At 70.7% G+C, this 55,564-nt stretch carries 52 protein-coding genes, 1 other RNA gene and 2 pseudogenes (1 of these 55 cut by a window edge); 19 read left to right on the top strand and 36 right to left on the bottom strand.

The window, feature by feature from the left end; genetic code table 11:
- The 4 genes in view from AOK01_RS20710 to AOK01_RS20695 are tightly spaced (at most 46 nt apart) and all read left to right on the top strand, a layout consistent with a single transcriptional unit that may run on beyond the window.
- Positions 1-379, top strand: partial view of a carbohydrate ABC transporter permease gene (locus AOK01_RS20710; protein ID WP_055513848.1) — the 3' portion only. Its footprint begins 635 nt before the window's first position; the window shows 379 of its 1,014 coding nt (coding positions 636-1,014); the start codon falls outside the window, past its left edge; its stop codon occupies positions 377-379.
- 46 nt (positions 380-425) lie between these two features.
- A complete protein-coding gene (locus AOK01_RS20705) occupies positions 426-1,247 on the top strand; it encodes a carbohydrate ABC transporter permease (protein WP_055513846.1) in 822 nt (273 codons plus the stop codon).
- Positions 1,248-1,258: 11 nt separating this feature from the next.
- The gene (gene yicI, locus AOK01_RS20700; RefSeq protein ID WP_055513844.1) at positions 1,259-3,616 is read left to right on the top strand and encodes an alpha-xylosidase; all 2,358 of its coding nucleotides are present in this window, start codon (positions 1,259-1,261) and stop codon (positions 3,614-3,616) included.
- Between the two features lie 2 nt (positions 3,617-3,618).
- Complete coding sequence (locus tag AOK01_RS20695; RefSeq protein ID WP_055513842.1) at positions 3,619-4,629, top strand: LacI family DNA-binding transcriptional regulator; 1,011 nt, start codon at positions 3,619-3,621, stop codon at positions 4,627-4,629.
- A gap of 86 nt (positions 4,630-4,715) precedes the next feature.
- Here AOK01_RS20695 and dacB read toward each other — a convergent pair whose 3' ends face one another.
- The 6 genes from dacB to ftsE form a co-directional block, all read right to left on the bottom strand.
- Complete coding sequence (gene dacB, locus AOK01_RS20690) at positions 4,716-6,338, bottom strand: D-alanyl-D-alanine carboxypeptidase/D-alanyl-D-alanine endopeptidase (RefSeq protein ID WP_079103598.1); 1,623 nt, start codon at positions 6,336-6,338, stop codon at positions 4,716-4,718.
- A gap of 129 nt (positions 6,339-6,467) precedes the next feature.
- Positions 6,468-6,856, bottom strand: a transfer-messenger RNA (tmRNA) gene (ssrA, locus tag AOK01_RS40350).
- 161 nt (positions 6,857-7,017) lie between these two features.
- Complete coding sequence (gene smpB / locus AOK01_RS20685; protein WP_190855587.1) at positions 7,018-7,551, bottom strand: SsrA-binding protein SmpB; 534 nt, start codon at positions 7,549-7,551, stop codon at positions 7,018-7,020.
- Between the two features lie 85 nt (positions 7,552-7,636).
- The gene (locus tag AOK01_RS20680) at positions 7,637-8,803 is read right to left on the bottom strand and encodes a S41 family peptidase (RefSeq protein WP_079103597.1); all 1,167 of its coding nucleotides are present in this window, start codon (positions 8,801-8,803) and stop codon (positions 7,637-7,639) included.
- A 67-nt stretch (positions 8,804-8,870) separates the two neighbouring features.
- A complete protein-coding gene (ftsX, locus tag AOK01_RS20675) occupies positions 8,871-9,788 on the bottom strand; it encodes a permease-like cell division protein FtsX (RefSeq protein ID WP_055513838.1) in 918 nt (305 codons plus the stop codon).
- Positions 9,789-9,834: 46 nt separating this feature from the next.
- Positions 9,835-10,524 (bottom strand): cell division ATP-binding protein FtsE, encoded by a 690-nt coding sequence (ftsE, locus tag AOK01_RS20670; protein WP_055513836.1) that lies wholly within the window; start codon positions 10,522-10,524, stop codon positions 9,835-9,837.
- Positions 10,525-10,965: 441 nt separating this feature from the next.
- Here ftsE and AOK01_RS20665 point away from each other — a divergent pair, with 441 nt between their 5' ends.
- Positions 10,966-11,157, top strand: a complete 192-nt coding sequence (locus tag AOK01_RS20665; protein WP_055513834.1) for a hypothetical protein — start codon at positions 10,966-10,968, stop codon at positions 11,155-11,157.
- Positions 11,158-11,308: 151 nt separating this feature from the next.
- Here AOK01_RS20665 and AOK01_RS20660 read toward each other — a convergent pair whose 3' ends face one another.
- Both AOK01_RS20660 and prfB read right to left on the bottom strand, forming a co-directional pair.
- On the bottom strand, positions 11,309-11,905 hold the full coding sequence (locus AOK01_RS20660) for an LPXTG cell wall anchor domain-containing protein (protein WP_055513832.1): 597 nt from the start codon (positions 11,903-11,905) through the stop codon (positions 11,309-11,311).
- 306 nt (positions 11,906-12,211) lie between these two features.
- Positions 12,212-13,318: a peptide chain release factor 2 gene (gene prfB / locus AOK01_RS20655; RefSeq protein WP_055513831.1), complete on the bottom strand. Its 1,107-nt coding sequence runs from the start codon at positions 13,316-13,318 to the stop codon at positions 12,212-12,214.
- Between the two features lie 330 nt (positions 13,319-13,648).
- Here prfB and AOK01_RS20650 point away from each other — a divergent pair, with 330 nt between their 5' ends.
- Positions 13,649-14,341 (top strand): lysophospholipid acyltransferase family protein, encoded by a 693-nt coding sequence (locus AOK01_RS20650; protein ID WP_079103596.1) that lies wholly within the window; start codon positions 13,649-13,651, stop codon positions 14,339-14,341.
- 239 nt (positions 14,342-14,580) lie between these two features.
- On the opposite strand, the gene AOK01_RS20645 is transcribed toward AOK01_RS20650, so the two are convergent.
- The 4 genes from AOK01_RS20645 to argH all read right to left on the bottom strand — a co-directional run bounded on the left by AOK01_RS20645 (position 14,581) and on the right by argH (position 19,420).
- On the bottom strand, positions 14,581-16,218 hold the full coding sequence (locus AOK01_RS20645) for an MFS transporter (RefSeq protein WP_079103595.1): 1,638 nt from the start codon (positions 16,216-16,218) through the stop codon (positions 14,581-14,583).
- Entirely contained in the window at positions 16,215-16,766 is a 552-nt protein-coding gene (locus AOK01_RS20640; RefSeq protein WP_055513826.1) for a TetR/AcrR family transcriptional regulator, read from the bottom strand. The genes AOK01_RS20645 and AOK01_RS20640 overlap by 4 nt, the downstream gene beginning before the upstream one ends.
- A 74-nt stretch (positions 16,767-16,840) precedes the next feature.
- On the bottom strand, positions 16,841-17,812 hold the full coding sequence (locus AOK01_RS20635) for an aldo/keto reductase (RefSeq protein WP_055513824.1): 972 nt from the start codon (positions 17,810-17,812) through the stop codon (positions 16,841-16,843).
- Positions 17,813-17,986: 174 nt separating this feature from the next.
- The gene (argH, locus tag AOK01_RS20630) at positions 17,987-19,420 is read right to left on the bottom strand and encodes an argininosuccinate lyase (protein WP_055513822.1); all 1,434 of its coding nucleotides are present in this window, start codon (positions 19,418-19,420) and stop codon (positions 17,987-17,989) included.
- 220 nt (positions 19,421-19,640) lie between these two features.
- On the opposite strand from argH, the gene AOK01_RS20625 reads away from it, so the two are divergent.
- From AOK01_RS20625 to AOK01_RS20600, 6 genes are all read left to right on the top strand, one after another.
- The gene (locus AOK01_RS20625) at positions 19,641-20,501 is read left to right on the top strand and encodes a hypothetical protein (RefSeq protein WP_055513820.1); all 861 of its coding nucleotides are present in this window, start codon (positions 19,641-19,643) and stop codon (positions 20,499-20,501) included.
- A 176-nt stretch (positions 20,502-20,677) separates the two neighbouring features.
- Positions 20,678-21,265 carry a pyridoxamine 5'-phosphate oxidase family protein gene (locus AOK01_RS20620; RefSeq protein WP_055513818.1) on the top strand — a complete coding sequence of 196 codons (588 nt, stop codon included), beginning with the start codon at positions 20,678-20,680 and terminating at the stop codon, positions 21,263-21,265.
- Between the two features lie 2 nt (positions 21,266-21,267).
- Entirely contained in the window at positions 21,268-22,008 is a 741-nt protein-coding gene (locus AOK01_RS20615; protein ID WP_055513816.1) for a L,D-transpeptidase family protein, read from the top strand.
- Between the two features lie 192 nt (positions 22,009-22,200).
- Positions 22,201-23,529 (top strand): ferredoxin reductase family protein, encoded by a 1,329-nt coding sequence (locus AOK01_RS20610; protein ID WP_055513951.1) that lies wholly within the window; start codon positions 22,201-22,203, stop codon positions 23,527-23,529.
- A gap of 73 nt (positions 23,530-23,602) precedes the next feature.
- Entirely contained in the window at positions 23,603-24,448 is an 846-nt protein-coding gene (locus AOK01_RS20605) for an FMN-binding protein (protein ID WP_063792832.1), read from the top strand.
- 82 nt (positions 24,449-24,530) lie between these two features.
- Positions 24,531-25,268 carry an FAD:protein FMN transferase gene (locus AOK01_RS20600; protein ID WP_079103610.1) on the top strand — a complete coding sequence of 246 codons (738 nt, stop codon included), beginning with the start codon at positions 24,531-24,533 and terminating at the stop codon, positions 25,266-25,268.
- 154 nt (positions 25,269-25,422) lie between these two features.
- On the opposite strand, the gene AOK01_RS20595 is transcribed toward AOK01_RS20600, so the two are convergent.
- The 5 genes from AOK01_RS20595 to argC are packed head-to-tail and all read right to left on the bottom strand — an operon-like array spanning position 25,423 to position 30,310.
- On the bottom strand, positions 25,423-25,959 hold the full coding sequence (locus AOK01_RS20595; RefSeq protein ID WP_055513813.1) for an arginine repressor: 537 nt from the start codon (positions 25,957-25,959) through the stop codon (positions 25,423-25,425).
- A 7-nt stretch (positions 25,960-25,966) separates the two neighbouring features.
- Entirely contained in the window at positions 25,967-27,211 is a 1,245-nt protein-coding gene (locus AOK01_RS20590; protein WP_055513811.1) for an acetylornithine transaminase, read from the bottom strand.
- The gene (gene argB / locus AOK01_RS20585) at positions 27,208-28,110 is read right to left on the bottom strand and encodes an acetylglutamate kinase (RefSeq protein ID WP_055513809.1); all 903 of its coding nucleotides are present in this window, start codon (positions 28,108-28,110) and stop codon (positions 27,208-27,210) included. Before argB ends, AOK01_RS20590 begins: the two co-directional genes overlap by 4 nt.
- Positions 28,107-29,285, bottom strand: a complete 1,179-nt coding sequence (gene argJ, locus AOK01_RS20580) for a bifunctional glutamate N-acetyltransferase/amino-acid acetyltransferase ArgJ (protein WP_055513806.1) — start codon at positions 29,283-29,285, stop codon at positions 28,107-28,109. Before argJ ends, argB begins: the two co-directional genes overlap by 4 nt.
- Positions 29,282-30,310, bottom strand: a complete 1,029-nt coding sequence (gene argC / locus AOK01_RS20575) for an N-acetyl-gamma-glutamyl-phosphate reductase (RefSeq protein ID WP_055513804.1) — start codon at positions 30,308-30,310, stop codon at positions 29,282-29,284. Before argC ends, argJ begins: the two co-directional genes overlap by 4 nt.
- Positions 30,311-30,745: 435 nt before the next feature.
- On the opposite strand from argC, the gene AOK01_RS20570 reads away from it, so the two are divergent.
- On the top strand, positions 30,746-31,225 hold the full coding sequence (locus AOK01_RS20570) for a DUF6314 family protein (RefSeq protein WP_055513947.1): 480 nt from the start codon (positions 30,746-30,748) through the stop codon (positions 31,223-31,225).
- On the opposite strand, the gene AOK01_RS20565 is transcribed toward AOK01_RS20570, so the two are convergent.
- The 5 genes and pseudogenes from AOK01_RS20565 to AOK01_RS20545 form a co-directional block, all read right to left on the bottom strand.
- Positions 31,207-31,791, bottom strand: coding sequence for a histidine phosphatase family protein (locus AOK01_RS20565; RefSeq protein WP_055513802.1), 585 nt, complete (start codon positions 31,789-31,791; stop codon positions 31,207-31,209). The two genes, AOK01_RS20570 and AOK01_RS20565, sit on opposite strands and share 19 nt — an antisense overlap.
- 132 nt (positions 31,792-31,923) lie before the next feature.
- Positions 31,924-32,249: pseudogene (locus AOK01_RS20560) on the bottom strand (RNA-guided endonuclease TnpB family protein); the annotation flags it as partial.
- Positions 32,250-32,603: 354 nt separating this feature from the next.
- Entirely contained in the window at positions 32,604-33,041 is a 438-nt protein-coding gene (locus AOK01_RS20555; protein ID WP_055513798.1) for a hypothetical protein, read from the bottom strand.
- 227 nt (positions 33,042-33,268) lie between these two features.
- On the bottom strand, positions 33,269-33,730 hold the full coding sequence (locus AOK01_RS20550; protein WP_055513796.1) for a GNAT family N-acetyltransferase: 462 nt from the start codon (positions 33,728-33,730) through the stop codon (positions 33,269-33,271).
- Between the two features lie 17 nt (positions 33,731-33,747).
- Positions 33,748-35,196, bottom strand: a complete 1,449-nt coding sequence (locus tag AOK01_RS20545; protein WP_079103593.1) for an aminotransferase-like domain-containing protein — start codon at positions 35,194-35,196, stop codon at positions 33,748-33,750.
- Between AOK01_RS20545 and AOK01_RS20540 the strand changes: the two genes are divergently transcribed.
- Complete coding sequence (locus AOK01_RS20540; protein WP_055513791.1) at positions 35,195-36,124, top strand: DMT family transporter; 930 nt, start codon at positions 35,195-35,197, stop codon at positions 36,122-36,124. The genes AOK01_RS20545 and AOK01_RS20540 overlap by 2 nt on opposite strands.
- A 94-nt stretch (positions 36,125-36,218) precedes the next feature.
- Positions 36,219-36,416: a DUF1918 domain-containing protein gene (locus tag AOK01_RS20535; RefSeq protein ID WP_055513945.1), complete on the top strand. Its 198-nt coding sequence runs from the start codon at positions 36,219-36,221 to the stop codon at positions 36,414-36,416.
- Between the two features lie 38 nt (positions 36,417-36,454).
- Here AOK01_RS20535 and AOK01_RS20530 read toward each other — a convergent pair whose 3' ends face one another.
- Positions 36,455-37,726 carry a glycoside hydrolase family 10-like protein gene (locus tag AOK01_RS20530; RefSeq protein WP_055513943.1) on the bottom strand — a complete coding sequence of 424 codons (1,272 nt, stop codon included), beginning with the start codon at positions 37,724-37,726 and terminating at the stop codon, positions 36,455-36,457.
- Between the two features lie 171 nt (positions 37,727-37,897).
- Between AOK01_RS20530 and AOK01_RS20525 the strand changes: the two genes are divergently transcribed.
- The gene (locus AOK01_RS20525) at positions 37,898-38,758 is read left to right on the top strand and encodes a 3-hydroxybutyryl-CoA dehydrogenase (protein ID WP_055513789.1); all 861 of its coding nucleotides are present in this window, start codon (positions 37,898-37,900) and stop codon (positions 38,756-38,758) included.
- 270 nt (positions 38,759-39,028) lie between these two features.
- Positions 39,029-39,286 carry a hypothetical protein gene (locus tag AOK01_RS20520; protein ID WP_079103592.1) on the top strand — a complete coding sequence of 86 codons (258 nt, stop codon included), beginning with the start codon at positions 39,029-39,031 and terminating at the stop codon, positions 39,284-39,286.
- Between the two features lie 24 nt (positions 39,287-39,310).
- Here the strand turns inward: AOK01_RS20520 and AOK01_RS20515 are convergent, their stop codons facing one another.
- The 10 genes from AOK01_RS20515 to infC all read right to left on the bottom strand — a co-directional run bounded on the left by AOK01_RS20515 (position 39,311) and on the right by infC (position 50,777).
- A complete protein-coding gene (locus tag AOK01_RS20515; RefSeq protein ID WP_055513785.1) occupies positions 39,311-39,856 on the bottom strand; it encodes an NUDIX hydrolase in 546 nt (181 codons plus the stop codon).
- A 182-nt stretch (positions 39,857-40,038) separates the two neighbouring features.
- Positions 40,039-41,379: an NsdA family TPR-like regulatory protein gene (locus AOK01_RS20510; protein ID WP_055513784.1), complete on the bottom strand. Its 1,341-nt coding sequence runs from the start codon at positions 41,377-41,379 to the stop codon at positions 40,039-40,041.
- Between the two features lie 358 nt (positions 41,380-41,737).
- Positions 41,738-42,970 carry a PP2C family protein-serine/threonine phosphatase gene (locus tag AOK01_RS20505; RefSeq protein ID WP_079103591.1) on the bottom strand — a complete coding sequence of 411 codons (1,233 nt, stop codon included), beginning with the start codon at positions 42,968-42,970 and terminating at the stop codon, positions 41,738-41,740.
- A gap of 237 nt (positions 42,971-43,207) precedes the next feature.
- On the bottom strand, positions 43,208-45,709 hold the full coding sequence (gene pheT, locus AOK01_RS20500) for a phenylalanine--tRNA ligase subunit beta (protein ID WP_055513780.1): 2,502 nt from the start codon (positions 45,707-45,709) through the stop codon (positions 43,208-43,210).
- Positions 45,709-46,845, bottom strand: coding sequence for a phenylalanine--tRNA ligase subunit alpha (gene pheS / locus AOK01_RS20495; RefSeq protein WP_055513778.1), 1,137 nt, complete (start codon positions 46,843-46,845; stop codon positions 45,709-45,711). Before pheS ends, pheT begins: the two co-directional genes overlap by 1 nt.
- A 175-nt stretch (positions 46,846-47,020) precedes the next feature.
- Entirely contained in the window at positions 47,021-48,214 is a 1,194-nt protein-coding gene (locus AOK01_RS20490) for a sensor histidine kinase (RefSeq protein WP_107099866.1), read from the bottom strand.
- A 124-nt stretch (positions 48,215-48,338) separates the two neighbouring features.
- The gene (locus AOK01_RS20485) at positions 48,339-49,181 is read right to left on the bottom strand and encodes a TrmH family RNA methyltransferase (protein WP_055513776.1); all 843 of its coding nucleotides are present in this window, start codon (positions 49,179-49,181) and stop codon (positions 48,339-48,341) included.
- A 148-nt stretch (positions 49,182-49,329) separates the two neighbouring features.
- The gene (rplT, locus tag AOK01_RS20480; protein ID WP_055513774.1) at positions 49,330-49,713 is read right to left on the bottom strand and encodes a 50S ribosomal protein L20; all 384 of its coding nucleotides are present in this window, start codon (positions 49,711-49,713) and stop codon (positions 49,330-49,332) included.
- Between the two features lie 95 nt (positions 49,714-49,808).
- Positions 49,809-50,003: a 50S ribosomal protein L35 gene (rpmI, locus tag AOK01_RS20475; RefSeq protein ID WP_019065473.1), complete on the bottom strand. Its 195-nt coding sequence runs from the start codon at positions 50,001-50,003 to the stop codon at positions 49,809-49,811.
- A 129-nt stretch (positions 50,004-50,132) separates the two neighbouring features.
- Positions 50,133-50,777: a translation initiation factor IF-3 gene (infC, locus tag AOK01_RS20470; protein WP_055513772.1), complete on the bottom strand. Its 645-nt coding sequence runs from the start codon at positions 50,775-50,777 to the stop codon at positions 50,133-50,135.
- 470 nt (positions 50,778-51,247) lie between these two features.
- On the opposite strand from infC, the gene AOK01_RS20465 reads away from it, so the two are divergent.
- Complete coding sequence (locus AOK01_RS20465) at positions 51,248-51,604, top strand: DUF1844 domain-containing protein (protein WP_055513770.1); 357 nt, start codon at positions 51,248-51,250, stop codon at positions 51,602-51,604.
- Positions 51,605-51,630: 26 nt separating this feature from the next.
- On the opposite strand, the gene AOK01_RS20460 is transcribed toward AOK01_RS20465, so the two are convergent.
- A complete protein-coding gene (locus tag AOK01_RS20460) occupies positions 51,631-52,365 on the bottom strand; it encodes an SseB family protein (protein WP_055513769.1) in 735 nt (244 codons plus the stop codon).
- A 151-nt stretch (positions 52,366-52,516) separates the two neighbouring features.
- Here AOK01_RS20460 and AOK01_RS20455 point away from each other — a divergent pair, with 151 nt between their 5' ends.
- Positions 52,517-53,491 carry a serine hydrolase gene (locus tag AOK01_RS20455; protein ID WP_055513766.1) on the top strand — a complete coding sequence of 325 codons (975 nt, stop codon included), beginning with the start codon at positions 52,517-52,519 and terminating at the stop codon, positions 53,489-53,491.
- Between the two features lie 45 nt (positions 53,492-53,536).
- On the opposite strand, the gene mycP is transcribed toward AOK01_RS20455, so the two are convergent.
- Both mycP and AOK01_RS20445 read right to left on the bottom strand, forming a co-directional pair.
- Positions 53,537-54,721, bottom strand: coding sequence for a type VII secretion-associated serine protease mycosin (gene mycP, locus AOK01_RS20450; protein ID WP_055513765.1), 1,185 nt, complete (start codon positions 54,719-54,721; stop codon positions 53,537-53,539).
- Positions 54,718-55,564 (bottom strand): annotated as a pseudogene (locus AOK01_RS20445) (hypothetical protein); the annotation flags it as partial. The gene mycP and the pseudogene AOK01_RS20445, both read right to left, overlap by 4 nt.

Below are 55,564 nucleotides of genomic sequence, written 5' to 3'. Positions count from 1 at the left end.
CGTCATCTTCATGGCGGGGCTGCAACGCGTCGACCCGCAGCTGTACGAGGCCGCCGAGCTGGACGGCGCCGGCTGGTGGCGGCGGTTCTGGCACATCACGCTGCCGCAGATCAGGCCCGAGATCTCCGTCGTGCTGCTCTGGTGCACGATCGCCGCGCTCAAGGTGTTCGGCGCGGTGTACGTGCTCACGAAGGGCGGGCCCGGCGGGGCGACCGACGTGCCGTCGTACTTCTCGTTCACCACGTTCTTCGAGACGACGCAGGTCGGTTACGGCGCCGCGATCTCGACCGTCCTGACCGTGATCGTCCTGGTGCTCGCCCTGGCCGGCCTGAAACTCCAGACCCGCGCCGAGGACGCCGAGCAGGGAGGCGTGCGATGAGCAGGGGTCGTGCGATGAGCAGTACCGAGCGAGGAGTAGCCGTCCCATGACCGCCGTACGCCGCTATCCCGTACTGATCGCCCTGGTCATCGGGGCCCTGTTCATGGTCCTGCCCTTCCTGATCGTCGCGGTCAACGCGGTCAAGTCGCCCACCGAGTACTCGGCGAACGGCCCGCTCAGCCTGCCCGAAGGGCTCTACCTCGACGGTCTGAAGGACTTCTGGGAGCGCGTCGACTTCGGACAGAAGCTCGTCAACTCGGTGCTGATCAGCGGGTCGGTCGCCCTGGGCGCGGTCGTGCTGTCCGTCCTCAACGCGTACGCGATCGGCATCGGCCGGGTCAGGGGCCGCACCTGGGTGCTCGCCTTCTTCGTGCTGGCGAACATGCTGCCGCAGGAAGCGCTGGTCTATCCCGTCTACTACCTGAGCAAGGAAGCCGGTCTGTACGACACCCGGCTGAGCGTGATCATCGTCTTCACCGTGATCCAGGCCGCCTTCGGTACGTATCTTCTCTCCGCCGTCCTCACCCAGTTCCCCCGCGAGATCATCGAGGCCGCCCGGATCGACGGGGCGAACAAGTGGCAGGTGCTGTGGCGGATCGTGGTCCCGGTCAGCCGGCCCACCATCGGCGTACTCCTGGTCTTCTTCTTCATCTGGACCTGGAACGAGTTCCTGCTCCCGCTGGTGATGCTGATCTCCAACGACAACCAGACCGTGTCGGTGGCGCTCGGCGTCCTCCAGGGCCAGCGCCTGATGGACGCCACGATGACGAACGCGGCCGCGCTCCTGGGTGTCCTGCCCGCCCTTGTCTTCTTCCTCGTCTTCCAGCGGACGCTCACCCGCGGCATCGCCGTGGGTGCCGTCAAGTAAGGGGTGCGCGCGTGAAGTTCACCGACGGCTACTGGCTGCTGCGCGAGGGCGTGAGCGCCGCCCACCCGGTCGAGGTCCTCGACGTAAGTACCGGGTCCGGTGCGTCCGGGCCCGGTGCGTCCCTGTCCGGTGCGTCCGGGTCCCTGGAGATCCACGCGCCGACCCAGCCCATCCGCCACCGCGGCGATCTGCTGAAGGGACCGGTCGTGACGATCGGCGCGCACGCCCCGATGCCCGACGTCATCGGCGTCACGTTCACCCACTTCGAGGGCGAGGAGCCCCGGGGGCCGCACTTCGAGCTGGGGAAGGAGGAGCACCAGGCGCACGCCGAGTACGACGACGAGTCCGCGACCCTCACCTCGGGCGCCCTGTCCGTGCGGGTGAGCCGCACCGGCCCCTGGCACGTGGACTTCCTCGCGGACGGCCGCACCCTGACGACCAGCGGCCCCAAGGGCATGGGCATCATGCGGGACGCCTCCAGCGGCGGCCACTACCTGCGGGAACAGCTGAACCTCGGTGTCGGCACGCATGTCTACGGGCTCGGTGAGCGCTTCGGGCCGCTGGTGAAGAACGGCCAGGTCGTCGACATGTGGAACGCCGACGGGGGCACGGCCACGGAACAGGCGTACAAGAACGTGCCGTTCTACCTGACGGACGCGGGCTACGGCGTCTTCGTCGACCATCCGGGCCGGGTGTCGTTCGAGGTCGGCTCGGAGGCGGTGTCCCGGGTCCAGTTCAGCGCGGAGACCCAGCAGTTGACGTACTACGTCATCTACGGCCCGACGCCGAAGGACATCATCCGCAAGTACACGGCGCTCACCGGCCGTCCCGCGCTGCCGCCCGCCTGGTCGTTCGGGCTGTGGCTGTCGACGTCCTTCACCACGTCGTACGACGAGGCGACCGTCAGCTCCTTCATCGACGGCATGCGGGAACGCGAACTCCCGCTCTCCGTCTTCCACTTCGACTGCTTCTGGATGCGCGAGTTCAACTGGTGCGACTTCGAGTGGGACCCACGGGTCTTCCCGGACCCGGAGGGGATGCTGGCCCGCCTCAAGGAACGCGGACTGCACATCAGCGTCTGGATCAACCCGTACATCGCGCAGCGCTCGCCGCTGTTCGCGGAGGGCAAGGCGCTCGGGCACCTGCTGAAACGCCCTGACGGCAGTGTCTGGCAGTGGGACCTGTGGCAGCCGGGCATGGCGCTGGTCGACTTCACCAGTGAGGCCGCCCGCGACTGGTACGCGTCGAAGCTGGAGGCGCTGCTCGCGCAGGGCGTCGACTGCTTCAAGACCGACTTCGGGGAACGGGTCCCGCTCGACGTGGCGTACGCCGACGGCGGCGACCCCGAGCGGATGCACAACTATTACGCGTACCTCTACAACCAGACCGTCTTCGACGTGCTGCGCAAGCACCGCGGGGAGGGGGAGGCGGTCGTCTTCGCGCGCTCGGCGACGGCCGGCAGCCAGAAGTTCCCCGTGCACTGGGGCGGCGACTGCGAGGCGACGTACGAGTCGATGGCCGAGTCGCTGCGCGGCGGTCTTTCCCTCGGTCTTTCCGGGTTCGGCTACTGGTCCCACGACATCGGCGGCTTCGAGGGCACGCCGACCCCCGCCCTCTTCAAACGGTGGCTCGCCTTCGGACTCCTCTCCTCCCACAGCCGGCTGCACGGCAGCTCCTCCTACCGTGTGCCGTGGCTGTTCGACGAGGAGGCCGTGGACGTCCTGCGCCTGTTCACCCGGCTGAAGCTGCGCCTCATGCCGTACCTGTACGAGGCCGCCCGCACCGCGCACGCGACCGGGGTGCCGATGATGCGCGCGATGGTCCTGGAGTTCCCGGACGACCCGGCGTGCGCGCACCTGGAACGGCAGTACATGCTCGGCTCCGACCTGCTGGTCGCGCCGGTGTTCTCCGACGACGGGGAGGTGTCGTACTACGTGCCCGAGGGCACCTGGACCCACTTCCTGACCGGGCGGCCGGTGACCGGGCCCCGCTGGGTGCGCGAGCGGCACGGGTTCTCCAGCGTCCCGCTCCTCGTCAGGCCGGGCGCGGTGATCCCGGTGGGCGCCGTCGACGACCGGCCCGACTATCCGTACGCGGACGGGGTCACCCTGCACGCGTACGGGCCGGTGCGCGGCGCGCAGGTCACGGTGACCGTGGACGGGGTGACCTTCACCGTCGTACGGGAAGGGGACACGCTGCGGGCCTCGTCGAGCGATCCGGCGGCGCCCTGGGCCCTGGCGGCGGGCGGCCGGACCGCACGGGCGAAGGCCGGAACCGGGTTCCTGTCGCTGGAGCTGGACCCGGAACCGGAGCTGGAGCTGGAGCTGGCGGCCGACCAGGAACGGGCAGCTGACGGGGAGCAGGGCTGAGCATGGTGAAGATCACCGAGGTGGCCCGGCACGCGGGAGTGTCCCCCAGTACCGTCTCGTACGCGCTGAGCGGCAAGCGGCCGATCTCCGAGGAGACCCGGCAGCGCATCGAGGACAGCATCCGCGAGCTGGGTTACCGGCCGCACGCGGGCGCACGCGCCCTGGCCAGCAGCCGGTCGAACGTGCTGGCGCTGGTCGTGCCACTGCGGGCCGGCATCCACGTACCAGTGGTGATGCGGTTCGCGGTGTCCGTGGTGACGGCCGCGCGCCGCCACGACCACGACGTGCTGCTGCTCACGCAGGAGGAGGGCGAGGACGGGCTGCGGCGGGTCGCGGACACCGCGCTCGTGGACGCGCTGATCGTGATGGACGTCCAACTCCGCGACGGGCGGCTGCCGTTGCTGCGCACCCTTGACCGGCCTTCGGTGCTCATCGGGTTCCCGGCCGAGCCCGCCGGGCTGACCTGCATCGACCTGGACTTCGAGGCGGCGGGCGAGCTGTGCGTCGAGCATCTGGCGGGGCTCGGCCACCGGGTGATCGCGCTGGTGGGCTCGCCGCCCGAGGTGTACGTACGGGAGACGGGGTTCGCCCAGCGGGTGGTCCGGGGCTACACCGCCGCGGCCGACCGCAACGGCGTCGCCTCCTCGGTGCACCCGTGCGAGGCGGAACCCGCGGCGGCCCGGCAGCTCGCCGAACGGCTCCTGCGGGAGCGGCCTGCCCTGACCGGGGTCGTGGTGCACAACGAGCCGGTCCTCGATCCCCTGATCGACGCCTTTCAGTCGCTCGGGTTACGGGTCCCGGGGGATCTGTCGGTCACGGCGATCTGCCCGGACGAGCTGGCGGGACGCGTCCGGGTGCCCGTCACCTCGATCGCCATACCGGCCGACGAGGTGGGCGCCGGATCGGTGGAGCTGCTGATGAAGAAGCTGGGCGGCACACCCGTACCGGAGGCCACGCTGCTTCCGCCACGGCTGACGGTGCGGGCGAGCACGGCACGCCGCACCACCGCGTGACCGTGCCGCACCCGCTCCCTCAGCTCCCTCAGCTCACTCCACGAACTCCACCAACTCCACCAACTCCACCAACTCCACCAACACTCTCAGCACTTCGCCGGCTTGAGCCACGCGCATTCCAGGTTCCCGTCGCGCTCGGCCGCCCGCGCGGTGCCCGACTTCACCGTCACCGTCTCGGTCGCGTCCGCCGTGGACCCCGCCAGTGTCACCACGATGGCGTCCTCCAGCGGTTTCACGGACGAGACGAGGTAATTGTTGAGCACGATGCTGTAGACGAGTTCACGTCCGTCCGCGTCCTTCACATAGCCGGAGAGCGCGGACGCCCCCGTCAACGACCCGGTCTTGCCCCGGGCGTTGAGCGCGGCGGGCGTCCCGCACATCCTGGACCGCAGCGTGCCGCCCACGAAGCGGTCGGGGGCGCAGGCGACCGGCAGGGACGTGTACCAGTCGGCGTACCAGGGCTCGGCCCGCACCGCGAGCAGCAGGTCGGCGAACTGGCCGGCGGTGAGGTTGTTCATCCGGGAGAGCCCCGACCCGTCGACCTGCCGCAGTTTGCCGGTGTCGACGCCGACGCCCTTCAGGTATCCGCTCACGGCGTCGAGCCCGGCGCTCCAGCTGCCCTCTCCCGAGACCTTCTGTCCCATGGCCTTGGTGAGGATCTCCGCGTGCATGTTGTTCGACAGCTTCATGAACGGGATCAGCAGGTCCTTCAGCGGCATGGAGGCGTGCGAGGTGAGCTGCCGCGCCGCCGCGGGTGTGGCGCGCCCGAGCCGCGTCGGCCCGGTCACCTTCACCCCGTGCGCGGCGAGCGCGTCACGGAACACGGCGGCCGCGTATCCGGTGGGCTCCCACACGCTCACCCATTCCTCGGCACCGGAGCCGCCCACCGGTGTCGTACCGCTGACGACGATCGTGTTGGTGCCGTGTGCCCGCTCCACGGTGAGGTCGTTCGCCCCGCCCGCGGCGACGGTCGTGGCCCGTACGTCGATGTCCACGTACTTCGTCTTCGGGGTGACCGTGACCTCGGGCTCGGCGCCGGCCGCCGTGCCCGGTGCGACCCGCACGATCACCGAACCGGTGTCGTAGTCGGTGTCGGGGGCCACACTCAGCGCGCTGATCTGCGCGGAGTAGTACGCGGACTCGTCGTCGGCGGCCCAGGAGCGGCCGAGGCGGTTGCTGTCGAAGCGGGTGTCGTCGGCGAGGAGCCGCCCGTCGACGCGGGTGACGCCCGACTCGGCGACGCGTGCGGCCAGGGCGTCGTAGTCCTCGGCCAGGGCGGTCGGGTCACCCGTGCCGCGCAGATACAGGTCGCCGCTGAGCACGGAGCCGTGCCGGCGCCCGGTCGTCAGGACGTCCGTCGTGAACGTGTGGTCGGGTCCGAGGATCTCCATCGCGGCTGCCGAGGTGAGCAGCTTGGTGTTGGAGGCGGGCATCAGCCGCGAGGTGGGCGCCCGCTGGTAGAGCACGTCCCCGCCGGCGGCTTCGGCGATCACGACGCTCGCCGCCCCGCCCTCCAGGCGGCTGTCCCCGAGGATGGTGTCGATGGCCTCCGGCAGCCCCGAGGTTCCCGCGTCCGCCCCGGCCGGCGCGCTCCAGCCGAGCCCGGCCACCAGCATCCCGAGCACCACGGCCCAGGCCCACCGGCGTCTGTGCCGGTTGTTGGAACTGCGGACTCTGCGCGATCTGTTGGCTTCTGCGAGTCGTGTCATGCGAGGCAGCATCCAGGACGACCGGCCCGGACAACAGTGCGCGGCCACGGCGGATGCTGCGGATAGGCGGCGAACATGACGAAGGCCCCGCTGCCCGATGGGCAGTGGGGCCTTCGTCTTAACATGGGAAAGTGGAGATGGCGGGAATCGAACCCGCGTCCAACGGTGCAGAATCAGGGCTTCTCCGAGCGCAGTTCGCTGAGATTTTCTCAGCCCCGGAGATCACGCGAACAAGTCTCCGACGGGCTCAGTCACTGTTTGATTTCCCATCGAACCCCGTGACCGGGCTCGACGGTTTAGTTCCCTAGATTATGCCAGGGTCCGGGTCGGGAACACTCCCGGGCTGACACCCATTATGGGTCCCTCACTCACTGCTTATTAGGCAGCGAGGGCGAAGGACTGGGAATCGCTCTTGGAATTGGCGATTATTGGTTGCGACATATGGTTAACGAGATCATTGCCGCTTCCTCGGCTCGCTTCCCCTGCTTCGACAGCCGCTGTCGAAACCGATCATCCCCATGTTGTTTTTTCAAGCCCTCCGAGGAGGGTGCATGCACCTGCTGTGAGGTGCAGTGCCATCGTACGTGACCAACGCACGTCGATGCCACTGTATTCCCGAGGGCCTCGACGACCCCGGCATCCCCGGGCCCGCCCTGCTCTCTTCCTGCTCTCTTGCCTGCTACTGGCCGCGCTCCTTGCGCTTGACCGCCGCGATCGCCCGGTCCGACTCACGCCGGTCCTGCTTCTCGCGCAGTGTCTGGCGCTTGTCGTATTCCTTCTTGCCGCGGGCGAGGGCGATCTCGGCCTTCGCCCGGCCGTCCTTGAAGTACAGGACGAGGGGCACGATCGTGTGACCCGTCTCCTCGGACTTCGACGCCAGCTTGTCGATCTCCTCGCGGTGCAGGAGCAGCTTGCGCTTGCGGCGCGCGGAGTGGTTGGTCCAGCTGCCCTGGCTGTACTCGGGGATGTGGGCGTTGTGCAGCCACGCCTCGTTCCCGTCGATCTGGACGAAGCCGTCGGCCAGTGAGGCACGCCCCTGGCGCAGCGACTTCACCTCGGTGCCGGTGAGTACGAGCCCGGCCTCGTAGACGTCGATGATCGCGTAGTCGTGCCTGGCCTTCTTGTTCTGCGCGACGATCTTGCGCTTGCCGTCCTTGGCCTTGGCCTGGGCTCCGCCGCCCTGCTTCGGCTGGGACTCTTTCGGTACGTACATGCCCTTGCTCATAGTGCTGGCCATTTTCGCACTAGAGGGGGTCGGGAGGGAAAGCCGATTACCGGGGCCGTGGTCGCGGGGCTGGTTACGGAGGGTCGCCGAGTCCGCTCAGTACCGTCTCGGCGCGTTCCAGCGCGCCCTCCTCGACCTCCAGGTCGGGGGTGATGCCACGGTCGTCCACGGTGCGCCCCGAGGGGGTCCGGTAGTGCCCGACCGTCAGTTCGGCGACGGAACCGCCGGGCAGCCGGCTCGGCATCTGGACCGAGCCCTTGCCGAAGGTCCTGGAGCCCACGACGACCGCGCGACCGCGGTCCTGAAGGCCACCGGTGAGAAGCTCGGCCGCGCTCATCGTGCCGCCGTCGACGAGCGCGACCAGGGGTCTGGTGGTGTCGCCGCCGGGATCGGCGTGCAGGGCCCGCTGGTCGCCGTTCACGTCGTACGTGGCCACGAGCCCGCCGTCGAGGAAGGCGGAGGCGGCGGTGACGGCCTCGGTGACCAGGCCACCGGAGTTGCCCCGCAGATCGAGGACGATCCCGGCGTCCGAAGAGGGGGCGGCCACGGCGGTCCGTACGCGGTCCCCGGAGCCCTTGGTGAAGGCGGCGACCTTGATGACGGTGGCGCCGCCCGGCAGTTGGCGCACGCTCACGGAGTCGGTGGACAGCCGTGCCCGGCGCAGGGTCTCGCTCCACGCGCGCGTGCCGCGCTGCAGTCCGAGGTCGACGGTGGTGCCGGCGTCGGCGCCGGTGGCGTCGCCCCGCAGCAGGGAGACGACCTCCGTGACGGGCCTGCCGTCGACGTGGTGGCCGTCGACGCTGCGCAGCCGGTCGCCCTCGCGGATACCGGCGGCCTGGGCGGGCGATCCTGACTGGACCCGGGTCACCTCGATGCGTCCGTCGCGCTCGCGCCGGGCCCAGAGGCCGACGCCGGTGTACTGGCCGTCGAGGGCTTCCTCGAACTCCTCGTACTCGCCCTGGGAGTAGACGGCGCCCCAGCGGTCGCCGCTGCGGCTGACGGCACGCTCGGCGGCCTCCACCGGCGACTTGCCGTCGGCCACCGCCTCGGCGGCGGCGTCGGCGACGTCCTCCTGGTGGCCGGCCTGGGCCGTACGGGCCGGTGGGGGGTCGGTCTTCCGGCCCGGGGTGTCGAACGAGCCGGTCGCCGCGCCCGCCACGAGCACGCTCGCGAAGACCAACGTCAGGGCCGCCCCGCGGCGGATGCGGCGGGGCTGACAGAACAGGTCGCGGCCTGACATGCCGGTGAGTCTAGGACAACGAGAAGGGCCGTACCGGCGGTTGCCGGTACGGCCCTCTTGGCATGTGTCACACCTTCAGGTACTTGCGCAACGCGAAGAACGCCGCCAGCGCCGGCATCAGCAGGCTGGTCGCGAGGATGAGCGGCAGCTTCGTGAGAACGGCGTCCCAGCCGATGAAGTCGATCAGGTTCAGCTTCTCGGACAGGGCCAGGCCGTGGTCGATGATGAAGTACCGGGCGAGCACCAGGAAGGCGCAGGCGACACCACCGCCGATCAACCCGGCGACCGCGGCCTCCATGATGAACGGCGCCTGGATGTAGAAGCCGGAGGCGCCCACCAGGCGCATGATCCCGGTCTCCCGCCGTCGGCTGAACGCCGAGACGCGCACCGTGTTGACGATGAGCATCAGCGCGACGACGAGCATCAGCGCCATCAGCGCCCGGGCCGCCCAGTTCATGCCGTTGAGCAGTTCGAAGAGGTTGTCGAGGATGCTCTTCTGGTCCTGCACGGACTGCACGCCGTCCCGGCCGTCGAAGGCGGTCGCGATGACCTTGTACTTCTCCGGGTCCGTGAGCTTGACGCGGAAGGACTCCTGCATCTGGTCCGGGGTGAGCGAGGCCGCCAGCGGGGAGTCGCCGAACTGGTCCTTGTAGTGCTTGTACGCCTCGTCGCTGGACTCGTGGATGACGTCGTCGACGACCGGCATCTTGCCCAGGTCGGTCTCGATCTGCTTCCGCTGCTCGCTGGTGACCGCCCCCTTGGCGCAGTTGGGGTCGGACTCCGCGTCGCTCTTGTTGCAGAGGTAGATCGAGACGTTGACCTTGTCGTACCAGTAACCCTTCATCGTGCTCACCTGGTCGCTCATCAGGAGCGAGCCGCCGAACAGGGCGAGGGACAGGGCGACGGAGACGATGACCGCGAAGGTCATCGTCAGATTGCGGCGGAGACCGACACCGATCTCCGACAGTACGAACTGGGCGCGCATGGCGTCTTCTCAGGCCTTTCCGTGGACGGACGCGTGGGGCTCGCGGTCAGTGCTGATAGCCGTAGACGCCGCGCGCCTGGTCGCGGACGAGGCGACCCTTCTCCAGCTCGATGACGCGCTTGCGCATCTGGTCCACGATGTTCTGGTCGTGCGTCGCCATCACGACGGTGGTGCCGGTCCGGTTGATCCGGTCGAGCAGCTTCATGATGCCGACGGAGGTCTGTGGGTCCAGGTTTCCGGTGGGCTCGTCCGCGATCAGCAGCTTGGGCCGGTTCACGAAGGCTCTCGCGATCGCCACCCGCTGCTGTTCACCGCCGGACAGCTCGCCGGGCATCCGGTCCTCCTTGCCGCCGAGGCCGACGAGGTCGAGCACCTGCGGTACGGACTTGCGGATCTCGCCCTTCGACTTGCCGATCACTTCCTGCGCGAAGGCGACGTTCTCGGCGACCGTCTTGTTGGGCAGGAGGCGGAAGTCCTGGAACACGGTCCCCAGTTGGCGGCGCATCTGCGGCACCTTCCAGTTGGAGATGCGCGCGAGGTCCTTGCCCAGCACGTGCACCTGTCCCTGGCTGGCCCGCTCCTCGCGCAGTATCAGCCGCAGGAAGGTGGACTTTCCGGAGCCGGAGGACCCCACCAGGAACACGAACTCTCCGCGCTCGACCTCCAGGGACACGTCCCGGAGAGCGGCGTGGGTCTGCTTGGCATAGACCTTGGAGACATTGTCGAATCGGATCACGGATGCACCACAGGCCGTCGGGGATGTCGGGGGCAGGTCCTGTCGTCACGTCCCGTCGTCCGCCCGCGGGGCGGGCCGGGCGACACCCGGCAGACGGGAATGGGACGACAGCACCTGGATGAGCGTGACCATACGCGACCCGGGGACACCGGCGCAGGCGCCGGGACGGGTTGCTTGAGGGTTGTGCGCATTTGTACCGGGCACTATGTAACTAGGGCCCTCGTTCCGAAGGGCCCGCCCCGTCAGGGGCGCGGGGAACTGCGCGACCAGCCCCCACCCACCCGCAGCCGGAAACCGACGACGAGCCCCTCGCGAGGCGCCCGCACAGCCCCCTGCAAGGGAACCCGCGCAGCCTCCGGAGGAACCTGGCACAGTGGAGGGGGAACGTATCCGTTCCCGGGAGCGTTCTGTACATGGAACCGGTGCAAGGAGGGCGAGCGCATGACGTACGACCGGCTGGTGTGCGCGAACTGTGCCGCGCCTGTGAACGAAGGCCGCTGCCGCGTCTGCCGCGCGAACCGCGAGCGGCTGCAGAACGAGGGCCCCTTCGGCGGGCTCAACCCCATGGCGCTGATCGCCCTGCTCGCCGTCCTGATAGCGGCGATGGCGCTCCTGGCCCACCAGACCGCCTAGGACCCGCCTGACAGACCCGCCTGGGACCGAGACACAAAGGCATTGAGAAAGGGCCCGGAGCTCGCTCCGGGCCCTTCTCGCCGCGTCCTCACGGTGGCGCAGACGTCCTCACGTGGCGCCACGTGAGGACGTCTGCGCCATGCGCCATGCGTCAGGCAGCGGCGCCGCGGCCGTGCATGAGGCGCGGCAGCATACGGAAGCCGATGCCGCCGGCGATCATCGTGGCCGCACCGATCAGCAGGTACGTGATGTTCTCGGCGGCGCCGGTCTCGGCCAGCTCGCCACCGGTGCCCTGGGCGGAGGTGTCCGAGCCGGTGTCGGTCAGGCTCTCCTTGCCCGCACCCTGCTCGACGGGCTTGGAGCCGCCGTCGGGGTTGTTGTTGTTGCCGCCCCCGCCGCCGTTCTCGTTGCCGTTCCCGTTGCCCGGGCTGCTCGGGCCGTCGGTGGGCTCGTCGGTCGGCTCCTCCGTGGGCTCGGTGGGCTCGTCGGTCGGCTCGGTGGGCTCCTCCGTGGGCTCGGTCGGCTCGTCGGTGGGGTCCGTCGGGATCACCGTCGGGTCGTCGGTCGGCGGGTCGGTGGGCGGGTCGGTCGGGTCGTCGGCGTTGATACCGACCCCGACGCTGACGCCTGCGACGTCGGCGTTGATGTCGAGTGCCGAGGCGGCACCGGCGGCGGTCAGTGAAGCTCCGGCGGCGATCACCGCGCCGGCGGCTATCCGCGCGACCCGGATGCGCGTCTTCTTGGTCATCTGGCTGCTACCCCCAGTAGCTCATCGTCAATGGTGCAGCGCCCGGGGCCGCGACGTCGGGGATGGCTCAGGTGAAGCCCCCGGTTCACACGCGCCCCCAGAAATACGCATGCCGCGCGTCAGCCTTCCCACTTTTCAAAGCAACGTCAAGGTCGTTGCGACCGCGATGTCCAGATCAAGCTCTTTTGACCGGCAGAGCGACATCCGAGTGTGATGTAGAACCCAGACATCGCCCGACGGAAAGGGCAACTGCCGTTCGATGAACCGCAGTTGCCCTGTCGACAAAACGACGTATGCGAATGTCGCTTACTTCTCCTGCTGCTTGCGCCAGCGAATTCCGGCCTCGATGAATCCATCGATCTCGCCGTTGAACACGGCCTCGGGGTTTCCGACTTCGCAGTCCGTGCGCAGATCCTTGACCATCTGGTACGGGTGCAGGACGTACGAACGCATCTGGTTGCCCCAGGAGTTGCCGCCGTCGCCCTTGAGGGCGTTCATCTTGGCCTGGTCCTCCTGGCGGCGGCGCTCAAGAAGCTTGGCCTGGAGGACGTTCATCGCGGTCGCCTTGTTCTGGATCTGCGACCGCTCGTTCTGGCAGGACACGACGATGCCGGTCGGGATGTGGGTCAGCCGCACCGCGGAGTCCGTCGTGTTGACGCCCTGCCCGCCGGGCCCGGACGAGCGGTACACGTCCACCCGCAGCTCGGACTCGTCGATCTCGACGTGGTCGGTCCGCTCGACGACGGGCAGCACCTCCACACCGGCGAACGACGTCTGCCGGCGTCCCTGGTTGTCGAAGGGCGAGATCCGGACGAGCCGGTGCGTGCCCTGCTCGACCGAGAGCGTCCCGTACGCGTACGGGACCTGGACGGCGAAGGTGGTCGACTTGATGCCGGCCTCTTCCGCGTACGAGGTCTCGTAGATCTCCGTCTTGTATCCGTGCTGCTCGGCCCAGCGGAGGTACATGCGCTGCAGCTTCTCGGCGAAGTCCGCGGCGTCGACGCCACCGGCCTCGGCGCGGATGTTGACGAGCGCCTCCCGGGAGTCGTACTCGCCCGAGAGCAGCGTCCGGACCTCCATCTCGTCCAGCGCCTTCTTGACGGCGACGAGCTCGGTGTCGGCCTCGGCACGGGTGTCCGGGTCGTCCTCCTCCTCGGCCATCTCGAAGAGCACGCTGAGATCGTCGATGCGCCCGCGGAGCGTCTCGGCCTTGCGCACCTCCGCCTGGAGGTGGCTCAGCTTGCTGGTGATCTTCTGCGCTTCCTCGGGGTCGTCCCACAGCGACGGCGCCGCCGCCTGCTCCTCAAGCACGGCGATGTCCGCCCTCAGCTTGTCGAGGTCCAGGACGGCCTCGATCGACTCCATGGTCGAGGAGAGGGATTTGAGCTGTTCGAATACATCGTCGACTGCCACCCCCCCAGCGTAACGGCTCCGCCAAGCCGGACAGCCCGGTGCGCAGGCTGCCCGTTTCCTGGGGGCTGCCGCCCCCAGACCCCCGCTGTCGGCCTGAACGGCCTCGTCCTCAAACGCCGGACGGGCTAGGGGGGCAGGGGCGCGGGGAACTGCGCGACCAGCCACGACGCACCCGCACCCGACACGTCTCGTTCGGGTGACGGTCGGGTGACGAGGCGCCACCCCAGGTAAACAAAGGTCAACACTGCGTATCCAGTCGGTGAACCCGATGTGCACGACTCCGGCACCCGCGAGTATCGTCCTCACCTGCACAGACCTATAACCCACCCCTTGACACCGGAGGGCCCGTTGTCCCGCTTCGCGCTCATCAAGGCAGTGCTCGGACCGATCATGCGCCTGATGTTCCGCCCACGGGTGGAGGGTGCGGAGCGCATCCCGGGCACGGGCCCGGTCATCCTCGCCGGCAACCATCTCACGTTCATCGACTCGATGATCATGCCGCTCTTCTGCGACCGGCAGGTCTTCTTCATCGGCAAGGACGAGTACGTCACCGGCAAGGGCTTCAAGGGCCGGCTGATGGCCTGGTTCTTCACCGGCTGCGGGATGATCCCGGTCGACCGGGACGGCGGCCGCGGCGGTGTCGCGGCGCTGATGACCGGTCGCCGGGTACTGGAGGAGGGCAAGGTCTTCAGCATCTACCCGGAGGGCACCCGCTCCCCCGACGGCCGGCTCTACCGCGGCCGTACCGGTATCGCACGGCTGGCGATGATGACCGGCGCGCCCGTGGTCCCGTTCGCGATCATCGGCACGGACAAGATCCAGCCCGGTGGTGCCGGGTTCCCCCGCCCCGGCCGGGTCACCGTCCGCTTCGGTGAGGCGATGGAGTTCTCGCGGTACGAGGGCATGGACCGTGACCGGTACGTGCTGCGGGCCGTGACGGATTCCGTGATGGCCGAGGTCATGCGGTTGTCGGGGCAGGAGTATGTGGACATGTACGCCACGAAGGCCAAGGAAGCGGCTTAGCTCCGCTGGTTCTGCGGGGTTACGTCGGCTGCGGATTGGTTGTCGGCTGCGGGCCGGTGGGGGCTTGTCGCGCAGTTCCCCGCGCCCCTGACACCCCCCGCGCCGCTGAAAGGCAGGGCTGCACCCCTGACACCCCCGCGTCCCTGAAAGACGGGGGCTGCGCCTTTGACACTCCCCGCGCCCCTGAAAGACGGGGCTGCGCCCCTGACAACCCCCCGTGCCCCTGACCGGGCTCGCCCTTACTTCCCTGTTCCCAGTTTCTGGCCGCGCAGCAGTATCCACGCCGCCACCGACGCTGCCAGCAGGACCGCCGCGCCGAGGCCCGCCGCCAAGGCGACGCCGTCGACGAAGGCCGTGCGTGCGGCGTCGAGAAGCGGTTGCGGGGCAGGCAGGACCGACGACGCCTCCACGGCTCCGCCGAGGGACTCGTGCGCCGCGTCGGCCACCTCCTGCGGCGTACCCGCGGGCGCCGTGAAGCCGGCGTAGACGCCGGTGACGATCGAGCCGAGCAGGGCGATACCGAGGGCCGCCCCCAGCTCGTACGCGGTCTCGGAGACGGCCGACGCGGCGCCCGCCTGTTCCTTGGGCACGCTGGAGAGGATCACGTCCGCCGTCACGGTGAAGGAGAAGCCCGCACCGACGCCGACCACGAGCAGGGCCGAACCGAGAAGCGGATAGCCGGTGGACTGGCTCAGCACGGTCAGCGCGCCCAGGGCGAGCCCGATCGCGGCGAGACCACCCGCCACGACGGCCCGCACCGAGTAGCGGCGCGCGACCGTACCGGCGGCCAGGCCGGCCGCCACCGCGCCCACCGCGGCGGGCAGTTCGGCGAGCCCGGCCTCCAACGGCCCGCGGCCCTGCACGAGTTGCAGATACTGCGAGAGGAAGAAGACCACTCCGGACAGGCCGAGGATGGTCAGCAGGTCGGCGAGCACGGCTCCGGAGAAGCCGCGGTTGCGGAACAGCCTCATGTCCAACAGCGGTACCGGCAGCGTGAGTTGGCGGTGTACGAACGCGTAGAGCGCGGCCGCGCCGAGCAGTCCCGCGGCGCCCGCCGGCACGGTCGGGCCGTGCGAAGCGGTCTCCTTGATCCCGTACACGACGCCGATCATTCCGACGAGGGACAGGACGACGCTGACGAGGTCCCAGGGGCCGGGCTCGGGGTTGCGGGACTCGGGCAGCAGCTTCACGCCGACCAGGACGAGGACCGCCATCACGGGGAGGTTGATCAGGAAGACGGAGCCCCACCAGAAGTGTTCGAGCAGGAAACCGCCGACGACGGGGCCCACGGCGGTACCGGCCGAGGCGGTGGCACCCCAGATACCGACGGCGAGGCTGCGTTCGCGCGGGTCGTGGAAGAGGTTGCGGATCAGGGCGAGGGTGGCGGGCATCAGCGTGGCACCCGCGACACCGAGCAGCGCCCGCGCCACGATCATCGACTCGGGCGTACTCGCATAGGCGTTGAGCACGGATATAAGACCGAACGCGACCGAGCCCATGAGCAGCAGCTTCTTGCGGCCGACGCGGTCGCCGAGGCTGCCCATGGAGACGAGCAGGCCGGCGATGACGAACGAGTAGACGTCACCGATCCACAGGAGCTGTGTGCCGGAGGGCTTCAGGTCCTCACTGATGTAGGGGGTCGCGAGACCGAGGACGGTCGCGTCGACGGCCACCAGCAGCACGGCGAGGACGAGGACGGAGAGCGCGAGCCAACGGCCCGGTCGCTTCTCCGCCGCTTCCGAGTCTGGCGCTGCTGCCTTGGCGCCCCTTCCCGCCTTCGCGTCTGCCTCTGCCTTTACGTCTGCCTCTGCCTTCACGTCTGCCGCTGCCTGCGTGTCCGTCTCCGCCGCGAGCGCCGGCCGCGCCGTGCCGGTCATGATTCCTCTCTCCGTAGTGCGCCGCCGAGCAGCAGCTCGACGATCATGTACTGGAAGTCCCTGGCCGCCACCCGGCCCTCGCTCACGGCCCACGCCCCCGAGGCGAAGAGCCCGTAGAGAGCCTCGGTGAGCCAGGCCGGGGTCAGGTCGATACGGAACTCGCCGCTCTCCTGGCCACGGCGGAACAGCGCGGCGATGCGGGCGTCGATACGCGCCCAGCCCGCGTTCTGCTCCTCACCTTCGAACAGCTGGTTCTCGCTGTAGAGGAAGGCCAGCAGCCCGGCGGCGGGCTCGAACTCGCGCACCAGGCGGCGTACGGCCTCCGAGGCGGCGCCGTCGTCGAGCCGCGCCTCGTCCAGCGCGGCCTCGCACTCCTGGATGCCGAGCTCTTCGAGCGCCCGGACGACGGCGTCACGTCCCGCGAACTGGCGGTGCAGTGTCGCCCGGCTGATTCCGGCCGCCTTGGCGACCTCGTCCATGGTGGCGGTGGATTTCCGGGTCAGCAGGGCGGCTGCGCTGCGCAGCACGTGTTCACGATCGACAGACATGAGACAAGTGTAGCGCGCATGAGACATTCGCGTCTCATTCTTACGCCCTATGTCTCATACGCGGTCGACGGAGATCAGTGCCAGGGCAGCTCTCCGCGTCGTCCCCAGTACGTCGTCGGCTCCTCGGCCAGCGTGTCGAGCCTGGCCGCCTGTTCGTCGTCGAGGTCGGCCACCGCGGCGTGCAGGTTGGACGCGAGCTGGTTGGTCGTGGCCGCGCCGGACAGGACGACGCCCGCCCAGGGCCGCCGCAGGACGAAGGCGAGGGCGATCGCGTCGGCGCCGACACCCGCCCCCTCCGCGATGGAGCGCACGGCGGCCGGCGCGTGCGGATCGGCGAGCCGGCCGTTGGCCATGCCCTCCTTGACGATCACGGTGAGTCCGGCGTCGTGCGCCTCGGCGAGGGCGGGCCCCGCCGAGGTGTCCAGGACGTTGTACGTGGCCTGGACGGTCCGGAAGAGGGGCTCCGAGCCGACGGTCACGGCGAGCGCGGCGCGGATCGCGTCGGCCTGGGCGGGACCGCTGGTGGAGAAGCCGACGGTCATCCCCTGCGCCGCCGCCTCGGCCAGTTCGGCGTGCAGTTCCTTGTCCGTGAGGGCCGGGCTGTCGGGGGTCACCGAGTGGATCTGGTAGAGGTCGAGCCGGTCGCCGAGCAGCTCGGCCGTCTCGGCGCGCTGCCTCTCGTACGTGGCGAGGCTGTGGTCCTTGACCTCGTGCGCCTCGGCGTCGGTGCGCCAGTCGGCCGTGTAGGTGTAGCCCCACTTGCTGCCGACGACGATGTCGTCGATGCCGGGCCGCGCCGTCAGCCAGGCGGCCAGGAACTCCTCCGAGCGGCCGTACGAGCGGGCGGCGTCGAAGTAGCGCACGCCCTGGGCGTAGGCGGCGTCGAGGAGTTCGTGGGTGCGGGTGCGCAGCGCCTCGACGCTGCGGTCCTCTCCGAGGTCGTTCTCCCGGCCCAGGTTGATGTAGCCGGGGCGACCGACGGCGGCGAGCCCCAGTCCGATGTGGCAGGTGGGGGTCGTCGCTGTGGCCAGTCGGGCGAAGGGCATCGCGGGCTCCGTTGGTCGGCTCCGGTACGGACTTCGACCAACGTATCCCCGCGGTGGGCCTCCGGCGTGGGTGGGGCGCCGTCGAGCTCGGGTGGTGCGGTGTGTCGGCGGGTGCGGGTGCGTTCGTGGCTGGTCGCGCAGTTCCCCGCGCCCCTGAAAGACAGGGGCGCAGCCCTACTGCTTGGTCTTGGCCGTGGCCCATGCGTGCTGGAGCGCCACGTCCGACTTCACCTCGGCCAGTTGGGTCGCGACCGCGCTGGGGGCCGTGCCGCCGCGGGCGTCGCGGGAGGCGAGGGCGCCGGGTACGTTCAGGACGGAGCGGACCTCGGGCGTGAGGTGGGCGGAGATCTTCGCGAACTGCTCGTCGGTGAGCCCGTCGAGTTCGACGCCGTCGGCCTCGGCGGCCTTCACACACTCGCCCGCGACCTCGTGCGCGACCCGGAACGGCACCCCCTGCTTCACCAGCCACTCGGCGATGTCGGTGGCGAGCGAGAACCCGGCCGGGGCCAGCTCCTCCATGCGCTCACGGTTGACCGTGAGGGTGGCCATCATCCCGGTGAAGGCCGGCAGCAGGACCTCCAGCTGGTCGCAGGAGTCGAAGACCGGCTCCTTGTCCTCCTGGAGGTCGCGGTTGTAGGCGAGGGGCAGCGCCTTGAGCGTGGCCATCAGACCGGTGAGGTTGCCGATCAGCCGGCCGCTCTTGCCGCGCGCCAGTTCCGCGATGTCCGGGTTCTTCTTCTGCGGCATGATCGACGAGCCGGTGGAGAAGGCGTCGTGGAGGGTGACGAAGGAGAACTCCTTCGTGTTCCAGATGATGATCTCCTCGGCGATCCGGGAGAGGTTGACCCCGATCATCGCGGTGATGAAGGCGAACTCGGCGGCGAAGTCACGGGAGGCCGTGCCGTCGATGGAGTTGCCGACACTGCCGTGCTCGAAGCCGAGGTCCTTGGCGACCGACTCCGGGTCGAGGCCGAGGCTGCTGCCCGCGAGCGCGCCCGAGCCGTACGGCGACACCGCGGTCCGCTCGTCCCACTGCCGCAGGCGCTCGGCGTCCCGGGAGAGGGCCTGCGCGTGGGCCAGCACGTGGTGGGCGAACAGCACGGGCTGGGCGTGCTGGAGGTGCGTGCGGCCGGGCATCGCGACGTCCGGGTGGGCCTCGGCCAGGCCGATCAGCGCGTCCTGGAGCCCGGCGATCAGGCCGCCGATGATCCGGGCGTGGTCGCGCAGGTACATCCGGAAGAGCGTGGCCACCTGGTCGTTGCGCGAGCGGCCGGCGCGCAACTTGCCGCCGAGGTCCGGGCCGAGCCGCTCCAGGAGGCCGCGCTCCAGGGCGGTGTGGACGTCCTCGTCGGCGATGGTGCCCACGAGGGAACCGTCCGCGACGTCGGCCGCCAGCTGGTCGAGCCCCGCGAGCATGCGGGTCAGCTCGTCGTCGTCGAGGAGGTGCGCCTTGTGCAGCACGCGCGCGTGGGCACGCGATCCGGCGATGTCGTAGGGAGCCAGCCGCCAGTCGAAGTGGACGGACGCCGACAGCTTCGCCAGGGCCTCGGCGGGACCGTCGGCGAACCGACCGCCCCAGAGCCGTACGTCACCGCTGTTGCTGCTCACTTGTTGCGCTCCTCACAGTGCGTTCGCTTGCTGCATGATTATGCAGACCTCCGCATGATTCGTCAATTCCGGCGATGCGGGGCCGCGATTCCGGTTCCAGGGATGTCGACTTCCAGAGATTCCGGCTCCCATTGAACGCGGGAAACCGCTTTCACGTACTTCACCGCGAACGCCGGCGCCGCGTCTGTCAACTCACTCCTGACCCAAGCGAGGCATCCCCATGTCCAGGGCTCTTCCGAAATACAACAAGCGCCGCGTGGCGATCATCGGCGGCGCTGCCGCGGTGGCGCTGTCCGGAGCGGTGATCGCAGGTTCCGCCCTCGCCGGGGAGACGTCCAAGAGCGACAACAGCAAGGCCGCCGGAACTCTGGCGTCCCCGGGCACGATCAGCTGCCCGGCGGTGGCGGGCAGCCTCCCGGCGATCCCCGCTTCCGCGCAGGCCGAGGTCACCAGCAACCTCGCCCAACTGGACACCCAGATCGCCGAAGCCAACAAACGACTCGTCGACACCGTCGGCCAAGGCGGACCCAACTTCGTCCAGAACGCCATCCTCGGCCCCCTCGAAGACAAACGCGTCGCCGCACTCAACCGCATCGAAACCGCCATCGGCCGCGCCGCCGACAAACCCGAAGGCCTCGAAGCACTCGCACCCTGCGCGCTCAACGCCGACGGTGCGTCCGAGGCGGGCGACGAGGCCGGGGCGGAGCCGACCGAGGCCGCCACGGAAGAGGCGGGCGGGGACGCGGGCGATGCCGGGGACGCGGGAGCCGGGGAGGACGCGGGCGCCGTCGGCACGATCAGCTGCCCCGATGTCGAACCGAGCCTCCCCGAGATCCCCGCCTCCGCGCAGGCCGAGGTCACCAGCAACCTCGCCCAACTGGACACCCAGATCGCCGAAGCCAACAAACGACTCGTCGACACCGTCGGCCAAGGCGGACCCAACTTCGTCCAGAACGCCATCCTCGGCCCCCTCGAAGACAAACGCGTCGCCGCACTCAACCGCATCGAAACCGCCATCGGCCGCGCCGCCGACAAACCCGAAGGCCTCGAAGCACTCGCACCCTGCGCGCTGAACCAGTGAGCCGGACAGGACCTGGCCACCGCCACCAGTGACCCATTCCCCCCACGGGTGCCCCGCCCACCGACCGGGGCGAACCCGGGACCCGGGGTTCGGAAGCCACTCGGCCCCCGAACCCCGGGTCCCGGGCGGGGTTAATCGTTAGACAGGCGAAAGAGTTGCGTCGATAATCACTTGACATGGGAAAGACATACGAACGCATAGACGGCCGCCTGCGCACGTTCATCGAGGCGCAGCCCCTCTTCTTCACCGCTACCGCGCCCCTGTCGGGCGACGGCACGGTCAACCTCTCGCCCAAGGGGCTGACCGGTTCGTTCGTGGTCCTCGACGACCTCACCGTCGCCTACCTGGACTTCGCCGGCAGCAACGCCGAGACGATCGCGCACCTGCGGGAGAACGGCCGGATCACCCTGATGTGGTGCGCCTTCCAGGGCCCGCCGAACATCGTCCGCGTACACGGCCGGGGCGAGCCGGTCTTCCGCGACGACCCGCGTTTCGGGGATCTCCTCGCCCATTTCCCGGACATCGACCCGGGCCGGCACGGCCTGCGGGCGATCATCGTGGTGACGGCCGAGCTCGTCCGCGACACCTGCGGTTACGCGGTCCCCTTCATGTCGTACGACGAGGACCGCGACCTGCACGCCAAGCGCTTCGCGCGCGAGGACGACGTCTCGCTGAACGCGTACTTCGAGAAGAAGGAGTACGTGGAGAGCAGCCTGGACGGCCTTCCCGGGCTGCCGCTGCCCCTGCCTCCCAGTACCGTCTGAGCATGCGCCTCGGAGCCGCCGTCCTCGCGTCCGTGTCCCTTCTCGTACCGGCCGCGGGACCGGCCGGGGGATTGGCCGCGGGACCGGCCGCGGGACCGGCTCCCGATGCCCCGCCCCCGCTGCCCGAGCGGATGGCCGACACGGGTGGCGGCAGCCAGCTCATCACCGCGCGGGCCGCCCGGACCTCCTCGACGACCGGCACGCTCACCTGGTGGGACCGTCGCGGCCGGGACGGACGCTGGGTGGCGGCAGGCTCCGCGGCCGCGCGATTCGGTGCCAAGGGGCTCGTCGACGGCGGCTCCCGCCGGCAGGGCACGAACACCACACCCACCGGCCTGTACGACCTGCCGTACGCCTTCGGGATCAGGCCGGCGCCCGAGGGGACGACCACGTCGTACCGCCGGGTGACGCGGACCTCCTGGTGGTGCCAGGACAACGACTCGCGCTCCTACAACCGGTGGACCGACCCCCGCCCGGCCGACTGCCGCGCCGCCGAGTCCGAGCACCTGATCACGTACGGCACGCAGTACGCGTACGCGCTCGTCGTCGGCTTCAACTACGAGCGGCCGGTACGGGGGCGGGGCGCGGGCATCTTCCTGCACGTCAACGGGACTGGGCCGACCGCCGGTTGTGTATCCGTGCCCGAGGACGCGATGCGGCGCATCCTGGACTGGGCCGAGCCCGCCCGGGAGCCGCACATCGCCATCGGGACGGACGACGGGCCGACCTCGATCACCGGCTGATCGCCCACTGATCACTCGCTCATCACTCGCTGATCACCCGTCGCGGCAGTTCACCGCTTGCCCTGCGAGCCGTTGAACACACGGCCGTCCCGGGACGTACCACTGGGCCGAGGGGTCACTCCCCTTCCCAGCGTCCCCCACGGAGGAACCGTGAGCACGATCGCCGGCGGTCGCGCCGCGCGGCGCCAGACGATGCGCCGTATCCGCCCTCGCCGCTCCCCCGCCATCGCACTGCTGATCGCCGTGTGGGCGGGCGCCGCGGGAGTCGTCTGGCTCTGGTGGAGCAACACGCCGTCCATCGCGGACGACAAGGACCGCATCCTGAACGCGGGCCGGATCACCGGTCTGCTCGCCGGATACCTGATGGCTCTCGTGGTCCTGCAGATGGCCCGGGTGCCCGCCCTGGAACGCCGGGTCGGCTCCGACCGCGTCGCCCGCTGGCACGCCATGAGCGGCCGTTACGTGCTCTGCCTCGTCCTCGCCCACATCGGGCTGACGATGTACGGCTACGCCCTCCAGGCGAACACGGGGGTCGTCGACCAGACCATCGACTCCGTCAACACCCTGCCCGACATGGGCAAGGCGGCGATCGGCACGGGTCTGCTGCTGTTCATCGGCCTGATCTCCGTCGGCGGACTGCGCAAGCGCATCCCGTACGACACCTGGTACCACATCCACCTGCTCACCTACGCGGCCGTGTACCTGTCGTTCTGGCACCAGCTGTCCACCGGCAACGACTTCGCCGTCCAGCCGACCGCGACGACGGCCTGGTACGTGCTCTACGGGACGGTCACCGCGCTGGTGCTCTGGTACCGGGTGTTCGTGCCGATCCGGCTGAACCTGCGGCACGGGATGCGGGTCGAGGAGGTCGTCGAGGAGGCGCCCGGCATCGTCTCCGTACTGATCAGCGGGAAGCGGCTGCACCGTATCGGGGCCGAGCCGGGGCAGTTCTTCCGCTGGCGGTTCCTGGCGCCGGGCATGCGGCTCAGCTCGCACCCGTACTCGCTGTCGGCCGCGCCGCGCCCCGGCCTGCTGAGGATCACCGTCAAGGCACTCGGCGACCACAGCACCGCGCTGAAGGGCCTCAAGCGGGGCACGCGGGTGTGGGCCGAGGGCCCGTACGGGGCGCTGACCGCCTCCCGGCGCAGCCGCGGCAAGGTGCTGCTGATGGCCGGCGGCGTGGGCATCACCCCGATGCGGGCGCTGTTCGAGACGCTGCCGGCGGCGCGTGGCGACCTCACCCTGCTGTACCGGGCCAACAGCACCCAGGACCTGGCGCTGTGGGACGAGTTGTCGGCCATCGCCGACGAGCGCGGTGCCCGGCTGATGTACGCGGTGAACAGCCCCGACGGGGAACGCCCCGACATCAACCCGGAGACGCTGCGCCAGAAGCTGCCCGACATCGACGACCACGACGTGTTCCTGTGCGGGCCGCCCGGCTTCGCCCAGGGCGCGTACACCGCACTGCGCGGCGCCGGTGTACCCGCCCGCCGTATCCACCACGAGTCCTTCGAACTCTGAGGATTTCGAACTCCGAGTATTTCGAGCTCTGAAGAACGTCTGAAGAACGTCCGAGGAACGGGAGTCCGGACCGATGAAGAAGAATCATCCCCTGCGCCGCATCGTGCTGGCCGGTGCCGCCACGGTGTCCGGGATCGTCCTGCTGCTGGCGCTGAAGCCGGCGTCGGACCCGGCGGCCTCGTCCGCCGACGGCGTGCCACAGGGACAGCAGTCGGTGGCCCCGCAGGGCTCCGGCGGTACGCAGGCCGCCGACGCCGCCCAGGCCCAGACCCTCACCGGTGACGTCGTCAAGACCGACTACGGCAACGTCCAGGTCCGGATCACCGTGGCCGGCGGGAAGATCACGTCGGCCGCCGCCCTGCAGTCGCCGACCGGCGGGCGCTCCACCACGGTCAGCACCGACGCGGTGCCCAAGCTGAACAAGGCCGCGGTCACGACCGGTACCGCCGACATCGACGCGGTCTCCGGCGCCACCTACACCAGCGGCGGCTACAAGAAGTCGCTCCAGTCGGCCCTCGACAAGGCGGGGGCGCCGGGCGGCGGTTCGGCCGACACGGGCGGCACTGGTGGCACGGGCGGTACCGGTGGCACTGGCGGCGGCAGCGGTTCGGGTGACGCGAGCGGGTCGGGGGCGGGCGCCGCCCAGGCGAAGACCGTCACCGGCAAGGCCGTCACGACCGACTACGGTCCCGTGCAGGTACGCATCACTGTGAGCGGCGGCAAGATCACCAAGGCGGAGGCGGTGCAGTCACCCAGCGGCGGTCGCAGCAGCCAGGTCACCAGTGACTCCGTGCCCAAGCTGAACAAGGCCGCGGTCGCGGCGGGCAGCGCCGACATCGACGCCGTCTCGGGCGCCACCTACACCAGCGGCGGCTACAAGGAGTCCCTGCAGTCGGCCCTGGACCAGGCCGGTGGCTGAACCGGCCGATGCGGCGGCCGGTGCCGCCGGCGCAGCCAATGCGGCCGATGCGCTTCCGGCGGTGCGTCACGCGGAGGAGGTGATGGGCACGGTCTTCTCTTTCGACATACGTGGGGGCGAACCGGAGGCCGTACAGGCCGCGTTGGCGGAGGCCGTCGCCCAACTCCACGTGGTGGACGAGACGTTCAGCACGTATCGAGAGGACAGCCAGATCTCCCGGCTGGCGCGCGGCCTGCTGACCGTGGACGAGTGCGACCCGGAGGTCGCCGAGGTGCTCGAACTGTGCGCCGAGGCGGGGCGGTTGAGCGACGGCTGGTTCAGTTCGACGTACGAGGGTGTCATCGACCCGACCGGCATGGTGAAGGGCTGGTCCGTCGAACGCGCGGCCCTGCGGCTGGTGGAGGCCGGGGCGAGCGGAGTGAGCGTGAACGGCGGCGGCGACGTGCAGATGTACGGCGTACCGGGGCCGCACCGGCCGTGGCGGATCGGGGTGTCCGACCCGTTGCGGCCGGGTGGTCTCGCCGCCGTGGTCTCCGCGGCCGGTGTCGACCGGCTGGCCGTGGCGACCTCGGGTTCCGCCGAGCGCGGCACGCACATCGTGGACCCGCGCACGGGGCGCTCCGCGGTCACCGACCTGGTCGCGGTGACGGTTGTCGGCCCGCGGATCACCTGGGCGGACGCGTGGGCGACGGCGGCCTTCGCGATGGGCTCCCGGCAGGGGCTCGCGTGGCTGGAATCGCTTCCGGGCATCGAGGGGTTGCTGATCACGGCGGGCGACGAAGTCAGATGCACGGGGGGCCTGGCCGGCCGGCTGGGGTGAAGCGGCGGTTCTTTCGGGCGCGGGTGCGGGTGCGAGTGCGGCTGCGGGCGCGTCGTGGCTGGTCGCGCAGTTCCCCGCGCCCCCGAAGGACGGGGCTGCGCCCCTGTCTTTCGCCTTCCGGGGCGGCGGGGAACTGCGCGAGCAGCCACAAACGCTAGTGATGGTTCTGGGCCAGCCGGAGCAAGTGGTCCGCCAGGGCCTGCCCACCCGTCGGATCACGGCTGATCAACAGCAGCGTGTCGTCGCCGGCGATCGTGCCGAGGATGTCCTGCAACTCCGCCTGGTCGATCGCCGAGGCGAGGAACTGCGCCGCCCCCGGCGGGGTCCGCAGGACCACGAGGTTGGCGGACGCCTCCGCGGAGATCAGCAGCTCCGCGGACAGCCGCTGCATCCGCTCCTCCTTCGCCGACTCCCCCAGCGGAGCGCGAGGCGTACGGAAACCCCCCTCACTCGGCACCGCGTAGATCAGGTCGCCGTCGTTGTTGCGGATCTTGACCGCGTTCAGCTCGTCCAGGTCCCGGGAGAGCGTCGCCTGCGTGACGTTCAGCCCGTCGTCGGCGAGGAGTTTCGCCAACTGGCTCTGGGAGCGCACCGGCTGCCGGTTGAGGATGTCCACGATCCGGCGGTGGCGTGCGGTGCGGGTCTGCGGAACGGCGGGCCCCGCGTTGTCGTGATCCTGCGCCTGACTCATCGTCGTCTCATTCTCCGGTTCGTCCGTCCCCGTCGGTGTCGGTCACCGCGTCGAGAACAGCCGGGAGAGCCCGGAGGAACGCGTCCACCTCGTCCTCGGTGATGTTCAGGGGCGGCATCAGCCGTACGACATCGGGGGCGGGCGCGTTCACCAGGAGGCCGGCGTCCTGAGCCGCCTGTTGCACGCGGGGTGCGAGCGGCTCGGTGAGCACGATACCCAGGAGGAGGCCCACGCCCCGGACGTGGTCGATCAGCGGGTGGCCGAGGGACTCGATCCCCTCGCGCAGCTTCTCGCCGGCCCGCTTCACGTTCTCCAGCAGGCCCTCCGTCTCGATGGTGTCGAGGACGGCGAGGCCCGCGGCGCAGGCGACCGGGTTGCCGCCGAACGTCGTGCCGTGGTGACCGGGCTTGAGGAACTGGGCGGCGCGTCCGAAGGCGACGGTCGCGCCGAGCGGCAGGCCCCCGCCGAGGCCCTTCGCCAGCGTGACGACGTCGGGCAGGACGCCCTCGTGTGCCTGGTACTCGAACCAGTGCCCGCTCCGGCCGATCCCGGTCTGCACCTCGTCGAGGACGAGGAGGCTGCCGGTGGCGGCGGTGATGGCACGGGCCGCCTTGAGATAGCCGGGGGGTGGCACGACCACGCCGTTCTCGCCCTGGACCGGCTCGATGACGACCAGCGCGGTGTCCGCGGTGACGGCGGCGGCCAGCGCCTGCGGGTCCCCGTACGGGACGTGGGTGACGTCGCCCGGCAGCGGCAGGAACGGATCGCGTTTGCCCGGCTGGCCGGTGAGGGCGAGGGCGCCCATGGTCCGGCCGTGGAAGCCGCCGTCGGTCGCCACCATGTGCCCGCGGCCGGTCAGCCGGCCGATCTTGAAGGCTCCCTCGTTGGCCTCGGCGCCCGAGTTGCAGAAGTAGACGCGGCCGTCCCGCGCGAAGAGCTGGAGGAGCCGTTCGGCGAGCGCGACGGGCGGCTCGGCGACGAAGAGGTTGGAGACATGGCCGAGGGACGCGATCTGCCGGCTGACGGCCTCGACGATCGCCGGGTGGGCGTGGCCGAGCGCGTTCACCGCGATCCCACCGACGAAGTCCAGGTACTCCGTGCCGTCGGCGTCCCAGAGCTTGGTGCCGGCGCCGCGGACGAGGGGCAGCCGAGGGGTGCCGTAGTTGTCCATGAGCGCGCCCTGCCAGCGCCGGGTGAGCGCCAGGTTGGCGGTCGGATCCTCGCCTGCGGTCGGCTGTTCGTCGGCGGTCATGCGTCCCCCTCCGCATCGGGCACGACCATCGTGCCGATGCCTTCGTCGGTGAAGATCTCCAGCAGGATCGAGTGCTGGACCCGGCCGTCGATGACCCGGGCGGTGTTCACCCCGTTGCGTACGGCGTGCAGGCAGCCCCGCATCTTCGGCACCATGCCGCTGGCCAGCTCGGGCAGCAGCTTCTCCAGTTGCTTCGCGGTGAGCCGGCTGATGACCTCGTCGGAGTTCGGCCAGTCCTCGTAGAGGCCCTCGACGTCGGTCAGGACCATCAGTGTCTCGGCACCCAGCGCCGCAGCGAGAGCCGCAGCCGCCGTATCAGCATTGACGTTGTAGACATGTCCGTCGTCCTCGCTGCGGGCGATCGACGAGACGACCGGGATGCGGCCGTCGGCGAGCAGTGCCTCGATCGCGCCCGTGTCGATCGCGGTGATCTCGCCCACCCGCCCGATGTCGACCAACTCCCCGTCGATCTCGGGCCGGTGCTTGATGGCGGTGATGGTGCGCGCGTCCTCGCCGGTGAGCCCCACGGCGAGCGGACCGTGCTGGTTGAGCAGCCCGACAAGCTCGCGCTGGACCTGCCCGGCGAGCACCATGCGTACGACGTCCATGGCGTCCTCGGTGGTGACCCTGAGGCCCGCCTTGAACTCGCTGACGATGCCGTGCCGGTCCAGGGCCGCGCTGATCTGCGGGCCGCCGCCGTGCACGACCACGGGCTTGAGCCCGGCCTGGCGCAGGAACACGACGTCCTGCGCGAAGGCGGCCTTCAGGTCCTCGTCGATCATGGCGTTGCCGCCGAACTTGATGACGACCGTCTTTCCGTTGTGCCGGGTCAGCCAGGGCAGCGCCTCGATGAGGATCTGGGCCTTGGGCAGCGCGGTGTGCTTCCGCGTGGCGCTCATGACGAGTAGGCGCTGTTCTCGTGGACGTACTCCGCGGTGAGGTCGTTGGTCCAGATCGTGGCGGTCCGGTCGCCCGCGGCGAGGTCGGCGACGATGTGGACCTCCCGGTAGCGCATGTCGACCTGGTCGCGGTCCTCGCCGACCGAGCCGTTCTTACAGACCCGGACACCGTTGATGGCGACGTTCAGCTGGTCGGGTTCGAAGACGGCGGACGTCGTGCCGATGGCGGAGAGCACGCGGCCCCAGTTGGGGTCCTCGCCGTGGATCGCGCACTTGAGGAGGTTGTTGCGGGCGATGGAGCGGCCGACCTCGACGGCGTCGTCCTCGCTCGCCGCGTTCACGACCTCGATCCTGATGTCCTTGCTCGCGCCCTCGGCGTCCCGGATCAGCTGCTGGCCGAGGTCGTCGCAGACGGTCCGTACGGCCGCGGCGAACTCGGCGTACTCCGGGGTGACCCGCGAGGCGCCGGAGGCGAGCAGCAGCACGGTGTCGTTGGTCGACATGCAGCCGTCGGAGTCGACCCGGTCGAAGGTGACCTTCGTGGCCGCCCGCAGTGCCTTGTCCAGGGTGTCGCTGTCGACGTCGGCGTCCGTGGTGAGGACGACCAGCATCGTGGCGAGGCCGGGGGCGAGCATGCCCGCGCCCTTGGCCATGCCGCCGACGGTCCAGCCGTCGCCCTGCGCGACCGAGGTCTTGTGGACGGTGTCGGTGGTCTTGATGGCGATGGCGGCCTTCTCACCGCCGTGCGGGCTGAGCTGGGCGACGGCCTTGTCGACGCCCGGCAGCAGCTTGTCCATCGGCAGGAGGAGGCCGATGAGGCCGGTCGAGCAGACGGCGACCGTGCCCGCGGCGTGACCGCCCGTGTCGTCGAGCCCCGCGCTGTTGAGGGAGTCGGCGGCCTTCTCGGCGGTGGCGTGGGTGTCCTGGAAGCCCTTGGGTCCCGTACAGGCGTTGGCACCACCGGAGTTGAGGACGACGGCGGTCAGCTGACCGCCCTTCAGGACCTGCTCGGACCACAGCACCGGCGCGGCCTTCACGCGGTTGGAGGTGAAGACGCCTGCGGCGGCGAGACGGGGCCCGTTGTTGACCACGAGGGCCAGGTCGGGGCCGCCGCTCTCCTTGATCCCGGCGGCGACACCGGCCGCCGTGAATCCCTGTGCTGCCGTGACACTCACGGTGCGACTCCGATCGTGGAAAGCCCGGTGGTCTCGTCGAGCCCGAGCGCGATGTTCATGCTCTGGACGGCACCGCCCGCGGTGCCCTTGGTGAGGTTGTCGATGGCGCTGATCGCGATGATGCGCCCCGCGGCCTCGTCGTACGCGACCTGCACCTGAACAGCGTTGGAACCGTGGACGGACCCGGTCGCCGGCCACTGCCCCTCGGGCAGCAGGTACACGAAGGGCTCGTCGGCGTAGGCCTTCTCGTAGGCGGCCCGTACGGTTTCCGCGGTGGTGCCGGGCTTCGCCTTGGCGCTGCACGTGGCGAGGATGCCGCGGGGCATCGGGGCGAGGGTCGGGGTGAAGGACACGGTGACGGGCCCGCCCGCGGCCACGCCGAGGTTCTGGATCATCTCGGGGGTGTGCCGGTGGACACCGCCGACCCCGTACGGGGACATGGACCCCATGACCTCGCTGCCGAGCAGATGCGCCTTGGGCGCCTTGCCGGCGCCGGACGTCCCGGACGCGGCGACGACGACGGCCTCGTGCTCGGCAAGGCCGGCCGTATAGGCGGGGACGAGGGCGAGGGTGACGGCCGTCGGATAGCACCCGGGCACCGCGATGCGCCTGGTCCCCTCCAGTGCGGCGCGGGCACCCGGCAGCTCGGGAAGCCCGTAGGGCCAGGTCCCGGCATGCGCGGAGCCGTAGAACCGCTCCCAGTCGGCCGCGTCCTTCAGCCGGAAGTCGGCGCCCATGTCGACGACCAGAACCTCCGGGCCGAGTTGCTCGGCGACGGCGGCGGACTGCCCGTGGGGCAGGGCCAGGAAGACGACGTCGTGCCCCGCGAGCACCTCGGCCGTGGTCTCCTGGAGTACGCGGTCGGCCAGCGGCAGCAGATGCGGCTGGAGCGCACCGAGCCGCTGCCCCGCGTTGGAGTTGCCGGTCAGGGCACCGATCTCGACCCCGGGATGCACCAGAAGCAGCCGCAGCAGCTCCCCGCCCGCATACCCACTCGCTCCGGCCACTGCCGCACGTACCGCCATGGAACCCTCCTCTTGGATGGCATGACTATACGTATCGTTGCACGTTTATGCAATCTTGGTCGAAGAGGGCGGCCGGCGTGTACCGAACCTTGGTGGTGCGCGACGCTCATGGTGTGCGCCTGGGCATCACCACCGGGAGAAGCCGCGGAAAGCTTCGCCGAGCAGTCGAGAAGGTCGAGAAGGCGGACGCGAACGCAGCGCGAGGTGTCCCCGGGGCCCGGATGAGCCGTGCGGCCCGAGCCCATCTGGGCCTCGCTCCAGGACAAGGGCTCGTCGTCCACACGGTGCTCGCCTTTCTGCTCCTGACCACGTCCGGAAGCCTGTACATGGCTGTTGTGCTCCGACTCAATACTTCGGACGGCAGGATGGGCAGGAGGCACGAGCCCGTCAATGGGCTGGACAGGTCGGACAGGAGTGGTCGCGGTGACGGAGGCGATGGCCGGGTTCCGGCCCGTGAGCGATGTGCTGGCGTACCTGGCCGGGGGCTGGCGCGTCGAGCGTTCGGTGCGGGACCTCGCGAGCGGGGCGAGTGGCACCTTCGGCGGGACGACGGTGTTCGAGCGGCTGGATGGCGACGACTCCGGCGCCCATCCTCACCCCGGCTCCCGCTCCGGGCTGCTCCACCACGAGTCCGGCACCTTCGTGTGGCAGGGCGTGGCCCGGCCCGCCGAGCGCACCCTGCGGTTCCTGCCGGGCGACGGAGCCGGACGGGCCCGCGTACAGTTCGCGGACGGCCGCCCCTTCCACGACCTGGACCTCACCTCGGGGCGGTACGTCGCCGACCATCCGTGCTCGGCCGACCTCTACCGGGGCGAGTTCACCGTGTACGACGCGGACCGCTGGCGGACGGTGTGGCGGGTGGGCGGCCCCGCCAAGGACCTGGTCCTCACGACGGACTACACGCGGTCGTACTGAGGGTCGAACCGGAGGTTCCAGCGGCCGGCCCGGCCGGTGAGCGTGGCCGTCGACAGGGGGCGGACGTCGAGGTTCCAGTACGTCGACGGGTGCGCCTTCAGGGCGTAGACCAGCGCGGCGCGTACGACCGCGGGCTCCGCCACGGCGACGATCCGGCCGCCGTCGTCGGCGGGGCGGGTGTCGAGCCAGCCACCGACCCGCTGGACGAACTGCACCAGCGGCTCTCCGCCGTGGGCCGCGGAGTACGGGTCGGCGAGCCAGGCGTCCACGGCCTCCGGTTCACGGGCCATCGCCTCGCCGAGGGTCAGTCCGCGCCAGCGGCCCATGTCGCAGTCCCGCAGGGCCGGTTGGGCCAGTGGCGCGAGCCCCAGCGCGTCACCGGTGGCCCGGCTGCGCGGCGTCGGCGAGCAGTACCGCAGCTCGGCCGCCGCCAACGGCACCAGCGCGTGGGCGACACGCTGCACCTCACCCCAGCCCGCCTGGTCGAGCGGCCGGTCGTCGTCGAAGCGCTCGGCGAGCAACGAGGAACCGCGGGCGGCGGCGATCAGCGTGACCCGAACATGCATGCGGCGATCGTGAGCGCCGGGGCTGAGCGGGTCAAGAGCTGATCGGCTGCGCTCACCGAATGCTCACGGGTGACTCCTCCCTCCGGATGAATCCGGGGGCTTCTCCTGTCGGTGGCTAAGGGCTGTCCCGACCATGTCGATGCCGGTCACGGCGCCGGTGGCAGGGAGCGGTTCGGCGGGCACGTTGTCGCAGGCAAGAATGACGTACCACTGTCGGCCGCGTTTGACGGAGACGGTCTTGACCCGGCCCTTGACGGGCCGGTGCTGGTGGACGCGGACGTGTCCGATGCCTTGGAGGCGGACGCGGGTGACGCAGTCGCGCGGGGTGGAGTCCCACCGGCAGCCGTCGCCGTCCTTGGGGAAGTCCACCGTGTCGAACCAGTTCTGTCCAGGCGGCGCAGGGTGGCCTGCTGCGAGGAGAACGACCAACGGCCCTGACGGTCGGGGTCATACGATCGCCGGGTCAACGTGCTCGGCGCGAAGGTCCTCGGCAGCGAGCCGGACCTGGTCCGGCAGCGCACCAGCGGGAAGATCGACGCGGAGATACTGCTGGACTTCGTCTGCGGGAGCTGGTCTGGCGGCAGGCGAAGTACGAGGACTGTCCGCAACGCAGCCAGACCAGCACCGACTCCCTCGGCGAAGCCGTCGACCAGGCAATGACCCAGCGACGAAACCGAATCCGAGGATCAGCAAAGAACTGCACCCGAGCCGCTTGGCAGACTGAGGAATCCCACCCAGACTTGCGCGCCCAAAGCATGGACGGCGCCCAGACATGTAGCGGAGTCCGGGCGCCATGCATCGCTACGGGTAGGTCAGTTCCGGGCGTCGTTGAGAAGTTGCTGCCACCCGTTGGGGACCTGCTCCCACTTGCCGGTCGTGTTCTCCTGGAGGGTCACCGTCACAAATGCGGCGCCCCCTGGGCCCAAGTCGACAGTGAAGTTGTAGTCGGTGCTGGTGCCGGTCCCCCGGCCGCACGCCGTGCGCGTTTGTACCTTCGGGGTTGACGACGGGGTCTCGTAAATCTCGAACAGTGCCTGAGCACACCCTGTCGTGTGGGATTTCACCGTCCCCTGCACCACAACATCACGGTTGTAGAAGGAGACACTCCCTATGATGTGACCGTACGCGGGATCCCCTCTTTCATATTTGTCGATATCGAGCGGGGCCGCCGCAGCCGTTCCGGTGCCCACGACTCCGAAGAGTCCAGCACACACCGCGATGGTGGCGGCGCCACCCAGAAACCTCTTCATGGAATTTTCCCCCTCCGTAAGCAAGTGAGCAGCACCGCCCACCTGCTGGTCGTCCGCGACCTTACCTGGCTGACCGCCTTACTGGCCGGGTCAAGATGAAATCGGTGCGTTGGACGGGCAGTTGTGTGCTGACCGGCAGGATCTACCGGCATCGTGTTGGGGGTCCCGCCAATGCTGCAGTCGTACCTACTAAGCGGATGGATGGCCGGTGGAAGGTCGACGCAAGGTCATTCGAGGCCCAGCGCCATCCATCGCTCGGGGCGGTCGAGCGCCCGGAAGCCGAGCTTCTCGTAGACCCCGTGCGCGTCCTCGGTGGCGAGCAGCACACGCCGCACCCCCAGCGGCCGGAGGTGTTCGCGCACCGCGGCGACCAGGGCGGTCCCGACTCCCTTGCCGCGCGCGGACGGGTCCACGTACACGTCGCAGAGCCAGGCGAAGGTCGCTCCGTCGGTCACCACCCGCGCGTACGCCGCCTGGTCGCCCGAACTCGCCTCGTAAACGCCGAAGTTGAGCGATCCGGCCATCGCGCGCTCGTGGCTCTCACGTGGCCGCCCGAGCGCCCAGTACGCGTCGGTGGCGAGCCAGCGGTGGACGCGGCCGACGTCGATACGCGCGGGGTCGGTCGAGATCTCGTAGCCCTCGGGCAGGCCCGGCGTGAGGCCCGGTACGGGGCCCGGTATGTCGTTCATGGCGGGAGGCTCGCAGGTCAGGGCCCCGCTGTCGAACCGATTTCCGCGCAGGCGGTACGCAGTCGCCGGACGCCCTCGGTGATCTCCGCGGTACTCGCGACCGCCGCGAAGCTGAGTCGCAGATGGGCCGCCGGGGGCTCCGCGCTGAAGTAGGGGCGGCCGGGGGTGACGGCCACGCCCGCGCGCAGGGCCGCCGAGAGCAGGGCCCGCTCGTCCGTGCCGTCCGGCAGGCGCAGCCACAGGTGGTAGCCGCCGGACGGGACGTGGGGCAGGGCGAGTTCGGGCAGGCTCAGCCGGAGCGTGGCGGTCATGGTGTCCCGGCGGTGCCTCAACTCCCGTGCTACGGCACGCAGATGGCGGGGCCAGGCGGGTGAGCCGACGAGTTCAAGGGCCGCCTCCTGGAGGGGACGCGGTACGAAGAAGGTGTCGACGACCTGGATCGCCCGCAGCCGTTCCAGGACGGGCCCGCGGGCGGCCAGTGCGCTCACCCGGAAACTCGGTGAGGTCGCCTTGGTCAGCGAGCAGACGTGCACGACCACTCCGTCGGGGTCGTCCGAGGCCAGCGGGCGCGGCAGCGGTCCCGCGTCCTCGTGCACGAGCCGGCGTACAAAGTCGTCCTCGACGACGAACGCGCCCGCCGCGCGGGCGATCCCGAGCACCTCGCCCCGCCGCTGCGGGGCGAGCACCGCGCCGGTCGGGTTCTGGAACAGCGGCTGGCAGACGAAGACCCGGGCGCCGGTGGCCCGGAAGGCGTCGGCGAGCAGCTCGGGCTTCACGCCGTCCCGGTCCACGGGCACGGGCACGGGCCGCAGTCCGGCCGCGCGGGCGATCGCCAGCATGCCGGGGTACGTGGGCGACTCGACGAGGACCGGGGCACCGGGCGGGGCGAGTGCGCGCAGCGCGGTGGTCAGCGCGGACTGCCCGCCGGCCGTGATCAGCACCTCGGCGGCGGTGACGGCCCCGCCGATGCCCCGCGCGAACCACTCGCGCAGTTCCAGCAGCCCGTCCATCGGCGGACGTGCCCAGGCACCCGGGCGCCGGCCCGCCCGGGACAGCGCGGCGGCCATCGCCCGTTCCGGCTGCAGGGAGGGGTGCAGATAGCCGCCGTTGAGCTCGATGACTCCCGGCGGCGGTGCGGCCAGCGAGACGAGCACGCCCGAGGCGTCCACCGTGCGGGGTACGAGTTCGGAGGTGGCGTCCGCGCTGAGCGCGACCTCCTGCCACGAGGTGTCCCCGACTGCGGGCCCGGCCTCGCGCGGTCCGGCCCGGAACGCCCCCGCCCCGGGCCGGGTGACCACAAGCCCCTCGGCGGAGAGCTGGGCCAGCGCCCTGGACACGGTCACGGGGCTCACTCTGAACCGCTCGACGAGTGCCCGGCTGGACGGCAGCTTTCCACCAGGAGAGTAGCGGTCGAGCTCACTTCTCAGTCGATCTGCCAGATCACCGACGCTGCTACGCTCATGCATGAGAGCAGAGAATAGCGCTATCACGCGGACCTCGATAGCAGTGCCCCAGGGCGCCGACGCCGACCAGCCCGGCCCCCGGGCCGGGACCCTCCTCGCCGCGCTCGGGGTCATCGCCTTCTCTCTCACCTTCCCCGCCACCGCGTGGGGCCTGGAGGGCTTCGGCCCCTGGTCGCTCGTGGCGGTGCGCAGCGTCCTGGCCGCGGTCGTCGCGGGCGGCTGCCTGCTCACCCTGCGCGTCCCGCTCCCCGGCCGCCGGCACTGGGCGGGGCTGGCCGTCGTCGCCGCCGGAGTCGTCCTCGGCTTCCCGCTGCTCACCACCCTCGCCCTGGAGACGTCGACCACCGCGCACGCCGCGGTCGTCGTGGGCCTGCTTCCCCTGACGACCGCCCTGTGCTCGGCCCTGCGCGTCGGCACCCGCCCCTCGCGCACCTTCTGGGCGGCGGCGTCCGCGGGCGCCGTCGTGGTGATCGCGTTCACCGTGCAGCAGAGCGGCGGCGCCCTGAGCAGCGCGGACGCCTATCTCTTCGGAGCGCTCCTGGTCTGTGCGGCGGGCTACACGGAGGGCGGCCGGCTGGCCCGGGTGATGCCGGGCTGGCAGGTCATCGGCTGGGCGCTGGTCCTGTGCCTGCCGCTGACGGCGCCCGTGGCCGCGATCGCGCTGTCGCAGGAGCCCGTACGACTGACCGCGCACAGCGTGGCCGGGCTGTTGTGGGTCGCGGCCGGCTCGCAGTTCCTCGGCCTGGTCGTCTGGTACCGCGGGATGGCCGCCATCGGCATCCCGAAGGCCAGCCAGTTGCAGTTGGCACAGCCGCTGCTCACACTGGTGTGGTCGGTGCTGCTCCTGGGCGAGCGACTGACCCCGGCGGCCCCGCTGACGGCCGCCGCCGTGCTCGTCTGCATCGCCGTCACCCAACGGGCACGGGGCTGAGCGGACCGTACGAGCCGGCCCCAACTCGCGCTACGCGCCGTAGACTTGCGGTCACGAATCGCCACTGCCCGTGCGGAACGAGGAGGCCCTCCCGATGCAGGCAACCGTAGGCGACCATTTGCTGGTGCACGGCAGGATCGTCGGGCAGCACGACCGGGTCGCGGAAGTCATCGAGGTGCTCGGACAGCGGGGGAACCCGCCCTACCGGGTCCGCTTCGAGGACGGCCACGAAACGCTGATGTCGCCCGGCCCCGACTGCGTGGTCCAGCACCACGAGAGCAGCCCCGGATAGGCGGCCCCGGACAGGTCGGTGTGTGAGGTTCAACCAGGTCAGTGTGTGAGCTTCGACGACTTCTGGTAGTGGTCGGCGACCACCTTCGCCATGGCCCCGACAGGGTCGGCGGCCACTTCCCTGGCCGCGAAGAAGACATGCCCGCGCACCTGCGGATACTGGTTGGTGAAGGTGAGGTGCCGGGACAACTCCGCCGGGTCCTGCCACGCCGCGGGCTGCGCCGGGTCCCCGGCCTTGTAGAGCGCCTCGCCCACGTACAGCCGGGTGCCGCTGCCGCGCGCGACCTCGGACCACCAGGGGACGAGCTCGGCGTAGTCGGCGACGGCGAAGCCGATGTTCCAGTACAGCTGCGGGCAGATGTAGTCGATCCAGTTCTCCCGGACCCACTTGCGGGTGTCCGCGTGCAGGTCGTCGTACGTCTGCACACCGTCCCGGGTGTTTGAGCCCAACGGGTCGGTCCCGGCGTGGCGCCACACCCCGAACGGGCTGATCCCGAACGGTGTGCCGGGCCGGACCTTTTTGATCCGGGCCGCCGTCTCCCGTACCAGCCGGTCGATGTTGTCGCGCCGCCACGACGCCCGGTCCGGAAACTTCCCGCCGTGCGCGGCGTACGCGGCGTCGTCGTCGAAGACCTGGCCCGCGACCGGATACGGGTAGAAGTAGTCGTCCCAGTGGACGGCGTCCACGGCGTACTTCTTCACCGCGTCGAGCATCGCGTCCTGGACGAAGGCGCGTACCTCCGGCAGACCAGGGTTGTAGTAGAGCTTCCCGCCGTAGGGCACGACCCAGTCGGGATGCTTGCGGGCCGGGTGCGAGGCGACCAGCTTGCTCGGGTCGGTGTGGTTGGCGACGCGGTACGGGTTGAACCAGGCGTGCAGTTCCAGGCCGCGCGCGTGGGCCTCCTCGACGGCGGTGCCGAGCGGGTCCCAGCCGGGGTCCTCGCCCTGGACACCGGTCAGACACTGCGCCCAGGGCTCGTACGGCGAAGCCCACAGGGCGTCGGCCGTGGAGCGCACCTGGAAGATCACGGTGTTCAGCCTGCGCTCCACCGCCGTGTCGAGGTGCGCGACCAGTTCGGCGCGCTGCCGGGCCGCGGTCAGACCCGGCTTCGAGGGCCAGTCACGGTTCGCCACGGTCGCCACCCACATGCCGCGCAGCGCGCCGACGGGATCGCCGCGCCGGGGAGCACGGGAGTCCCCGCTCCCGGAACCCTCGGACATCTCCGCCGCCACGGCCAGGCCCGCGGTGACGAGTCCCGACAGTCCGACCGCCGCTGTCGCCGCGAAACCCCGTCGTGACATACGCCTCATGCCGTGCACCCCAAACTCAGCGGGTCCGCTGGTCACGGACCGTCCACCTCGCACAGCATGCCTGACCCGGCCGGTCGAACGGGGACAGATCCGAGTAACGTGCGTGGCGGCGTCGGGTACCGGACACCGGACACCTGCCGACCCCATGACAGTGAGAGCGAAAGGGACGATGTGACCGACATCGAACGCGTCGGAGTGGTGGGCTGCGGCCAGATGGGTGCGGGCATCGCCGAGGTGTGCGCCCGCGCCGGCCTGGAGGTGAAGGTCGCCGAGACCACGGGTGAGGCGTTGGAGATCGGCCGGACCCGGCTCTACAACTCACTCTCCAAGGCGGCCGAGCGCGGCAAGATCTCCGAGGAGGAGCGGGACGCCACCCTGGCGCGGCTCTCCTTCACCACCGACCTCGGCGAGTTCTCCGACCGCGATCTGGTGATCGAGGCGGTCGTCGAGAACGAGCAGGTGAAGACCGAAATCTTCCAGGTGCTCGACCAGGTGGTGACCCGGCAGGACGCGATCCTCGCCTCCAACACCTCCTCCATCCCGCTCGTGCGGCTCGCCGTCGCCACCTCGCGCCCCGACCAGGTCATCGGCATCCACTTCTTCAACCCGGCCCCGGTGCAGAAGCTCGTCGAGCTGATCCCGGCCCTCACCACCTCCGAGGGCACCATCAGCCGGGCGCAGTCCCTGGTGGAGAAGATCCTCGGCAAGCACGCGATCCGCGCCCAGGACCGCTCGGGCTTCGTGGTCAACGCACTGCTGATCCCGTATCTGCTCTCCGCGATCCGGATGTTCGAGTCCGGCATGGCGAGCCGCGAGGACATCGACAACGGCATGGAACTCGGCTGCGCCCACCCGATGGGCCCGCTCAAGCTGTCCGACCTGATCGGTCTGGACACGGTGTCCTCGGTCGCGTACTCGATGTACGAGGAGTACAAGGAGCCGTTGTACGCGGCTCCGCCGCTGCTGCAGCGGATGGTCGACGCGGGGCGCCTGGGGCGGAAGTCGGGGTCGGGGTTCTACACCTACGTGTAAGTGGTCCGGTGAGTGCCCGGTGATCGCGGCCGGGGTGATGTCCGGTTGTTCGTCGGGTGCGGGTTCGTTGTGGCTTGGCGCGCCGTTCCCCGCGCCCCTTCCGGGGCGCGGGCCCGGCTCTCTTCGGAGGGCCGGGTCCGCTTTATTCACACACCGTGTGCGCGCTGGGCTCGCATATGCCCGTCGCACACGCTCCCCACACGTCCACCAGGCGAGTTGACTTTCCGTGCACATGAAAGGGATGTGATGACTACGGAAAGGAGCGGACACGTGACCGCCGACCCGCAGCATCCCGTGGTCCATGGAGAAGTCGCAGAGTTACGCCGTCGCCTCGATGTGGCGCATGCCCGCGTCGAGGGTGGACTGACTCTGCTCAGTCACCGCGCCGAACAGACCGCCAAGGAGCTCGACGATCTGAGTACGCGGATCATCGCGCTGGAGCACACCCGCTGGCCGCTGCGCGCGGTCGCGGTCGTCACGGCCGTGGGGGCACTGGCCGTGGCGGTCTGGCAGGCTCTGGGCCGCTGAGCCCATGGACGCGGTGGGGGGAGATCAGGGCAACGCGTCCTGCCCGAGCCTCAGATGGTGCAGGAGGAGCAGCGCGGCCGCCATGTTGGCGGCCGGAACCTCACCGCGGGCGACCATGTCGGGAACGAGCTTGAGAGAAACCCATTCCCGGCGGTCCGACTCGAAGTCGTCCACAGGGTGTCCGATGTACGTGCCTTCGTCCGCCCAGTAGATGTGGTGCCGGGCGTCGGTGAGTCCGTTCGAGGGCTCGACGCTCATCAGATGGCGCAGGGGTCCCGGCCGCCAGCCGGTCTCCTCCTCCAGTTCGCGGGCCGCCGCGACGGCGATGTCCTCGCCGTCCTCGACGACGCCCGCGGGCAGCTCCCATCCCCAGCTGTCGGTGATGAAGCGGTGTCGCCACAGCAGGAGCACCTCGTTCGCCTCGTTCACGACCGTGGCCACGGCGACGGGCCGCAGCCGGATCAGGAAGTGATCGAGATGCCGGCCGTCCGGCAACTCGACATCTGCGAGATTGACGCTGAACCAGCGATTTACGTACACAATTTGTTCGCTCTGTTTCGTCCACTGCACGGTTCTGCCACCTTCCGCTGAGTAGATGGCAATATCGCAGCAGGAGGGTCCGCACAGCAGGCGCACAGTGGGCCGCTGCCGGCGCAGCGGGAGGCCGGGGGAGCCACGGCCGTGTGATGTCCGCGGGCCGGTGGGGGCTTGTCGCGCAGTTTCCGCGCCCCTGACGGGGCGCGAGGTGTTCTCTAGAGCGGTACGCGCAGTGCTCCGTCGATGAGCTCGGCTGCTTCCGCGGTGCCGGCACATCCGCTGGCCACCAGGTGTTCGCGTACCGCCCTCAGTCTGTCGCGCATCCGCTGGGACTCCATTCCCCGCGCCCGCTCCGCCATTTCGACCGCGGTGACCACCGCTTTGTCGGCGTTCCCCTGGCGCAGCTCGATCTGGGTGAGCATGGCGAGCCGGTGCACCCTGCCCCGGTCGTGCGCCGGATTGTCCACGGCGGCCGCGGCATGCTCCCGGGCGGCGGTCACGTCGCCGAGGCTCAACAGCGCCTCCGCCACCTGGACGTTGACCAGACCCGGCTGGACATAGCCGGTCTCGTCCGGTTCGTGTCCACGCCGGATGCGGTCGGCGGCCTGCTCGGCACGCCGGATGCAGGACAGCGCGCTGCTGCCGTCACCGAGGTGTGCGTACGCCTTGGCCTGCATCGCGTAGAGGTCCGACGCGAGCGCCGGAGTGATCTGCCGCCCCGCGGCGCGCAGCGCTGCCTCGGCGAAGGCCACCGCCTGCCGGTTCTCGCGCATGAACAGCGCCTGGTTGACGAGGAGCGCGATGACATAGGCGCCAAGTCCCCTGTCCCCGCTGGCCTTCGCGAGTCTGAGCGCCTGATGGAAGTAGCGCTGGGCGAGCCCGTGCGCGTCGGAGTCGTACGCGCAGATGCCGGCGATCGCCACCAGGCCACCGGTGGCGCGGTGGAGCTGGCGGCCGGTGGCGTCGGGGTAGCTGCCTCTGAGGAGCGGCGCGGTCTCGGAGTTGAGGAATCCGACGATGCGGGTACGGGTCGCGACGCCCCCGGCCTTGCGGTACATCTGCTCGTAGTGGGCGCGGGCGGCGCGCAGCATCTCGATGTCGGACATGCTCACGCGATGCCGACCGCCGCGTGAGACGTCCACGTCCTCCGGCGGGTTCTCCCACTCCCACACGGGCATCACGGCCGGCGTGCCGGTGACCGCGGGGGCGCCGAGGATGTGGGGGCGCTGCTGTTCGTCGGAGCGCCACAGCGCGGTGGCCCGCTCGACGAAGCCGGAGAGCGTCGTGCTGTGCGGGGCGGACGGTTCACCGGGCACACCGAGGCCGATGTCGTCGAGCGTGACGGACCGTTGGAGCCGGGCGGCGAGGACCTCGCAGATCAGGTCGGGCACCTGGCCGCGCGGCCGCTGGCCCTTCAACCACCGCGCCACGGCGGTGTGTTCGTAACGCAGTGCGAGACTCCGCGCCCGGCCCGCCTGGTTCACATGGGCGGCGAGTCCCGCGTGCGAGATCCCGGCCTCGTCGAGGATCGCGTCGAGCAGAGTGTTGGGCTGCATGGAATGCCATCCGGTGGCTCGGAGCCGACGGTGTTCAACGTAGCGCGTCCGTCCTCACACGGGGTGTGAACGGAGTGCTCGAATCCGGGCAGTGTGCGCGCTGTCGCGGAGAGTTGTGAGCCGGTTGACTGAACTGCCTCGCAAGGGGCCGGCCGGGCCGCCGGCTCCCCCTCGTACAGTACGGCGGCCCGGAACCACGCCGTCCGCCCAGCTGCCTGCCCGACACTCCGTGGCGGGGCGGACGGTGCCGTTCCACTGGGGTTGTGCCGGGTGGGTTGCTGAGTGTTTGCCGGGTGCGGGTGCGTGGGGGCTGGGCGCGCCGTTCCCCGCGCCCCTTTGGGGCGCCGGGCACGGGCGGCTACTTGAATTGGTGGGCCATGCGGTCGTCGTGCGGCTTGGGGGCTTCGTCTCGGTCGTTGTGCAGCATCAGGACGGCCACGTCGTCGGACGGGAAGCCCTCCGCGTGCGCCAGCAGTTGCCTGAGCAGCGCGGCCAGTACGGCCTTCGGTGACGTCGGGCTCGGGCCCGGGCGGATCGCGTCGGTGAGCGCGGTGGCCAGGGGGAAGAAGCGGCCCTCGCTGTCGCGGGCGTCCTCGACACCGTCCGTGTGCAGGAACAGCGCCTCCCCGGGCAGCAGACGCCCGCAGTGGACGACGGGCAGTTCGGCGGGGAGCGGGAAGAGCCCGAGGGGAGGCAGCGGTTCACCGAAGCCGAGGTACTCCACCCGTCCTCGTACCTCGGCCGGTCCCCCGTGCGCATCGGCCGGTCCCCCGTCGGCGCGCAGCAGATACGGCCACGGGTGACCGCAGTTCAGGGCGCGCACCTCGCCGTCGCGGCCGATCTCCAGGAGCAGTACGGTGACGAACTCCTCGGCGACCGGGTTGTCTGTGTCGAGCCCGGACGAGGAGTGCTCGGCCTTCGCGCGCTCAGCGAGGTGCCGGCCCATCGCGCGCTCCAGTTTCCGCAGCACGCCGGGGAGTTCGGGTTCGTCGTGGACGACTTCGCGGAAGCTGCCGAGTACGGCGGCGACGGTTCCGATGGCGGCCAGGCCATGTCCGCGGACGTCGCCCATCACGACCCGGACGCCGTGCTCGGTGCCGATCACCTCGTACAGATCGCCTCCGACACTGGCCCCCCGGTCGGCGGAGAGCTGGGTCGCCGCGATGTCCAGCCCGTCGATGCGCGGCGGCAGCGGACGCAGGAGGACGCCCTGGGCGGCGCCCGCGACCCTGCGGATCTGCCGCAGCTCCCGCAGCAACCCTCGCCTGACGTGCAGCATCAGTCCCGTGCCGACGGCGAGGAACACGGCGCAGGTGGCGATCCGCGCGCCGAGCCCGTTCTGCTGGGCGAGCGGACAGGCCAGTTTGTACGTGACCGCCACCGCGCCCCACGCGGTGGGCACCCCCAACGCGCGTACGCGGCGCGGTCGTTGTCGGTCCCGGCCGAGGCGGCGGACCTCGGTGCGGCCGAGCCGGCGGCGGGCTCGCGCCCTCGCGCGGCCGAGACCGTGCGCCGGGGAACGGCCCAGTGCCCGAGTGACGGTTCTCCGCCATCCGGCCCGACGGGGCGCCCAAACCTTGGTACGGATCATGCCGATGGCCCCCCTAGGCCCTGTTCACCGCAGGCACCGGCCACTTCGGCCGGGTCGATTCTGTCGACCACACGCCCCGATCGACCCGAATCACCACACTTCTCACCCAAAAGAGTGAGGTGCCCACAAACAGCGCCCCAAAGGGGCGCGGGGAACTGCGCGACCAGCCACGACGCACCCGCGCCCGGCCGATGACCCACAGTCCCCCACCACAACCGGCGGAACTCCTCCGTGGAGCTAACTCCGCAGAACCGCCCCCGTCCACTCGCCCGCGAGGGCGACCGCCGTGTCCCGCGCCGCGGACGCCTCGTCCACGGTCAGGGTCCGGTCGGCCGCGCGGAAGCGCAGCGCGTACGCCAGGGACTTCCGCCCCTCGCCGAGCTGCTCGCCCTCGTACACGTCGAACAGCCGGACGGATTCGAGGAGTTCTCCCGCGCCCTCGCGCAGCGCGGCCTCGACGTCGGCGGCCGGGACGTCCCGGGCGACGACCAGCGCGACGTCCTGTGTCGCGACCGGGAACGTGGAGATGCGCGGAGCGACGAGCGCGCCGTCGCCCGCCTGTTCCAGGAGGTCGAGCTCGATCTCCATGGCGCAGCTGCGCTCCGGCAGGTGCAGGGCCTTGATGACCCGCGGGTGCAGCTCACCGGCGTGGCCGGCGAGCGTCTCCTCGCCGCGCACCGTGACGTACAGCGCGGCGCAGCGGCCCGGGTGCCAGGGTGCGTGCCGGTCGGCGCGCACGGTCAGTTCGACACCGGCCTCACGGGCGACGCTCCGAGCGGCCTCGACGGCGTCCGCCCAGGTGGCCGGGCGTCCCTTGCCCCACCAGCCGGCCTGCTCGCGGGCGCCCGCGAGGACGACGGCGGCCCGGCGCGGCTGCCGCGGCAGCGCGGCGTCGATCCCGGCGATCTCCTCGTCGGTGGGCCGCCGGTCGACGGGCAGCCGCTCGGCCCTGTGCTCCTCGCCGGTCGGCCGGAAGACCAGGCCGGTCTCGAAGAGCGCCAGGTCGTGCGAGCCCCGGCCGTCGTTGCGCCGCAGCGCGCCGAGGAGCCCCGGCAGCAGCGTCGTACGCATCGCGGGCTCTTCGTCGGAGAGCGGGTTGACCAGCTTCACCAGGGTGCGGCGGGGGTCCTCCGCCTCCAGACCGAGCTGGTCGAGCACCTCGGTCCCGATGAACGGGTAGGTGAGCGCCTCCACGTACCCGGCGCCGGCCAGCGCGCGGCCGACCCGGCGGTGCAGCCGCTGCCGGTCGGTGAGGCCCAGGCCCGCGGGGGGCTTGGGCAGCGTCGAGGGCAGGTTCTCGTAGCCTTCGAGCCGGATGACCTCTTCGGCGAGGTCGTTCGGGTCTCTGAGGTCGGGCCGCCAGGACGGAACCGTGACGATCAGCTCATCCTGGCCGTAGACGTCGCAGCCGACCTGCTGGAGGCGGCGTACGACGGTCTCGCGGCCGTAGTCGACGCCCGCGACCCTGTCCGGGTGGTCCGCCGGGATGGTGATGGTGTGCGGCGCGGACGGCGTGATGACCTCGGTGACGCCCGCGTCGGCGGTGCCGCCCGCGAGGAGGACCAGCAGGTCGACCGTGCGCTGGGCGGCGGCGGACGCGGCCTCGGGGTCGGTGCCCCGCTCGAAGCGCCTGGACGCCTCGGAGGCCAGCTTGTGCCGGCGGGCCGTGCGCGCGATGGAGACCGGGTCGAAGTGCGCGGCCTCGACGACGACCTCGGTGGTGGTGTCCTCGGTGTCGTCGATCTCGGTGTCGGCGCCGCCCATGACACCCGCGAGGCCGATCGGCCCGCGGTCGTCGGTGATCACCAGGTCCTCGGCGTCCAGCGTGCGCTTGGCGCCGTCGAGGGTGGTGAGCTTCTCGCCCTGCTCGGCCCGGCGCACGCCGATCGCACCCCGGACACGGGAGCGGTCGTACGCGTGCAGGGGCTGGCCGAGCTCCAGCATCACGTAGTTGGTGATGTCGACGGCCAGCGAGATGGGGCGCATGCCGGCCTTCTGGAGGCGGCGCCGCAGCCAGATCGGGGAGCGTGCCTCGGGCGACAGACCGGTGACGGTGCGCGCGGTGAAGCGGTCGCAGCCCAGCGGGTCGGCGACGCGCACCGGGTGCCCGAACGCGTTCGGGCCCGGCACGTCGAGCAGCGCCGGGTCGCGCAGGTCGAGGCCGTAGGCGGTGGCGGTCTCGCGGGCGACGCCGCGCATCGACAGGGCGTAGCCGCGGTCGGGTGTGACCGCGATGTCGAGGACCTCGTCGACGAGTTCGAGCAGCTCGACGGCGTCCGTGCCGACCTCGTACTCGGGCGGCAGGACGATGATGCCTGAGCTGCCGTCGTCCCCCATGCCCAGCTCGTCGGCGGAGCAGATCATGCCCTGCGAGGTATGGCCGTACGTCTTGCGCGCGGCGATCGCGAAGTCGCCGGGCAGCACGGCGCCGGGCAGGACCACGACGACCTTGTCGCCGACGGCGAAGTTGCGGGCGCCGCAGACGATCTCCTGCGGTTCGCCGGTGCCGTTGGCGGTGCCGACGTCGACGGTGCAGAAGCGGATGGGCTTCTTGAAGCCCTCCAGCTCCTCGATGGTCAGCACCCGGCCGACGACGAGCGGCCCCTTGAGGCCGGCGCCGAGCTGCTCGACCCGCTCGACCTCAAGGCCCGCGGACACGAGCTTGGCCTGCACGTCACGGCCGGTCTCGGTGGCGGGGAGGTCGACGTACTCCCGCAGCCAGGAAAGCGGGACCCGCATCAGATCTCCATCCCGAACGGCCGGGTGAACCGGACGTCACCCTCGACCATGTCTCGCATGTCTTCGACGTTGTGGCGGAACATCAGCATCCGCTCGATGCCGAACCCGAAGGCGAATCCGCTGTACTTCTCGGGGTCCACACCGCAGGCGGTGAGCACCCGCGGGTTGACCATGCCGCAGCCGCCGAGCTCGATCCAGCCCTCGCTCGAACAGGTGCGGCAGGGGCGGTCGGGGTTGCCGACGGAGTCGCCCCGGCAGACGTAGCAGAGCATGTCCATCTCGGCGGACGGCTCGGTGAAGGGGAAGAAGTTCGGGCGCAGCCGGGTCTTCATGTCGGCGCCGAAGAGCGACTGGACCATGTGGTCCAGGGTGCCCTTGAGGTCGGCCATGGTCAGGCCCTCGTCGACGGCGAGCAGTTCGATCTGGTGGAAGACCGGGGTGTGCGTGGCGTCCAGCTCGTCCGTGCGGTACACGCGGCCGGGGCACACGATGTAGACGGGCGCCTTCCGGTCGAGGAGCGCGCGGGCCTGCACGGGCGAGGTGTGCGTGCGCAGCACGACACCGGACTCGCCGCCGTCCGAGTCCTTGGTGCCGTCGGCACCCTGGACGAAGAAGGTGTCCTGCATCTGCCGGGCCGGGTGGTCCGGGCCGAAGTTCAGGGCGTCGAAGTTGAACCACTCCGCCTCGACCTCGGGGCCCTCGGCGACCTCGTATCCCATGGACACGAAGACGTCCGCGACCCGCTCCATCATGGTGGTCAGCGGGTGCCGGGCGCCGGCCGGTACGCGGTCGTGGGGCAGCGTGACGTCCACGGCCTCCTCGACCAGCACACGGGCGTCCCGCTCGGCCTCCAGCTCGGTCTGGCGGGTGGCGAGGGCCTTGTTCACGGCGCCGCGTGCCTGGCCGACGAGCTTGCCTGCGGCGGCCTTGGCGTGCGGCGGCAGTGCGCCGATCTCGCGGTTGGCGAGGGCCAGCGGCGAGGCGCCCCCGGTGTGGGCGACCTTGGCCTCCTGGAGCGTGTCGAGGTCACCGGCGGCGGCGAAGGCGGCGAGCGCCTCGTCCCGCATGCGCTCGATCTCTTCCGGTTTCAGTGCCTCGACCTCAACAGGGTCGTACGACTTGTTCGGTGCCGACATCTCTTCCCGTGCTTCCGATTGGTTGGCCGACGGTCCCCGTCGCGACTCGCGGGACGCCCTGTCCCTGAGAAGGGGACGCAAAGGTGCCAAAGACCGAGTCTAACGGGGGTGGGAGTCCCTCCCGGACCGCCCGGTCCAGGAGGCTGTGCTCATGCCCGTGGGGGCCGCTTCGGCGTTACAGCAGATACGCCGGGGTGCCCACGGGCAACGTAAATCGGAACTGCGCGCCGCCCTCGGCGGCGCGGCCGACCGTGATGGTGCCGCCGTGGGCCTCGACGATGCCCTTGACGATGTACAGCCCGAGGCCGGTGCCGCCGCGCTTGCTGCCCCGCCAGAAGCGGGTGAAGACGCGGTTCATGGACTCCTCCGGGATGCCGGGGCCCTCGTCGCTCACCGTGACCGATGTGCAGACGTCCTCCCCCTCGCGGGGCGACGGCGCGGGCTCTACGTCGATGGTGACGGTTCCCTCGCCGTGCCGCACCGCATTTTCCAGCAGGTTGCTGAGTACCTGGTCCACCTTGTCGGGGTCGGCCCACAGGTCGGGCAGCGGCTGGCCGATGCGCAGCAGGAAGCGGTCGGCCGACTGGCCCGAGGCCACGTACGCCTGGATGTGGCGGCCGACGGCGGCGCCGATGTCGACGGGCTGACGGCGTACTTCGAGGCGGCCGGAGTCGATGCGGGAGATGTCGAGGAGCTCGGCGATCAGCCGCGTGACCCGGTTGGCGTCCGCGTCGACCGTCTCCAGCATCAGTTTCTTCTGGTCGTCGGTGAACCGCTCCCACTTGGCGAGCAGGGTGGCCGTGAAGCCCTTGACGGAGGTGAGCGGCGAGCGCAGTTCGTGGGCGACCGTGGCGATCAGCTCGGCGTGGCTGCGCTCGGTGCGGCGGCGGCCCTCGGTGTCGCGGAGCGAGACGACGACCCGGCGGACCGGGCCGAGGGGCCGCACGCGTACGTACCGCGCGGTGACCAGGACCTCCCGGCCGCCCGGCAGCAGCAGGTTGCGCTCGGGCTGCCCGACGCGGATCACGAGACCGCCGTACGGGTCGGTCAGCTGCCACCAGCGGCGGCCTTCGAGGTCCTCCAGCGGCAGGGCCCGCTCCAGGTGGCGGCCGAGGGCTTCGGTGGCGGGGGTGGCGGTGATCCGGGCCGCGGCGGCGTTGAAGCAGATCACCCGGCCGCGCTCGTCGGCGATCACGAGTCCGTCGGGCAGTTGGTCGGGGTCGATGCCGAGTCCGGCACGCTGTCCGTCGGGATCGATACCGGGATCGACGCCAGGATCGATGCCGCGATCGGTGTGCCCGGACGCGGGAGCGCCCCGCACGTCGTGTGCCCGCAGTGCGCTCTTCACGCCGTCCGTGCCGACACTCATCCCCGTACCCCACCTCTCGTCCGGCATCGGGGGTACCTCCCTGCTCGTCGAGCGCAGCCGAGAGTTTGGGGGCGGGTCCCCGAACCCGTCACCCTACTAGCTGGGAGTGACGGAACGGACCCCCTCAGGAACGAGCACGGCGGGCCCGCTGCGCGCGAGCCGACGCGTAGAGACATACGGCGGCGGCGGTCGCGAGGTTCAGGCTCTCGGCCTTGCCGTGAATCGGTACGCGCACGACGGCGTCGGCCAGCGCGCGGGTCTCCGCGGGGAGCCCCCATGCCTCGTTGCCGAACACCCAGGCGGTCGGCCCGCCCATGGTGCCCTTGTCGAGTTCGTCGTCCAGGTCGTCCTCGCCCGCGCCGTCGGCGGCGAGGACGCGTACGCCGGCGTCCCTGAGTCCCTGCACCGCGCGCTCCACGGGTACGCCGACCGCGACGGGCAGATGGAACAGCGAACCGACCGACGCCCGCACGCACTTGGGGTTGTAGAGGTCGACGGACGCGTCGGTGAGGACGACGGCGTCGGCGCCGGCGGCGTCGGCGCACCGCAGGACGGTGCCCGCGTTCCCGGGGTCGCGCACGTGCGCCAGGACGGCGACCAGCTTGGGTTCCGCCGTGAGAATGTCCTCGAAGGGGGTGTCCAGGAACCGGCAGGTCCCGACGAGTCCCTGCGGGGTGACGGTCGTCGAGATGTCCGCGATCACGTCGTCGGCGGCGAGGTGCACCCGGGCGCCGGCATCGCGGGCCGCCCCCACGATGTCGGCGTACCGCTCGGCGGCGTCGACCGTGGCGAACAGTTCGACGAGAGCGGGCTCGGCTCCGACCCGGTGGGCGGCCGCCTCCCGCACGGCCTGCGGCCCCTCGGCGAGGAACAGCCGCTCCTTGCCCCGGAAGCTCCGCCTGGCGAGCCGCCGAGCGGCGGACACACGCTGCGAGCGCGGAGAGATCAGCTCGGGACCGCTGGACATGGGTTCTCTTTCGGTTTACGGGCCCCTCGCCGCCAACTCGCCACGAACTCACCGAGCGAAGGGGGCACCCCATTTTGAAAACAAATGTGGGCCCGCAGCCCTGAGGCAAGCGAGCCCACACACGATCCGGCCGAGGCCAGCGCCAGCGTCACGCAGCCTTGGGCGCGTTGACGTCCGACGGCAGGGCCTTCTGCGCGACCTCGACGAGGGCGGCGAACGCGTTGGCGTCGTTGACGGCCAGCTCAGCGAGGATCTTGCGGTCGACCTCGATGTTCGCGGCGTTCAGGCCCTGAATGAGGCGGTTGTACGTCATGCCGTTGGCGCGGGCAGCGGCGTTGATGCGCTGGATCCACAGCCGGCGGAAGTCGCCCTTGCGCTTCTTGCGGTCGTTGTAGTTGTAGACCAGGGAGTGGGTGACCTGCTCCTTGGCCTTGCGGTACAGGCGCGAACGCTGACCGCGGTAGCCGCTGGCGGCTTCGAGGATCGCCCGGCGCTTCTTGTGGGCGTTGACTGCCCGCTTGACGCGTGCCACTTGTTAACTCCTTGTAGCGGGACCGTGGTGGTCGTCACACGGTCCGAAATCGATGGGGTCCCGGTCCTGACGGACGGCGCCGAGGCGCCGACGCGTCACTTGCCGAGAAGCTTCTTGATCTTCTTGGCGTCACCCGGAGCCATCTCGGCGTTGCCGGTGAGGCGGCGCGTCACGCGGGACGACTTGTGCTCAAGCAGGTGGCGCTTGCCGGCACGCTCGCGGAGCACCTTGCCGGAGCCGGTGATCTTGAAGCGCTTGCTGGCACCGCTGTGCGACTTGTTCTTCGGCATAGCGCCGTTCTCTCCTCGTCGGTGGCGCTCCTGTGCCCGGTCGTGAAACCGGGCACAACGGAACGTCATACGTATCGGTTGACGTCCCCGGACTCACGTCCGGAAACTCTCCGGGACTCGCGTCCCGGATCAGACGTCGGCGGACTCCTGGGCCGGGGCCTCGGCGATCTCGACGTCGTCGGCGGCCTCGTCGATCTCCCCGTCGGGGAGGTCGTCGCCCGCGTGGTTCTGCGACTTGCCCGGGTTGGCCTTCGCCTCCGCCTTGCGCGCCGCCTGGGCCTCACGGGCCTCGGCCATCGCCTCGGTCTTCTTCTTGTGCGGCCCGAGAACCATGATCATGTTTCGGCCGTCCTGCTTCGGGTTGGACTCGACGAACCCGAGGTCCTCGACATCCGAAGCGAGCCGCTGCAGCAGCCGGTAGCCGAGTTCCGGCCGGGACTGCTCGCGACCACGGAACATGATCGTGATCTTGACCTTGTCGCCCTGCTTGAGGAACCGAACGACGTGACCCTTCTTGGTGTCATAGTCGTGCGGGTCGATCTTCGGCCGGAGCTTCATCTCCTTGATGACCGTGTGCGCCTGGTTCTTGCGCGCCTCACGGGCCTTCATGGCCGACTCGTACTTGAACTTCCCGTAGTCCATGAGCTTGCAGACCGGCGGACGCGCGGTCGCGGCGACCTCGACCAGGTCCAGGTCGTACTCCTGTGCAAGCTCCAGGGCCTTGGCAAGCGGAACAATCCCGACCTGCTCGCCGCTGGGACCGACAAGTCGCACCTCGGGAACGCGAATCCGGTCGTTGATGCGGGGCTCGGCGCTGATGGATCCTCCTCGGATAGCACCACACGGCTGCCTGGCAGACAGCTCGCGTACGTCTTTTCACTGGACCAACCACTCCGGCACATGAAAAATGCCCCGGACGGGACGCAGGCGGTGGCTCCAAGGATTACCGGAGCACCGCCGCGGTCAACCGCGGGGCGCATATCCAGCGACTCCATCGTCCGTACGGAACGATGGTGGCCGCCTGACCGGGTGACCCGCCGTCCCGGAGGATGGTCGGGTGGGAGATCGGAGCCTCCACTTGCGGGCCGGGCACAGGAGTGTCCGGCCGGTCGTTACACAAGGTTAGCAGCTCCCCCGGAGTGGTGCTAATTGGTGCGCGTACCCCGCTCCCGTACGTCTCCCCTACTGTCTCCCGTCTGTCTCCCGCGGGCGGGGGCCGACGGTCCTGGGCCTATCGTGTGGGCATGAGTGACACCCCTCCCCAGACCCCCGGTTTCGACGACATGACCCGTGACATCGCCGAGGTCCCCGCGGTCGAGGTCCTGGTCACGGTCGCCGTGAACCTGATGAGCGCCGCCGCCGTGAAGCTCGGCCTGACCGAGGAGGGCGACAAGTACAAGGACCTCGACGAGGCGCGCAAGCTGGTCCACGCGCTGGCCGGGCTGCTCGACGCGAGCGCGACCGAGATCAGCTCCTTCCACGCGTCGCCGCTGCGGGACGGCCTGAAGTCGCTGCAGCTGGCGTTCCGCGAGGCCTCCCTCGTCCCGGACGAGCCGGGCCAGGGCCCGGGCGAGAAGTACACCGGCCCCATTTACGGCTGACGGTCGTCGCGCGGTCCCCGCGCGCCCTACGGGGTCCGTACGTACAAGGGCTCGCCCGGCGGCGTCGCCCCGGCCGGCAGGAGTGCCAGGTCGAGGCCGCGCACCAGGCGGGCCCTCAGTGTCTCGTCGGCCGCGAGGCGCCGGGCGACGGCCTGGGCGGTCTCGGCCGGGGCGGCGGCCGGGTCCAGTACGAGGGCCAGGGTGCCGTCGGCCTGCCCGGGGCCGAGGTGGGCGCGGAGCACCAGGGGCTCGGCGGCGACCGAGGCGCGTACCGCGGCGACCACGGCGGGATCGGCCAGCGGGTCCGTCGTCGCACGCCCCTCCGCGAGGGCCAGCAGGGCCGGGCCGGTCAGCTCGTACGCGACAGGACCCGCCAGGTCGAGCACGACCGTGTCGGCCTTCTCGTGCGCCGCGGCCTGGAGCGCCTGGTGCAGGGGTACGGCCACGGGGCGGGCCGCGGGGTCCCAGCGGGCCAGCGATGCGGTGGAGGTGAAGGCGGGCAGCGCGGTGCGGTCGCCGGCCTTGAGGGTGGGGACGGCCATGTCGCTGGTCTTCTCGTGGCGCAGCCCCTGCTCGTCCTCCTCGACCTCGCCGAGCACGGCGACGACGGGGACGAGGAGCCGCGCGTCCTTGAGTGCCGCCAGGACGGGACCGTGCGCGGACCGGTCCTCGGCCCAGGCGGCGAGCGCCGCGCTCAGCCGGGGGTCGGCGGAGCCGTCGTCGTCGGAGAAACCGGGGTCGGGGATGCTCTTGTTCGCCACGGGCACCGACCCTATCGGTGGGCCTTATCGCGCGCTTTGCCCGCCCCGGAAACGGGGCGTTCACCGGACTCAGGGGTTTCTCAGCGATCCCTGACACGCTTCTCACCTGCGTCTAACCCGGCGCACAGTGGCGCGGTCCAGGCTCGGGGGCATGTTCCCTCACAGAGCACGCCGGGGGCCTCTCGGCCATGCGGCGGTCGTCTCCGTCGTCCTTCTGGGCGTCACGGCCGCGGGGTCGGTGTATGTGACCGCGCGGGCGCACGACCCCGGCGAGCTCGTATCCTCCTCGGCGTCACCCGGGACGACGGCGGCGATGGAGGCGACGGTGGAATCCGCGACGGCACCCCTGTCCACGACCGGTCCCGCGCGGGCCACCACTCCCGTTTCCGCTTCCGTTTCCGCTTCCCCGGTGGACCGGGACGCGCTGCTCGCCGAGGCGGTGGGGGCGGTCCCCGTCGAGGCCGGGGCGCGGGTGTCGGTGGCGGTGCTGGACACGGAGTCCGGTCGGAGTGCGGTGTACGGGGACGGGGCGTTCGACACCGCGAGCATCGTGAAGGCCGACATCCTGGCCTCGCTGCTGTTGCAGGCCCAGGACGCGGGGCGCGGGCTCACCGCGCGGGAGAAGACGTACGCCGCCGCGATGATCCGCGACAGTGACAACGCGTCCGCGACGGCACTGTGGAAGGCGATCGGTCAGGCGCAAGGGCTGGCGGCGGCGAACAAGCGCTTCGGACTCGGCGACACACAGGGCGGGGACGGGCTGCTGTGGGGGCTGACGCAGACCACGGCCGCCGATCAGCTCACCCTGCTGCGGCAGGTGTTCGGGGACGACTCGGAGCTCGACGCGGACTCCCGGCAATACCTGCGGGGGCTGATGGGAGACATCGCCGCGGGGCAGGACTGGGGAGTGTCGGCCGCGGGGCCTTCCGGGTTCGCGCTGAAGAACGGCTGGCTGCCGCGGAGCGCGACGGGGCTGTGGGACATCAACAGCGTCGGACGGGTGAAGGCGGGCGGTCGTGAGTACCTCGTCGCGGTGCTGTCCGACGGCAACTCCACCAAGGCCAAGGGTATTTCACTGGTGGAGACGGCCGCGAAGGCCGCCGTGTCCGTCCTCGCGAAGAACTGACCCGCCGTGAACCGACTCGCTGTGTGCTCCCTCGTACGAGGGTGCCTACGGGCTGTCGGTCCTGCGGGGCCGTCTGCTGCCTCGCCAGAGGATGGTCGCCATGACGAGGAGGACGCCGCCGACGCTGCCTGCCAGGGGGCCGGCCCACGCGGTCGAGGGCCCGTCGTCCTCTTCGGTGTCCGGGCCCTTGCCGAAGTACTTGCCGGCGTGGGCCGCCGTGCCCAGGTCGTCCGGCTTCAGCCCTGCGGCCTCCTTGATCGCTGCCGCGGGGTCCACGAAGCCGTATCCCCGGGAGTCGTCACGGCCGCCGCTGGGGGCGTTGCGGGCCGTCTCCTCCAGGAGGTCCTTGATCTGGGCCGGAGACAGGCCGGGGTGGGCCGCCTTGACGAGGGCGACGGCGCCGGAGACGAAGGCCGACGCGGCGCTGGTGCCCCACCCCTCGTAGTACTTCCGGTCGGGGTCGGCTATGACGACGTCGACGCCGGGGGCACTGACCGTGGCGTACCAGCGGCGGGTGGAGAACGAGGCGCGGGTGCCGTAGCGGTCGACGGCGGTCGCGGCGATCACGCCCGGGTAGGCCGCCGGGTACGAGATGTGGTCGCCCTTCTCGCCGCCGTTCCCTGCCGAGGCGACCACGGCGGCGCCCTTCTTCAGGGCGTACTGGACGGCGGCGTCCTCGGCAGGCTCCGGGTGGGCGGACTTGGAGTCGTCGCCGAGGGAGAGGTTGATGACGTCGGCGCCGTGGTCGGCAGCCCACCGGATGCCTTCGGCGAGGGCGTTGCCGCGGGTGTTGCGGGCCTTGCCCCGGGCCGAGTCGCCGTCTTCGAGGATCACGCGGACGGGGAGGATCTTCGCTTCGGGGGCGATGCCCAGGACTCCCTCGGAGTTGCCCGAGCCGTGTCCGTGGCCCGCGATGATGCCGGCCATCGCCGTGCCGTGCCGGGCCCACGGGCGGTCGCCCCGGCCCGCGCCGAAACCGACCATGTCCTTGCCGGTGAGGACATTGCCGGCCAGGTCGGGGTGTTCGTCGTCGACGCCCGTGTCGAGGACGGCGACGGTGATGCCCTTGCCCTTCGTCGTCTGCCAGGCCTCCTGCGTGTGCATCGCGTCCAGCGCCCACTGCTTCGCGCGGATGCCGTCGGCGTGCGCGGTGGTGGCGGGCAGGAGGGCGAGACCGGCGGCCAGGACGGCGACCAGAAGTCCCCTTCCCCGGGGGGCTCTTCGCGTCATGACGGCTTCTCCGTGGCCGGGTCGACGGTCTTGCGCAGGCTCCGCTCGACGCGGTCGGCGAGACCCTGCGCGGCGTGCCCGAGGCCGGCCTGCGCGACGGGCGTGGTGGCGTCGGCCTTCATCGCGTCCGCGGCGGGCTCCGGTTCGCCGATGTCACGGCCGTCGGCGAAGCCGGAGACCGCGTAGACGACGACCGGGGCGTCGGTCAGGACCGACAGCGTCCAGGAGGCGCGCTGGCCGTCGCCGAACCCCGCGGCGAGGGTGCCCTTCGCGGCGTACGGGAGGGGCATGAGGTCACGCCGGCTGTCGAGCCCCTGCTCCTCGAACCGCCGGTGCAGTGCGGCCATGGCGGCGGAGTCGGCCTTCGTGAACAGCAGGCCGACCGTGATGACATGGCTGTGGGTCGCGTCCGTGTAGGTGGCGCGCAGGAGACGCAGGCAGCCGGCGGGCGCGAGGGCCTTGCGCAGCAGTGGGTCGAAGGCGTCCTCGCAGCCGCTGGCGGGGGCCACGGCGATACGGGTCCAGGTGCGGTCGGCACCGCCGGGACCGGCGCCCTCGCCCTTGACCGTGGCCGGGAAGAGCTCGTCGACGGGGACGCTGTGCCACAGGTCCCCGGCCGCGGTGAACGCGTCCGGCGTCGCGGACCCGCCCGAGCTGTCCCCGGTGAGCCAACTCCCCGTCACCGCGCCGCCGATGAGGCCGAGCCCCAGCACCACGCAGGCCGCGGCGGCCACGATGCTGCTGCGCCGACGGGGGCCGGCCTGACGCGGCTGCACGGTGTCGCCGTCGTACGTGTCCGGGAGCGCGAGGGACACGAAGGGGCGGCGCGGCGGGTCCGGGGGC

The organism is Streptomyces aurantiacus, from assembly GCF_001418335.1.
Taxonomy (GTDB): Bacteria; Actinomycetota; Actinomycetes; order Streptomycetales; family Streptomycetaceae; genus Streptomyces; species Streptomyces aurantiacus.
Note: the sequence above shows the minus strand (reverse complement) of the source record. Positions and strands in the feature narration are given on the sequence as shown.

Bases quoted from the DNA above. Each gene is read 5' to 3' on its own strand.
- AOK01_RS20705 (WP_055513846.1), top strand. From the start codon at position 426: ATGACCGCCGTACGCCGCTATCCCGTACTGATCGCCCTGGTCATCGGG.
- AOK01_RS20695 (WP_055513842.1), top strand. From the start codon at position 3,619: ATGGTGAAGATCACCGAGGTGGCCCGGCACGCGGGAGTGTCCCCCAGT.
- dacB (WP_079103598.1), bottom strand. From the start codon at position 6,338: ATGACACGACTCGCAGAAGCCAACAGATCGCGCAGAGTCCGCAGTTCC.
- smpB (WP_190855587.1), bottom strand. From the start codon at position 7,551: ATGTACGTACCGAAAGAGTCCCAGCCGAAGCAGGGCGGCGGAGCCCAG.
- AOK01_RS20680 (WP_079103597.1), bottom strand. From the start codon at position 8,803: ATGTCAGGCCGCGACCTGTTCTGTCAGCCCCGCCGCATCCGCCGCGGG.
- ftsX (WP_055513838.1), bottom strand. From the start codon at position 9,788: ATGCGCGCCCAGTTCGTACTGTCGGAGATCGGTGTCGGTCTCCGCCGC.
- AOK01_RS20665 (WP_055513834.1), top strand. From the start codon at position 10,966: ATGACGTACGACCGGCTGGTGTGCGCGAACTGTGCCGCGCCTGTGAAC.
- AOK01_RS20660 (WP_055513832.1), bottom strand. From the start codon at position 11,905: ATGACCAAGAAGACGCGCATCCGGGTCGCGCGGATAGCCGCCGGCGCG.
- AOK01_RS20645 (WP_079103595.1), bottom strand. From the start codon at position 16,218: ATGACCGGCACGGCGCGGCCGGCGCTCGCGGCGGAGACGGACACGCAG.
- AOK01_RS20640 (WP_055513826.1), bottom strand. From the start codon at position 16,766: ATGTCTGTCGATCGTGAACACGTGCTGCGCAGCGCAGCCGCCCTGCTG.
- AOK01_RS20635 (WP_055513824.1), bottom strand. From the start codon at position 17,812: ATGCCCTTCGCCCGACTGGCCACAGCGACGACCCCCACCTGCCACATC.
- AOK01_RS20625 (WP_055513820.1), top strand. From the start codon at position 19,641: ATGTCCAGGGCTCTTCCGAAATACAACAAGCGCCGCGTGGCGATCATC.
- AOK01_RS20620 (WP_055513818.1), top strand. From the start codon at position 20,678: ATGGGAAAGACATACGAACGCATAGACGGCCGCCTGCGCACGTTCATC.
- AOK01_RS20615 (WP_055513816.1), top strand. From the start codon at position 21,268: ATGCGCCTCGGAGCCGCCGTCCTCGCGTCCGTGTCCCTTCTCGTACCG.
- AOK01_RS20610 (WP_055513951.1), top strand. From the start codon at position 22,201: ATGCGCCGTATCCGCCCTCGCCGCTCCCCCGCCATCGCACTGCTGATC.
- AOK01_RS20605 (WP_063792832.1), top strand. From the start codon at position 23,603: ATGAAGAAGAATCATCCCCTGCGCCGCATCGTGCTGGCCGGTGCCGCC.
- AOK01_RS20600 (WP_079103610.1), top strand. From the start codon at position 24,531: ATGGGCACGGTCTTCTCTTTCGACATACGTGGGGGCGAACCGGAGGCC.
- AOK01_RS20595 (WP_055513813.1), bottom strand. From the start codon at position 25,959: ATGAGTCAGGCGCAGGATCACGACAACGCGGGGCCCGCCGTTCCGCAG.
- AOK01_RS20590 (WP_055513811.1), bottom strand. From the start codon at position 27,211: ATGACCGCCGACGAACAGCCGACCGCAGGCGAGGATCCGACCGCCAAC.
- argB (WP_055513809.1), bottom strand. From the start codon at position 28,110: ATGAGCGCCACGCGGAAGCACACCGCGCTGCCCAAGGCCCAGATCCTC.
- argC (WP_055513804.1), bottom strand. From the start codon at position 30,310: ATGGCGGTACGTGCGGCAGTGGCCGGAGCGAGTGGGTATGCGGGCGGG.
- AOK01_RS20570 (WP_055513947.1), top strand. From the start codon at position 30,746: ATGGCCGGGTTCCGGCCCGTGAGCGATGTGCTGGCGTACCTGGCCGGG.
- AOK01_RS20565 (WP_055513802.1), bottom strand. From the start codon at position 31,791: ATGCATGTTCGGGTCACGCTGATCGCCGCCGCCCGCGGTTCCTCGTTG.
- AOK01_RS20555 (WP_055513798.1), bottom strand. From the start codon at position 33,041: ATGAAGAGGTTTCTGGGTGGCGCCGCCACCATCGCGGTGTGTGCTGGA.
- AOK01_RS20550 (WP_055513796.1), bottom strand. From the start codon at position 33,730: ATGAACGACATACCGGGCCCCGTACCGGGCCTCACGCCGGGCCTGCCC.
- AOK01_RS20540 (WP_055513791.1), top strand. From the start codon at position 35,195: ATGAGAGCAGAGAATAGCGCTATCACGCGGACCTCGATAGCAGTGCCC.
- AOK01_RS20545 (WP_079103593.1), bottom strand. From the start codon at position 35,196: ATGCATGAGCGTAGCAGCGTCGGTGATCTGGCAGATCGACTGAGAAGT.
- AOK01_RS20535 (WP_055513945.1), top strand. From the start codon at position 36,219: ATGCAGGCAACCGTAGGCGACCATTTGCTGGTGCACGGCAGGATCGTC.
- AOK01_RS20530 (WP_055513943.1), bottom strand. From the start codon at position 37,726: ATGAGGCGTATGTCACGACGGGGTTTCGCGGCGACAGCGGCGGTCGGA.
- AOK01_RS20510 (WP_055513784.1), bottom strand. From the start codon at position 41,379: ATGCAGCCCAACACTCTGCTCGACGCGATCCTCGACGAGGCCGGGATC.
- AOK01_RS20505 (WP_079103591.1), bottom strand. From the start codon at position 42,970: ATGATCCGTACCAAGGTTTGGGCGCCCCGTCGGGCCGGATGGCGGAGA.
- pheT (WP_055513780.1), bottom strand. From the start codon at position 45,709: ATGCGGGTCCCGCTTTCCTGGCTGCGGGAGTACGTCGACCTCCCCGCC.
- pheS (WP_055513778.1), bottom strand. From the start codon at position 46,845: ATGTCGGCACCGAACAAGTCGTACGACCCTGTTGAGGTCGAGGCACTG.
- AOK01_RS20490 (WP_107099866.1), bottom strand. From the start codon at position 48,214: ATGAGTGTCGGCACGGACGGCGTGAAGAGCGCACTGCGGGCACACGAC.
- AOK01_RS20485 (WP_055513776.1), bottom strand. From the start codon at position 49,181: ATGTCCAGCGGTCCCGAGCTGATCTCTCCGCGCTCGCAGCGTGTGTCC.
- rpmI (WP_019065473.1), bottom strand. From the start codon at position 50,003: ATGCCGAAGAACAAGTCGCACAGCGGTGCCAGCAAGCGCTTCAAGATC.
- AOK01_RS20465 (WP_055513770.1), top strand. From the start codon at position 51,248: ATGAGTGACACCCCTCCCCAGACCCCCGGTTTCGACGACATGACCCGT.
- AOK01_RS20455 (WP_055513766.1), top strand. From the start codon at position 52,517: ATGTTCCCTCACAGAGCACGCCGGGGGCCTCTCGGCCATGCGGCGGTC.
- mycP (WP_055513765.1), bottom strand. From the start codon at position 54,721: ATGACGCGAAGAGCCCCCCGGGGAAGGGGACTTCTGGTCGCCGTCCTG.